The sequence below is a fragment of the Priestia sp. SIMBA_032 genome (genome assembly GCF_046535215.1).
Lineage (GTDB): Bacteria > Bacillota > Bacilli > Bacillales > Bacillaceae_H > Priestia > Priestia aryabhattai.
The window spans coordinates 57672-115342 of sequence record NZ_JAWRXD010000001.1 but is presented as its reverse complement, the minus strand read 5'-3'; the positions used below and the strand labels follow the sequence as shown (position 1 = coordinate 115342).

The following is a 57671-nucleotide window of genomic DNA, read 5'->3' as shown; positions in this document are numbered from 1 at the left end:
GCCAAGCAATCGTTAGAACTGCAGTTGCCAGAATCCATACGGCAATAACAACCCAACGACTCACTTTTCCAGTCATCAATCGACTGAATGTTGCTAAAGGTGATTCTTTCATTAATTCTCCCTCATTTCCAAATCTGTTTGTTTCTATTACAATATATATAGAACCTTCAATAATTATATATACCAGAAGGTTAATTAATCAACTAGTTTAAATGTGGCAATTTCTTGAACTAGAAGGAGGCCCTCTTATGAATACTGATAAGACACCCAAAAAAAAGCCTGGCAGACCCAAAATAACAACTGAAAATAATATAACAAGAGAGCAAATTTTAAAGACTGCTGCCCATTTATTTATGGCATATGGATATGAAAGAGTCTCAATGGAGCAAGTAGCTGAAGCAAGCGATGTGACCAAGGCCAGCGTTTACTACTATTTTAAAAATAAGGCAACTTTGTTTACCGTTTCGGTATCAAGTATGTTCCAACGTATTACAAAACAGACAGAGAAATTATTACAAAATTCCAATGGGTTAAAACACAGATTATATGAGGTAACATTGGATCATTTAAGGCGGCCGCATATTGATTTTGAAACATTATTGCAAGAAGCGACTTCTTCGCTTACAGAAGATCATATTCATGAAATTCGTGAAGCAGAGAAAGCCATACATCAGGCATTGGAGAACGTATTCAAACAAGCTGCAAACAGCGGTGAAATTGTCGTAACAAGCCCTCGCTTGCTTGCGCATGCATTTTCCACGGTAACAATGATTCGGAACAAGAAAGAATTAATTGCAGAATTAGGAGGCCCTGAAAAAACGGCTCAGGCTCTAGTGGATCTTTTTTGGGTAGGGATTAGTCCTAATTAATTTTCTTATTCCACTATAAAAACCAGCTGTAACATATTGGTTAATATGTTACAGCCGGTTTTTTTTGTTCACAGGTACTTCTTGAGAAGAGGGGAAGGGCATAACAATAATAGGGTGACTTTCCAACCTATGTAAGTATGTTGACATAAACTATTTACTGACATACTGGAATTCGTATTTATGTTTATTTCTATCTTAAGAGATGTTCAATTGTTGATTAGTGTTAAAAAAATGAAAATCTTATCTTTTAGAGTTTACTGTAGCATATATGGTTATTCTATTGTAAACAAAACCTTTAGCATAACAGCTTACATTTTGGAAAGGAGAAAAATGGATGGAATCTATTTGGCTCGAATACGTATGGGCATTATTGATTCTAATCGGGTTAGAAGGGTTATTATCAGCTGATAATGCTCTTGTACTAGCAGTTATAGCTAAACATTTACCCGAGGATCAGAAGAAAAGAGCGATTAATTACGGAATTCTTATGGCGTTTATTTTTCGATTTGGAGCTCTTTTTGCCATTTCATTTATCGCCAACGTCTGGTGGATACAGGCGATAGGAGCGGCTTATCTTCTTTATTTAGGTTTAAAGCATGTCATTAAGGCACGGTTTGGGAAACACAATGAGAATATTCATAACGATGATGAAAAGGAGTCTGCTGGAAAAGGGTTCTGGCCGACGGTGGGCAAAATTGCGTTAGCCGACCTAGCTTTTGCCATTGATTCTATTTTAGCTGCGGTCGCTATAGCTCTTGGGCTTCCGGATTCGCAGTTTGGAGAAATCGGTGGTATGGACGGAGGACAGTTTGCAGTTGTTGTTCTTGGAGGGATTGCAGGTCTTATCTTGATTAAGTTTGCAGCGACCTGGTTTGTAAAACTCCTTGAAAAGCGACCTGCCTTGGAAACGACAGCATACGCCATCGTTGCTTGGGTAGGGGTGAAACTTGCTGTTATTACTTTTGCGCATAAAGATATTGGTGTCTTAGATCCTCATTTTCCTCATAGCACTATCTGGACTCTAATTTTCTATGGAGTATTAGTTGGTATTGCTCTATTAGGTTGGTTTGCACCGGGCAATAAGTCATCAGAAAAATCATCGGCCTAAAAGATAATCAAGGGACATACGCAACCGTAAATTAGACTTCTATTAGACATTATCATTTTTTATTGTCCTATAAAAAGTACACATCCTAAATTATCAATCATTCTTACTCTTTCCATCCAAGCGGATCCTCATTTTTAACATTTAAAATATGTTTAGGTTATATAGAAAAAGTGAGTTTTGTTGAGTCATGCGTAACTATCAAGTGCGTTAACCCAAGCCGGGTTAACGCACGTTTTAATTGAAACTATTGCGCAAGCGAACCGGATTATTTTATTTATTATTTTTGTTAGTTTTAATATTTCTGTTTATTTTTCTAAAATTCCAAAAAAATAATCAATACTTGTTTAAATGGAAATGATTTGGGAATATAATTCACAAGTCAAAAAAATGACAAGGAGGATGCAAACATGGCAAAGGGACTAGCTATGCACGAAACGCTAGAAGTTCATGAAATCTTAACGCTTAAAACATCATGTGTAACAAAAGGAACAGCGATGTTGGAATTGGTAGAGGATGAGGAATTAAAAAAGATTCTTGAAGAAGATGTTCAAACATCTACTGAAGCGATTAAAGAATTGAAAAAAATCTTAAAGAAAGCTCAATAAATAGGAGGGGTAGAAAAATGGCCACTAAAAGTACTCTTACTAAAACGTTAGATGATCTTGCTATTGCGACTGATTTATTATTATCAGCTAAGAGTGGTGTACGAACATATGCTGTAGCGCTTACGGAAACAGCGACGCCGGAAGTTCGAAAGGTATTAAAAAAGCAATTAGATGAAACCATCGAGCTTCATGAAAAGATTGCTCAATATATGATTGATAATGAAATGTATCACGCCTATGATGTAGAAGAACAAGTAAATCACGATTTAAAAAAGGCAGATAAAGCGTTAGATTTAGCGAAAGGTTAACTAAAAATCCCCTTCTGACAATAGAGGGGGATTTTTTAAGGTTACATAAAAAGTTCTCTTTTGATATTTCTACAAAAGAAAAGAAGTCTATATTTTATTCTCTTATAAATAGATAATTTACCTCATTTTATACAATATTTAGATGATATTTTATAGTCTTTTATCCCATATCTAAATAAATTGGTTTTAATTGGCTGCTGAAGGATACACCTATTAGTAGAACGACATATTCTATGGGGATAGAGGAGGAGAAAATAGTGAAGGAAATTAAAGTAGCAGAAAATAGTGGTCAGGCAAATAAGTTTATTGAAGAGTTTTTTGTCAACGGGTTTAGTAAAAGTGAAATTTATTTATTGACCTATAATAAAGAGCGCTCGGAATATTTAACAAATACAACAAATACAAAAGAATATCGAGCTTCTGAACAAGGAGTTTTTGAATCTGCAGTTAATAAGATATTTTCTCGTGAAGATGAACTTCATTCTAAAATGGCCTCGTTAGGTTTAACCCAAGAAGAAGCTAAACAATGTGTCGGTGAAATGAAACAAGAACGTATAATCGTTGTTGCAAAAAAAGGTGTGTAATGGTTTTTCCTTTCAATAACTTTCGAAGAAACTAAGTGATCGAGAAGTATTAGTAAATCTTACTAGCATGCTGCTTTATATATAATATTTGTTCTTCTGTACAAAGGGTTTATGAATCGGAAAGATACTGAACGAAAAGTATATTACTAGAGTCGTTTATTAATCTCATATGGAGGTGAGAGGATAATGATTCAATTTTTTGGTATCCACATAGGGACGTTATACTTTCCTACAAGTATCCTTCTAATTACTTTATTAGTTTTAGTAGGTTTTATTATCTATTTTCTTAGTAGAAGAAAAAGAAATAGAGATCACACGATTCATTCAAATGAGAATAGGGTAAAGGGGAAGAGAGGAAAAAACAAAACTCTGTAAATGATCTAAAAGAAGAATTAATATATTTCGTCATCAAAAAGAATTCTCGTTTGAAGTGAAAAAATTAACCTAATCCTACAGTTCCTGATACAGCCTTACACCATGATTTAACTCGTGAGAAAGTATGATTTAAATAAATGCAGAGAGGGCCCTTGAATTCATTTCCAAGGGCTGTTTTTATTTTTGTTCTGTAAAGGACAGACGACCTTTTAATCTTCTATTTTCTTACTATTTCTTATTTACAACTTCAAAAGAAACTTTATTATCATTTTTTAAGATCTTAAACAAGCAATTGAACCCTTGATAAATTTGAAATAGTAGTCTAACCTTCATATTAAGGAGTGAAAATTATGAATGAAAACATTTCGGGTATTGATTATCAGGAAGTCATTGAATATGCGTTAGATCCACTCATTATTCATTCAAATCATAAGATTATATATGTTAACCACGCAGCTGAACATTTTTTTAGAGGGAAAAGGGAAGATATCATAGGTGCAAGTCCTTTAGATATATTTCAAGAAACATCTAAAGCCTAAAGCAGCAATAAGGAAAAGAATCCAATCTGCTTATGAACGTCCAGCAGAGCTCATTGAGGAAACCATATTTAGATTGGACGGGACAACTGTTAATGTTGAATTATATTGTCATCCCTTGCTGCTGGGAGATAAAAAAGTAATCCAAACCTATGTGAGAGATATTACGGTAAAAAAAGAGAGTGAAACAAGACAAAAAGAAATAATAAAGCAAATAAATGAACTGTCTACAACCCTTGTTCCTCTTTTAGAGGGAATCGCTGTACTTCCCTTAGTAGGATCCATAGATGAGGAAAGAGCAAACCAACTTCTAATGGCCGTTCCAGTAAAAGTGCAGACGCAAAATATAAATTGTTTAATTATAGATTTTTCAGGTATTTATACATTGAATTCAATTGTAAGGGAGCATCTTTTTAAAATTAATAGCGTTATGTCACTACTTGGAGTGCAATGTATCTTAACGGGATTAAGACCAGAATTATCTCGCGCTGCTGTACAGCTAGGTATTAACTTAGCTTCTACCCCGACAATGGCTACTGTAAAAAATGCATTTCATTTTTTAGGAATTACTTCTAGTAAATAACCTATAAAATGAAAATACCTAAAGCAATTTTTACGTTTTTAAAGATACATATGATATGAATCTTTAGATGGTGCTACTTTCAGAGAAAGTTTCTAATTAAAGAAATAGTGGCATCGTCTTTACGGTTTCGTTCTGTTTTAAATATTTTTAGATGTTTTTTTAAAATTAGATTTGTATCTTGTATACATTAGAAAAACAAAAGAAACCCCTGAACATATACCAGGAGTTTCTTTTGTTTAAAATAACATATTGTGCAATCGCACGTTTGTTAAATAAAAGAGAGAAAATCATTGAATTTCTTTCTTCAGTTTAAAATCTTGTATAAAGCTTCAGAAGCGTTATCTATATCATAATCGTTATAATTTAAGGTTTTTTGATCCGTAAGTGTAGTGATTTGAAAAATCTTAGATGTTTTACAATACGACAGTTCCAGTACTTGAGGAATGGTATGAGTAATAGCACTATCCTCATATTGAATAAGAGTATAAAGCGTTTTTTTTATTTCAAGTATATTCATAAAAGTACCTCTTTCCATTATAAGGAAACCCAGGGTACAAAGAGACCATATAATTTTAATTTATGTTCTTTCTCTATTGTAACATATGAACGTATAAAAAAATACCTGTCGAGAACATTAAAGTTATTACTTAGTAATACAATAAGAAACGTATGTAAAAATAGAAATTTATAGAATACAATTTAATTATATCAAAAGGAGGGATTTAATGGCTTTAGAAATGAGAAATACATGCGAAAAGTGCAATAAGAAACTCCATAATAGCTCTGTTGCTTACATCTGTACACATGAATGTACATTTTGTGATAAATGTAGTGAAAACGAGATGTATATTTGTTCTAACTGTGGAGGAGAACTAGTTAAAAGACCAAGGGGTAAAGAACATTCGTTAAGTTGCTCATTAAATTTCTCATAAATTTAGACACAACACTGTATAGATATTGCAGTCAGAACAGCTACAATCAATGGGATGGTTTGACATTAGTGGGTGATGGACATTCAACAACCGACAGTAATGGTTTAAGTGCTGAACAAATCATAAAGCATTATAATGAAACTTTACTTGGTCATTACAACGTTGAACACTTTTCGATTGTCAGAAATGCAGAGGAAGACTTGTTTCATCCCACACATTATTCATAAAGATAAGAGTACACAACTAAAATAAAGCTCTAAAAGTGTTTAATGGACGCTTTTTAGAGCTTTATTTCTGCATTATGTCTCAATCTAAGCAGGAAAGCCTCCCGTTGGCGGTGGCCATGCTCCGTTTAATCTTCTCATAATGACAATTTCACCTAGATGATAGCTGTTGTGAGAAGCAATATTACGCAGTAATCCCCCTGGGGTTTCACTTGGCCAAGCATCGAGAGGTTCTTCAATTGATATTGTCTCAGCTAAGTGACAAGCTTCGTCAATTCCATCACAAAAATGCTGGATTGTCTTTTTCCATTCTTCCTCATCAACCGGAGTAGGGTATTCAGGCCAGCTTTCACTTACACTTTTCGGTCTCTCAGGGTTTTCTCCTTTAGCAAGAGCAAGTAAAAAGTCTTGCCAATAGCTCATATGCTTCACTAATTGATAAATAGAATAAGGTAATTCCTTTTGTTTATGTGAAGCAAGTTCCATATTAATATCGGTTATTGCATTAATTGTTGGAAGATGACCTCTTTCACCTCGAAGTGATTTGATAAGTGCATCACGAAATGATGTATTCGTTTGTGTCATGTTTTTTCCGGCCTTTCTTTTTCGAAGTATTAAGCTTGTAACAGTCTAACACAAATTAGTTTAATATATGTACTTCTGTGATTAACGATTTACTATAACAAAGCCACTAAAATAAATAGTCTCAATCACAATTTTTTGTTTGTAAGTCCCCTTTATATTACTAAATATGGTTTAATGTAAAATATATGTAAAAAACGCAGCAAATCTTCGATTAAACACAGAACTTTTCCTCTTTTTACAATTCATTTAATCCTCAACGGTTATTTCAACTATATAGAAATTTCCTTGATATGAAATAGAGAACGAACGAGTAATGGTCGTGACAGTTGTGCCTTCTATCTCTTCTCCAGATAGACTGGTAAGCCAATAGCCAATATGCGCCTTGTCGTCTCCTACGTATACCGAAATACTCATAACACATAGGTCTGAAAACAGTATGGTGCGACTTTCAAGCAAAGAATCGTATTCAACTATGTAATAGTCGAGTGTCTCATTAAGTGTGTCGTAGTCTAAAGTATCTTGACTAAGGATTTTATCCAATTCAAGTGCAAGTGGTTTTTCAATACTAATATTTATTTGTTCTGTGTGCATATAAACCGCTCCTTAAAAAGAGTATCGACAAGTATAAGTGTATGTTTACATAATACCTACACCTTACTATTTGTAAGTAAAGAAAAAACATGAGGTGAAAGTATGAATTGGACTGAACAACAAAAAAACGTATTTAACATATGTACCGAATGGCGACTGGATAAGTTTTATGGCCCATTTGGGGATTTCACAAGAAGAAGTAATGTTAGTTATTCTAGATGAAGAAATGACAATTGAACAATACTGTCAACATGGACCACCAGAAGCAGCAAAAGAAGTGTTGACATACTACAAGGAAAACGGAGCTCTCGTGTCCTTCGACCAAGAAGGTTTGTCTATTAAAGGAGATAAAACCATTCCTCCATTTCGCTCAATGGAAAAGAAAATCACCCATTTTTCGTTAAAAGAACGAGGATTCATTTGTCAATTAGCGCAGCAATATTTGGAAACCCATGAGTTAACGGCAGAAGACATTAAACACATCTTAGAGGTTTAAATTTAATTAATCTATGTTCTAAATAAACTATTTAAAATAAAATCAGCAGCTAAATAACCACAAAGAGTTTACCTTATATTGTGTAAATTGTAAAATACAGTTATGTTTTGACGTAAGTGAGGTGTCCTATGATCTTTCTAAGTCTTACCTTCCCGTTGTTCCTGGGTTTGCTGTATATTGCATTTGCTACGTTTTTGAAGAAACTACATAATAAAGAAAATACAACGGGTGTTATTGTATACGGAACAATCATTTCCGTTATTTTAAGTAGTTATGTTATGATGATTTTTACCTGGAATTAAATAAAATATATGTGCGATATACGCAAAAAAGCCACTATCTCATGTGCAGAGTTAGTGGCTTTTTTAATTATTTATATGCCGATTTAATTGTATCTAAATAAAAATAATCAGCATCTGCCTCATCTTGAACAACCATTAATTGATAGAGATGGTCAGGCTTATCTGGAATATTAAAAACAATGTTTAAATCAAGTGGTTTATCTTCTAGTTTCATGTTTGGATAATTTGTTGTAAGAAGCGTATATCCCTCTTTTGTATAAGCCTCTCTAGTAGCTGGTTCATAGGTCTTACTGTCTGTTACGTCTTCTAATGTAAAGTGAAGGTCTTTTAGCGATACAGAATCTCCTTCTTCAAACGTATTTTCTAAACGTACAGATACATTCATAAATGTTGAAGTTCCGTTAATGCTATCGATATCATCCACGTAAGATGCGCTGTTGGTTGAAATATAGTATTTATGGTGTTTAGATTTTTCATGATAAGATAGGCTGCCTTCTGCCGGTTTAACATTTGTTGCGTGCTCAAGGCTAGCGGTATGTTTTGGGGTAGGTGCTTCTACGGTTACTTCGTTTTCTTTCTTTCCACTTTCGCAAGCAGCAAGGCCAGCGACTAAAACGGCACACATGATGCTTGTTTTTGTTAATTTATTCATTACACTCCTCCAAGATAGATGATAGGGTTTATGTTACATGGAATATATGTGGGAATCAAGGAAAAATGTGAAAGATAGTTACAGGGGTAAGGAGTTTAAATGTTCTAGGATGCTTCCAATTTGGAGAAAAAAGAAAAAATGGTGAAAAATAAAAAAGGAGAGTGCAGAAGTTGGGGTGAAGGTAAGAAAAGCTGATTCATCTTTACCGATGAACAGTCTTTTTTTGCAACCAGTCTGATGTTATGGGAGACGTCCCTTATAGTATGAAGTAAGACTCAACAGGTAACACATAATGTTTCAATTGGTTATAAAAAGGATGGTGTTCAGGATGAAAAAACGAATAAAGATGTTAATTTCTATTGGAATTGCAGCGTCTTTGATTATTATTTCGTCTCAATCGAAAGTGCATGCTAGTACTCCGATTGGTACGGTTCAGGTTAAAACTCATTCGTTATATCTTCGAGCAGGAAATAGTTTTAATGCAAAAATAGTTCGTACGTTACATAAAGGCGAGCATTATAATGTGTACGCGAAAAAAATGGCATGTACAACCTTGGTCAAAACCGATGAGTATCTGCTAGCGGAAGCTATGTTTCGTTTGTATCTAAAGGAAAAAACACTTCAACAACTACTTCTAAAGCTGTCGCTACATCAAGTGTATCAGCTGAAAAAGTACAAATAAAAGTATCTAAGTTGTATCTAAGTTGAATGTGCGTCAAAGTGCTAACTTTTCATCACGTGTTGTAGGAACCGCTTATAAAGAGCAAACCTACACTATTTATGAAAAGAAGAACGGTTTGTACCGAATTGGACAAAACCGCTGGGTAACGGCAAGTGCAACTTATGTTAGCTCAAATGGCAGCGTTTCAGCTCACAATACAGCCCCATCGCCAACATCAGTAAAAGAGCCGGCACCTTCGAAAAATGCAAATGGAATTATATCATATGCTAAACGTTTCTTAGGGATGCGATATATCTGGGCATCTGCAAATCCTCTTTATGGTGGATTTGATTGTTCAGAGGGAATAGTGAAATTCAGAAGTGACGGTACCTTTATATTTTTCGTAATAAACGAATCGAATGTCCATAAAACCAACCTTTCGTAGGGTAAAGCACAAATAAACTATCTGTAAGAAGTAAAACTATTATATAGTTGATGATAACAACAATAAACACCAAATGAGGTGATACGATGAAAAAAGAAGAAAAAGTGGAAGCAGAAGAAGCATTGTGCCGGTTGTTTAAAGGTGGAAAAGTTAAGCACGTTGGAGATGGAATACGTTCTGATTATTTTAGACTCAAAATACAAGCTGCTGATGGTCAACCACTTGTTATTACTGCGGAAAACAAGTGGACTGTTTCACCTATACGTTCCTTTTTTTCACTTATTGCCAAACAAGAGGAAATCACAGACATATTCTTAGGGGAACAAGAACCTCATTTAACGTTACAGTTTACAAGTGGTGTGCTCTTAACAATCTTTGGAGTAGATAACCTCTATGAAAGTTGGCAAGCCGGTACAGAGTCACAAGATTGGTTACTCGTTGCATGTCCAGGTGGAGATGTGGCAGTTTGGTCTCCAGAGAATGAAGAAAATGTATAACAGTAGTGCCGGCAATGAGCAATATATACGAACAATTAGATGAATTGCAGGAGCAGCTACAACATTATGCTCTTAATAGAATTGAAGAGTATTATTACACAAGATGTTGTGAAGTAGCCGGAACCGAGGTTACTTAAGGGCCTTATTTATCTTATTTTTATTAGAAAGCTTTCAGTATAATAACACCTGTAATAATAAGAGTAACCGAGATAATCTTTCTTTTGTTTTTTGATTCCTTAAATATATAAATACCTAACAGCGTTGTACTAACAATCGTCAGCCCTGCCCATATAGCAAAAACAATACCCATTTCGAAATAATGTGTTGTTAGAGAAATGAAATAAATACAAGCAATGAACAATAAGAATGCACCTATTGTGGGAAAAGTTTGTCTAAAGCCTTTAGATAGTTTTACACACATTTGTCCTGCAATGCCCAAAACTAAACCAATCGTTAAGAATACGTATCCCATTACGCCGTCATCCTTTCTTTAGAGCTTCCTTTAATGTTAAGAGAAACTACACCGATTATAATAAGAGAAACTCCTAAGATTTTAGACAAGGAAATAGTTTCATCAAAAAAGATAATACCTGTGACAACCACAAGTACGGTTGCTCCTCCAGCATACAACGCGCTTGCTACTCCTACTTCACCTTTGGCGTTAAGGAGCATATAAGCAGCAATCGAAGAACAATAAAATAGTATGGCAAAAACAGTCGGAACAAAGTTTGTGAATCCATTTGTAAGATTAAGAAAATATACTGCAATTACCTCTAAGATAATGGCAAGAGACAATAATAAATAAAACAAGCAGATTTCCTCCTTTCAGTCACCTCATTTTAAGAACTTTACGTAATTGCTCCTAAATAGTTGCAGTAGTACTCGGATGTCATTATTTTATCTAGAGCTTGATATCTTGTAAAATAATGATAAATGATTGTAGATATCACTATTATTAATACCTAAATGAATGTAAGTGGAAAGGAAGATGTTGATGGAAGTAGAAGATATACGTATATTTATGGCTGTGGCAGAATACGGCAGTGTAAGTCTTGCTGCTGATAAGCTAGGTTATGTCCAACCAAATGTAACAGCACGTATTCGATCTCTTGAACGGAAAATTGGCCACCCATTGTTTCATCGTCACAGACGTGGAATGACATTAAATGTAGAAGGCCGAAAACTTTTAACGTACGGAGAACAAATGATGAGGCTAATGGATGAAATACACAAAGCGTTTCAAGATGAGCGTAACCTTGTCGGGTCATTATGTATTGGATTAGTTGAAACTGTAGTAGGGTTTCCTGAAATTATTTCTTCCTATCATAATAAGTACAAAAATGTAGATATTTCTCTAGAATCAGGAGTAAGTACACAATTAATAGAGAAAGTTCTTAAGTTTCAGCTAGACGGGGCATTTGTAGCAGAACCAGTAAATGTGTCAATGCTTGACCAAATTCCAGCTTTTGATGAAGAAATTGTACTTGTATGCAGCGCAAACGCAAATGAGAACGGCAAGAAACAGATTCAGTCTGCTAGAGAGTTACTACACTTACCATTTATCTTATTTAATGAAGGCTGCCAATATAGAGAAAGGCTACAGCAGTGGTTAAAAGAAGAACAAATCGTATCGCCAAAAATTATGGAATTTGCTACACTCGAAACGATTATGGGAACAGTGGTTTCTGGACTTGGTGTGACACTTATAGCTCGGTCATTGGCGGAAAGATATGAGAGAGAAGGGTTAGTACAACTTTTTTCAATACCTGAGCCTTACAGAAACCTTAGGATTGTGTATATTAGACGCTCCGACTCCTATCTAGGAGTAACTGAGCGTGAATTTATAAAGACAATCAGCGAAGTGAGAGAAGGGAAAAATCAGAGAACGAATTAAATCGATTATAGAAGATATAAACGAACATACGATTGTAGAAAGAGTTGACTCGGACGAAGTAGGAGGGCTAAAGATCTTTTTATCTCAAGGTTATTTATTAGAGGTGTTTCCGGATACGTCAGAAGACGATGAATATAGTGAGTTCTGGAGACTTTTCAACCGAAAGGAAGACAGCGCTCACTTTATTGTCACAGGAAATGGTATTGAAAACGAGTAATCTTATAATTAAAGAAACGAAAAAAGCACAAACCTGTTGGAACCAAACGTTTTTGTGCTTTTTTCTTATTTTATAGTTGAGTTACATATAATCATAAGCGGAATCATCAAAATAGAGCCAGTGATAATATTCAACCTGCGGATCTGTCATTTTTAAAACTTCTTCTTCATTGAATTTTTTATACTCAACTAATTTCTGTACTTTAGAATTTCTTTCCACTTGGCTCATTTTAAATCCTCCTTATAGTTTGAGAAGTAACAATGTATTTAAAAATAGAAAGCGTTTTCTTTTGTTCTTGTTTTTATTATATATCTCAATATGAGATTAAAACAATATCAATTATAGATGATTTTCCAAAAAACAATATGGAAATGGTATTATGGCGTCGAATTGGGACAACAAGGCTTCTGCAATCGAAATTAAATCGTAGGTCATTGTCAAGGGCCGGGCTAAGGATTTTTTGTTAGTATCGTTGCTTAATTCCTAAAAAACCATTATGATAACTAGCTCTATAAACTAGAAATAAAGCTAGCTGTGTTAAGCTAGCTTCATATTTTTTATGCTGTTTTGCAGAGCGGGAAATTTTCAACTGTCGTTCACTTTGGTATAAAAACTCTTTATCAATTTCATCATGTTACGTCCCGAAGTTCTTGACATTTGATGATGATCTTCATCATCACGCGTACTCAGGTACCAGCTTCCCTTGTCATCTTCATTTAATCTATATACCTTATTGGTTCTACTATCTGTATAAAAGTTTCCATCCTTCAGTCTCAAACAATCCCCCCTCTACCAAGTATCTAACCTGTATTATGCCCAAGATATCAATTTTATGAAAAATTTTATATACACAAAAACGGCAGGTTTCTTAATACGCTTATTATTTTGTATCAAGTAAAAGGAGTTAAAACGCTACCTATTTATGGAGGGCAGGATATTAATCGTCAGATCAACGCTCTTAAAAACAGACCGCATATTATCTCGGCAACCCCAGGACGCCTTAAGGACCATATGAAAAGAAGAACCATTCGTTTAAATCATATTCGTACAGGTGTTCTGGATGAAGCAGATGAAATGTTAAATATGAGCTTTATTGAAGATATCCAAACGATCCTTGGCGGCATCTCTTCTCCCCATCAAACCTTACTATTTTCAGCAACCATGTCGAAGCAAGTACAAAGTCTAGCTCAGAAATTTATGAACGTTCCTGAACTCGTAAAAGTAAAATAATTATTAATGAATAAGTTTTGATATAAAAATCTTTTTAAGTAAAAACAGACTCTGAAAATAGAGTCTGTTTTTTAATATGGTTTTTTATGCTTTATTTACGTTTGTCGCTTGTGGTCCACGCTGCCCTTGTTCGATATCAAAAGTCACCTCTTGACCTTCATCCAAGGATTTAAAGCCTTCACCTTGAATAGCTGAGAAGTGAACAAATACATCTTCTCCACCTTCACGCTCAATAAATCCAAAACCTTTGTCAGCATTAAACCATTTCACTTTACCATGTTCCATTTTTTGTTGCCTCCTAGAATATAGAAAATAAACCAGATTATCATTAAATCTAGCTTATTTATTATATTATCCCAATTGAGACATCTTAAACTTAAATTAATGTGATCTTTCTAACTTTCTTTATCATTACTCACTTCAATAAAAAGGTGATTGGGGTATGACGATCTACATCATAATGGACATTCTATTCATAAATATGAACCTAAATTAGATGAGAAAGCACACGGGGACCGGTCTGTCCAAAAGAAAGGGAATTTCACTCAAAATTTTTAAAAATAGTGGTGTAAAAATAGATTCTATTGGTTAGGAATCTATATACCATTTTCATATAAATACAACCTTCGCGCCAGCATCCGTAAACTTGTTTACAAATAAAAAATGACGCCGTTGGAGGCGCCATTTTTTATAGAACAGAGAAGGACACACCCTATGCACGGGCGGTACTCTTAACACATCGTCTTGATTTGATAATACCCAGTGTTTAAATTTAATAAACCTTTTTTTGGTATGATGATTTATGCAGAATAGCTACATGTACCTTTTTAGTGAACATAAGATTTTCTGGAGGCATCAATCAAAAGAGTTCTTACAGGTACAGTTTTTCATGAAGAAATTTCAAATAATCTCAAGCGTTCTACTGGAGATTATTTATTGAATTTCTCTGGAAACTGCTCCTTCCAATTTATACGAGTATTCATCTTATTATTTGTATATGGGATTTTTTACATTCCTTAGAATGTTACTTTCTAATTAATCATTCTTTATAGAGTGTTGTCACGCTCCCAATCAGCTCACACGGATGAAAGGTTGACTCATCCAGTTATTTATACATTATCTAAAAAAATGTATTTAACACAAGAACCTAATGGTTACACTAGAAACAATAGTTAGTGAGTATGATTTCATTCCATATATTTACGATTTTGGTTAGTTAAAACTAGAAAAGATGAGATAAGAATTAATGAGCTATTTTTTTTACATAAGCTTGTCAGAATACTATCTAAAGAGAGGTCGAACAATATGAAAGTGACGGATACACTTGTTCAATGTTTAGAAAATGAGGGAGTTGAATATATTTTTGGAATACCCGGTAAAGAGACCTTGGATTTTATTGATTCTTTATCCAACTCTAAACAGATTCAATTCGTGAATGTGAGGCATGAGCAAGGAGCTGCTTTTATGGCAGATGTATACGGAAGGTTAACAAACAAAGTAGGGGTATGCTTATCAACATTAGGCCCTGGAGCTACTAATTTATTGACAGGTATATCTAGCGCAAAGCTAGACCACTCTCCTGTTGTAGCATTAACGGGACAGGCTGCTTTGGGGAGACAACATAAAGAATCCCATCAATATATGGACATTATTAAAATGGTAGAACCGGCAACGAAGTGGCGTGTTCAAATAAAAGATTCACAAACGCTTTCTGAGATTATTCGAAAAGCATTTAAAGTTGCACAAATGGAAAAGCCAGGACCCGTAGTAGTAGAATTGCCAGAAGACTTAGCAGCTCAAATCGTTCCCATTAAACCTATTTCACCTACATCTATACCCATAAGTATACCTATAATGGAGTCAATTCAGGCTGCCAATACTCTTATTAAGCAGTATGAGAGACCTTTTGTTATTATCGGTAACGGCGTTGTTAGACAGGAAGCCGTGGATGAGCTTCAACTATTTATTGAACGCCTTCAATCACCGGTTACCCATAGTTATATGGCTAAAGGTGTGTTATCTAAAGATCATCCAAAAAATTTCTTTACATTTGGATTTAATGAGAAAGATGAAGTGTTGGCAGGCTTAAAGGAAGCCGATCTACTTATTGTAATTGGATTTGATTTTGTCGAGAAATTACCCAAAGAATGGAACACGGAAAAAACACCAATTTTACATATAGATACTTTACCGGCAGAAATAGATGAATATTATCCTGTAGAAGTGGAATTGGTTGGAGATATAAAGCAGACTTTACGCGTATTCAATCAGCTGGATATCGCTTGTAAAGCGTGGATACCCTCTGGCAATCTCCAGAAACAAATTAAGCAATCCTATCATATTGAAAAGAAAGAGATAGATACCAATTTACTGCCTTTAACAATCGAGAATATCTTGCATAGTATTGAAAAGCTCTCTTCAGAGGAAACAATTGTGATTTCAGATGTGGGGGCTCATAAAGTATCTATAGCCCGAACTTATCAGCCCAAAAACGCTAACAAGTTCATTATATCAAATGGCCTAGCTTCCATGGGTATTGCTTTACCAGGTTCAATTGGAGCTAAACTAGCCTGCCCTAATGATTCAGTTATTTGTATTACTGGAGATGGAGGAATTTTAATGAATTTTGCAGAAGTAGAGACGGCAAAGCGCTTAGGGCTTTCATTCGTCATTATTGTTTTAAACGACTCTACATTAAAAATAGAGCAGGAAATGATGAACAAAAAGTTTGGTAAGAGCTATGGAGTAACTTTTACAAACCCAAATTTTGTCCAATTGGCAACTAGCTTTGGAATTAAAGGAGAACGGGCAAATAATTTAGTTGAATTTGAAAATATAATCAAAAGAGCCTTAAAAAATTCAGGTGAGATTGTCCTAATTGACGTTCTTCTAAAAAGCTAATTGCGATTTCTCCATTATTTTAAAAGAAAATAAACGTTTTTAATTTTTTAAAATACGCTAAGCTGAGCTCAACCCAAATCCAACTATAAAGGAAAGTAAATACAAAAATTAAACCAGTAGTAGAAAGAGAAAAATTATTGGAGATCACGGGACCTAGTACTGGGAATTTGAAAACGCACAATAAGGTAATAATCCCAAAAGTTAATAAGGTGGCACCACTTATAATAATGTACAATCTCTTTTTAAAAAAGTAAAAAGCAGCTCCTATGCCCATTCCCAATATTCCTGTTGTAAAAGGAAAAATAATAAGTTCACTTGGCTGGATAACCAGAAGAAGCAGATTTGTTAATATATAGATAATAAACCCTAGAGGAAGCGAAAGTATAAAACAAAAAAGAATGGGTGCGGTAGATAATGGACTAAGGAAAATGCCTATTCCTGGTAAGAAACCTCCTGCTGATTGAAAAAGGGCTGCTAAGCTGGCGAAAAGAGCGCCTGATACAAGCTGCTTCGTTTTAGATAGTCTATTAAAAAGAAACTGTGCAGATTTTACTTCATTTGAAAGAGACTTTAAAAAGTACATGAATTTCACCTCTGTTAACTGTTTTTACATTATAAGGGGTTAAAGACTGATTTAGATCACTGACCGATATATCAACTCTTACGTGTAATATATGAAGAAATTAAAAGGGAGGACTAATAAGTCGCATTCACTTTTACAGAAATAGGTCGTACTTTCTAAAGGTATGGTACTGTAGCCCATAAAATGAATCTTTTATGGGCTTTATTGATTAAAGGCTTTTTTATTTTCTAGAAATTTCATTTGCTCATTCCTATAAAATAGCTGGTAAAAAAATTAAGCTATAATTTTTTTAGGGAAACCAATGCTTAGTCGAATTTTATAAATGTAAATCATGGAACAATTTCAAAAACAGTACCTTGATTAAAGTCAGACACTTTCATAGAGCCATAAACTCCTAAATAAAGCCTAGTTTGATTCAGGTTCGTTCCCAAACTAACGTAGTAAGCCGATTGAGAACCAAAATTATAATCAATTTCCACAATATTAAAATCATTTAGCTTACAATCTGTACCTGCCTTGGTATAAGCTAAAACTCCTCTAACTGGGGATCGAGATTCTTTAATCTGGGCAATATCCGTAAACATAACGCTTCCTGTTAAGCTAGGGATTTTGTTTCCCATATATGGCTGAACTCCTGTAAGGGAGGTCCCTCCAAATTTATTAGGGCGGGGATCTTTGTGAAAATAACTAGTTAAAGGCTGAAGACGTCTCGCTGAAGTTTTTACTGCTTCATTGTAATAAGCAATTATTTTCTCATCCAAGGCCGGATTTTCAGAACACCTTTTTATAAATGAAGTTGGAAAATCTCCTTCCCATCCCCGCCATCCAAGGTTAATAAATCCTTCCTGGTTGGGTTTAGCTCTCATTAAAGAAGCTTGAACAAGTTGAGGAACAGGTATTGGCTTGTAATGAACAAATGAAAAAATAGACTCTACCACGTCTTGTCCCACGTTTCCCACATATTTGATGTACTGACTATAAAACTTTTGAAATGAAATGCCCGTTATATTGCGAACTCCTTTGGCAATGAGCGTAAGGGTTTCCTGAATAGGTGAAGGAAGTTCATTAAAGCGTGTGACTGCGGGTGGGTTATGGATGAATGTATTCTTACTTACATCAATTTCAATTATCTTTCCGTAAATCTCCATATCATCTTGACTTAAATTAAAGGGGTCATATCCTGATCCGCCATCTCCGATTGTTAAGATAAGTTTTCCAGTTTCAGGTGAAAAGTTTAAGCTGTTGACACCATTATGATTAAAAAATGGTCTTCTTAAGTTAAGTAACGTCCGGCTTTTTTGAGGTTGACCGTTTGGTTGGAAAATCCATTCTTCCACTGTATCAATATGATCATATTTAGTTTCTCTATTTATCCACTTTAGTTTTGAAGTTTTAGGATCACACGGGTTAGGCTTAAAATGTTCGGAAAGGGCACCTGGTCCTTGTGTTCCAGCTACTGAGTAATGAAGATAAAACAGACCGTTATAATAAAATTCTGGATGAAACGCTAGCCCTAGCAGCCCTCGTTCATCATATCCCCCACGAGAAACACCTGGTTCAGACGTACCCAGTTTTATGATTTGTGAGCGAATATCCAAAAAAGTCTGTATAGCTTCATCTCTTATGTAAAAGATTTCTCCTACTTGGGTTGCAATAAATAAGCTTTCAAATGAGTCACCCGGAAGTATAGCCGTTTTCAAAACGGTAGGTAAATTTATCTTACTAACAATAGGCCGTAAACTAACCTTAGCTTTTATCAACTAACTTGACACTCCTTTTTAATGGTTTCTTTTATAAGAATATGATCGTAACTGTTCTATTAGTATCAATACTATTTTATAAAGTTAGGCAATTTAATGGAATTTGTGCTTTCTATAAATAGAAATAAAGGAAAAACAATGATTAATTCAAAAAAAATAGTGATATTTTTTTATGAATTGGAAAAGAATATGGGTTATGAAGGGAGTGAATGCAAATGTCTGTGAAAAACTGGTTAATGGGATTAGTCGTTTTGTTTACGATGGTTATCAGTGTGATGACTTCAGGATCACTCGGTGTTTTGGCCGAATCCGACATGGTAAGACAAAAAACCATGGAGGTTCAGTTGAACGATGATTACTTTAATCCAGAAACCATCACTATCCCGAGTGGAAAAACGACAACATTGATATTGAAAAATGAAGGTCAGAAAGAGCATACCTTTACAGTAGAAAAACTCGGAATTGACGCTGAAGTACAGCCTGGAAAAGAAAAAACCATTACCTTGAAACCACAAAACCCAGGTACATATGAACTGATATGTAGGTATCATTTTAATAGTGGAATGGTAGGGAAAGTGATAGTCAAATAATAAGCAGGGCCAATCGGTCTCTGCTTTTTGAAGTGAATATAGCATACTTTCTTAGTTAACATAACGGATTTTAAAGGTGTGAATAAATCGTTCACAATTTCAAAAAAGTAATAAATATTAATTTGAAATATATACTAAATGAAGAAAAGGCACAGGAAAGCATAGAATAAAAACAGCATTTATATCCAGAATATTAAAAAACGTATTCTTAATGAGCATTGTTTAATTAAAAGGAGGAATTTTATATGGGGAATAACCAATCAAATGATTTAGAGCAGGTATCAGAGAACAATACAGATGAAACCGAATTAGGTGATCTTGAGAAAGAGTTTGTAACAAAGCCTTCTGATCCTTATCCGCATAAGTATTATACTGGAGATACTTCTATGGTTTCTAATGCTGTGCGAGGAAACGATAAAGAATAAAAGTTTTTTTATATTAATATATAAGGGGAAATTTAGAACATTTAAGCTTAAGCTCTGTATTTTTTCAGATCCAAGATACACCTCATAAAAATACAGTTATATTTCATTTATTATTTCAAATTATAAGTAATCGCTTTCATTTTTCACTTTCCCGAAATCATTTGATAGGTTATAATAAATATCTACAAAAATATTAAATGATATGTAAGTAACAAGCAATTACACCCTTAATATTTAACTAAAAGAAAAACTCCCTTAAGGCATTAGGGGAGTTTTTCTTTTTTTATGTATACTATATAAGGGGAAATTCACCATAATAATAGGGCGAACTCACTTTTCAATTCTAACTAATGTTTTTTCCGGCATGTCAATATCATCAATGTCAAAGTAATGGATGTTTAACGTTAATTTCCTCTCTTGTTCTTCAGTTTCTTCCCCTATCCAACAACTATACAATTCAAAAAAGTCTCCTGACTTAAGGTAGCGGTCCATCAATTTGCATAGTGCAATTAGTTTCTCTTTTGATTCTTTACGCCTGCTCTTATTCATATATTCCGTAATTTCAATTCCCCAGTCACTTGCAACTTCATAAACATAAAGGGTAGTAAATTGGTGTTTCTTTATGTTCAATCGATTTCTTTCATCTGAAAAGCAACTGCCAATAGTAACTAAATCATCTAATTCCTTATTAATAGGTAATTCTACGTTTGAACCTATATAAGTAGCTAAACTCATTTGTATTCACTCCATTCCTCATCTAAATAACTAATTAAGTTTTGTGAAACTAACCTAGGTTGTTAATCTCCTAAGAAATACATTCTGTTATCAAAAAGGTTTTTCACTAAACTCTATTACAAATACTCGAGTTTTATTCAAGGTTTACTATTATTCTACTTAATATAGGAGTCGGCTACGAAATGTTTATATACCTGTAAATAGGGGATTTATCATATAAGAACATTGATACTTAATTGGAAGGAGAATGAAAAATGAACAATAATACTGAAACCGTCGAAAATAAAGTAGAGGATAAACTAAATGAAATGAGTCAAGAGAAGAAAGACAACATCCTTTCTAGTTTTAACGAATTTAAAAGTTACTTAGGAGATAAAGTCACAAAAGGTGAGAAACTAGGGTTAAATGATAATCAATTAGCTCTAGCAGCTAAAAAAATAGCTGACTATCTCGCAATCCATGAAGAGCCACAAAATGAAGAACAATACTTGTTACATGAGTTATGGAAAGTTGGAAACGAGGAAGAACAACATCATCTTGCTCATATGCTTGTTAAATTAGTCAAAGAATAATCTACATCAATTATAGATTGCTTTTTGCCATTATTTATTTAGGGGTTCAAATGCATTCAATCAATATAGCAAAGAGCCACTTGCGTAAAACAAGTGGCTTTTTATAATCGTTATGTGTCAGGTAATATCGTTACAAAATTAAGAATAAGCCGAAATCGAAATATGCTATCTGAAAACCTTTCTATTGTTAACTTAATAAAAATGTATAACTACAGAAAAGAAATAAAGGTCGGTTATTTTCTTCTCTTTTTATTCATTTTCTTTAGAATCTTCTTGATAATGCTCATTTAAGTATGGGTTCTCTGTCGTAGCAAAATTAACGGATTGAAGGCTTGTTTCAGGGTCCATTCCATAATAGCCTTTTAGTTCCGCATTTTCTAGCTCGCCACTTCTGAATTGTGGTTCTTTTTTCTCTTTCATGCTGCACCTCTTTTTTCTTATAAATAAAGCTTAGAGAAATATGGTATCAGTTATTCGGTTCTATTTGGAGATGGAAGAAAAGAATGCGAAAATTCCACATTCTTCCTTTGTGGCTTTTTATTTTTCTTCTAAATCAAGGACTGGAACCATACGGTCTTCATCATGTGTTCCTCTCGCATGAACGGTAGCCATACTTGATGTTTCATCTACACTTTTAATCCAAATAGGAACTCCGTGGTAATGAACATCAATTTCCTTGGGTGAAGAAAGAATTTGCTTAGCTCGATTTATTTCCATATTATCACCTCATTTTTTAGTATGTCCTTAGATGTGTTAATTAAAAGATAAAGCTATATTTCCTCAACAAGAATTTGACTGCATGCTATGCTCCATCAAAAATTAATCTATTCTTTAGCTTTACATGAAGCAAACATCGATGGGTTTACTTATGAAAATTCAATTTGAGTTTAAAGTGCTAAATGCTATAGAAGAAAAAGGGGTAAAATGCTACACTGGTCAGTGCTTAATCGGAGAATTCAGACATATTATTAAAGCACGTTATGATGAAAGTGTGTGTGCATCTGATTACAATCAACAATTATGGAACATATCAGTTCTACATCAGACCTTTATTGAAATTGAATCGGCAAGCTTCATCATGAAAACGGAGAAAAGTATACCTAGTTTCCGCAAGGTTTACGTTGGGAAAACAGCATTTTTTCCAGTAGTGGGATTTTTTCTTTTTTAAGTATAAATCTAAGAAAATAACACATACTATAAGCAATCCACCGTTCCCTTTGTAGGTGAATGGTCTCTCCTTTCAGTACAGAATATTTTCGAAAAGCACCCTCTAGGGGTGTTTTTGTTTTTTAAAAATGTATAATTCTGGAGGTTTGACGCAATATTTATAGAGGGAGAGTGCTACTTTTCCTTTACTGATGTGTCATATTTTTGATCCATGTGTTACTTCAAAAATAGAAGGAGAGGGATAAATGTGGAAGAATTAAGACAGTATGTCGATGTTGTTAAGAAAAATATTGAAACGATAAAAGCTCCTGATTACGAAGGAAAAGGAAGAGATTTAGAAAATCAGCAGGAACAACTAGAGCAGTATGAGCGATACCTCAAAGCAGAAAGCATCTCATCTGAAAGTTTTGATCGAATTGTGGATGCTGCTGTAGGTTATGCCTCTGAAGACATTTCTTTTTCAGAGCTGGAAGACATGTATAATCAATTAACAAAATAGTACTTTCATAACCATAACGGATAACGGATAACTATAAAAAACGAGCACGTACTGTAACTAATCACTTTGTTCCTTTTGATGACGAATCGTTTCTTCTGTAATATGTTAAGTTTACAAAAAACATCTGTCTTCACAGGTGTTTTTTATTTTGAGAAAATATATTAATTTGTATACAAACTAAGTTTTATTTTACTTCCAGTAGGGAAATAAAATAGTAAATTAAAGCTGAGAGGATGAGGGATTCATGATGGAGATGGAGGTAAAGAACCTTCAAAGGTCAGAACCTAAATTTAGAAAGGCTGAATCAGAATACTTAAATAAGGCAATCGAAGAATATTTCGCTCGTCGTACATATCATAATGCACCAGTAGTTGATGCACTTCGATATGTACTAACGATTGATAATCAAAGGGAACGTTTAGAAAGTGCCGTTGAACTTTTTGGAGATAATATCAAAGAAGTAAATAACCAAGATATTATAAACTATTTAAATCAATGTAGATGTTATAAGGAAATAAGAGATATAGTCTAAATTTGATGCTATCTTATGAAAAAATTTATTGTTCATAAATAACCAAAAGGAGATTGGAGATATGAACTATAAACAAAAGGATTATTATATTAGCGCAAAAGAAAACGAATATTATAAAGTACTAAATGTAGTTGAGTATATGTTAGAGGAAGCAAAAAGCAACAATAAATATCCTATATGGGGTGAAAAGCTAAGAACTGAGTTAAAAGAAAGTGCTGGCAACAATCTTACTCCATGGCATTTTAATACAATAATATCCGTACTTTTAGATTACGTACCTGATGAATTAAAGAATAAACCTAATGCTAAGTCACTCTAAGCGGGTGGCTTTTTATTATATGTACACTCTATAAATTCAAATATATAGCGGATAGCAAAAAGAAAGGTAGACTGCTAACATGAATGATATTGAGGTTGTGAGCTTGAGTCAATAATTTGGACACATCCTAGTTTAGGGACTCAATTATATAATATCCGTGAAACTATACTTAAATGATTCTTGCGTGAAAGGAAATTTACTGTTATATTAAATTCAATTAAATATTTTCTTATTTCAATATTTTTTGAAGTGAGGATAGAGGTGCAAAGATCATAAGTATACAATTTGAGGAGAATGAGATCCAATGACAATTGTGGAAAGGGGTATTTGCCGAAGCCAAAAGAATCTCATGTTCTTGAAGCTGGTTCTGCTGTTGAATAAATACAGAACTGTCATATAGGAAACTATATGGAGGGCTATCTTACGCACGGAAACTATTTTTGATAAATATTGTTTCTACTGCAGCAACGAATCCCTCGTTGCTGCTTTTTGCGTTTCTTATGAATGGTCCTGACCCCTCTAATTTTAAAAATTTTATAAAGGGTGTGTAGTTATGAATTTTGGCCAAGTATTAACAGCAATGGTTACCCCATTTGATCAGAATGGCGAAATTGATTTTAACGCGACGAAAACGTTAGTTGAGCATTTAATTACAAATGGCACAGATGGCTTAGTTGTAGCTGGTACAACTGGAGAGTCTCCAACATTAACCACAGAAGAAAAAATTGAATTATTCAAATGTGTTGTAAAAGCTGCTGCTGGAAGAGTCCACGTCATCGCTGGAACTGGCTCAAACAACACGCAAGCTTCGATTAGCTTAACGAAACTTGCAGAGGAAACAGGAGTCGATGGTATTATGCTCGTTGCTCCATACTATAATAAGCCGTCTCAAGAAGGCTTGTACCAGCATTTTAAAACGATTGCGGAATCAACCTCTCTACCAGTTATGCTTTATAATATCCCAGGGCGAAGCATAGTTAACATTTCTGTTGAAACAATTGTTCGTCTATCAGAGATCCCTAATGTTGTGTCAATTAAGGAAGCAAGTGGCAATTTGGATGACATGGCAGAGATTATTAGCAAAACACCTAGCGACTTTACACTATACAGCGGCGATGATGGGTTAACAATACCAGTATTAGCAATTGGCGGGACAGGAGTTATTTCAGTTGCTTCCCACATCATTGGCAATGATATGCAAGAAATGATTAATGCCTTCAAAAATGGCGATGTCCAAAAAGCTGCTGCTATACATCGCAATCTGCTTCCAATTATGAGAACATTATTTATTGCGCCAAGTCCTTCGCCAGTAAAAGCTGCATTAAATTTAAATGGAATACAAGTTGGCGGTGTTCGTTTGCCAATGGTTCCTTTAAGCAATAAAGAGCAAAGTGCACTAGAAAAAGTTCTGCAAACTAGCGGCATTAACGTTACCTGTTGAAATAAATAAAAATAGATTAGAAGAGAGAGCATAGCTAAAACGACCGATTCAATCGATGCATTAAGGCAAGGTTGGTGCCCAAAGCTCAAGATGGATGAATTATCATTTAGCTAACTCCTAAAAATAGAAAAACTCCCTTAACGCATTGGGGGAGTTTTTCTGTTTTTTCTATGTATGTATACTATATACATCTTCAGTTGCCATACAGAGGGAGACCTATTTTACTATATGTTCGTTCTTCTGTCGGTATTAGTGCAAAAACTTATATCTTAGTCAACACGATTCCGCATAAAGTAAGAATAATTCCTATTAATTGATATTTTTTAAGTCTTTCTTTAAAGATAACTAAGCTCCCAATTAAAACAACAATACAATTTAAACTAATGATTGGATAAACCACACTGGATGGACCTTCCTTTAGGGCGAATAAATAACAGCTGTAACCAATCGTACTTAATATACCAACTAGTATACCTATCTTTATTTCAATTTTATGTGCAGTTAATTTTTTAAATTCTTTCCGAGCTAATAAACTTAAATAGACAGCTCCTCCGCCATACATTGAAACAAGCATTTCACCCATGCTAAAGTGCTGATACGTGCTGAATTTCATAATAATACCAACTGTTCCGATAGATAGAAGAGCTAAACAGCAGCTCAAAATCCATAATTTATACTCTATGTGTGCCGTTTTGTTTGGTTGATACTGAATAATACAAGCTGCCAATATAATAATGACGATACCAATCCAATTTGTTAAAGGAATGGATTGAGGAAATAATAAGGATGTAGCTATAACAACAATGACTGTATTCATCGCAATAATGGTAGATGTAATACTCGCAGGTCCTTTCTCAAAGGCTTTCGACATTTGGATATTGCCATTGGCATTTAAGATACCGATTAGTGCCCCCGTTAAAATAGGTAAAATGTGAAATTCAAAACTTCCTTTAATAAGAGTAACTAATAAGAGGATAAAAAAAGAAATCCAATAAAAGAAAAGTTGAATACACACTTTAGATAAATGTTGAAGAGCACCCCATTTAAATAAAGTATTGTTTACTCCGAAGCATACAGCTGTCCCTAAAGCAGATATAAACCATAACATAGTGTGTAATTCCTTCCTAGTAGTTTTTATACTACTAAATTATACAATTTATATAATAGTTTTAATATTTCAATTTAATGAAAATTAGCTTCGGATAACTCTTTTGTAAAAGTATAAAGATGAGAAGTATAAATTTATTACGAACCAACGGGTTGTGCTCTTTTATTAAAAACTCGTTTCCTGTCATTCTTACACCTTTTTACTGTCCAATAAAATGCGATGAATTTTTCAAATCCATTCACCATTTTCTTCTCATTAAAACCTAAAGCTTTGTATCCTAAAACTCAAATGGACGTTTTAGAAGATGAGGTGCGGGAATCAAGTGAAGTAAGACAATGATTAAATAAAGGAGGAGTTGCTATGAATATAACAGAAGTGATGACTTCTAATATTGAGACAGGTAACCTTAAAAGTTCATGTGGTGAGGTAGCTAATATGATGAAGAATGTAGATGTAGGAGTTATTCCAATTTGTGAAAATGATAAGCTGATAGGCCTAATAACGGATCGTGATTTAGTCGTCAAGGGATTAGCTAATAATTTTAATACGAATACCCAAATATCTGAAATGATTAATACTGATGTTATTACCGGTACAAAATACATGTCTGTAGAGCAGGCTTCAGATCTCATGTCTCAGCATCAAATACGCAGACTTCCTATTGTAGAAAACGGAAAACTCATTGGAATGGTTTCTCTGGGAGATTTAGCGATAAGTAATACTTCAAATAAAGAAACAGGAAAAGTTCTTGAGAATATTTCAGCTCCTGCTGAGCTTAATAAATAAAAAAAGCCCTTTTTGTACTTCATCTTATAGATAAGAGCAAGCTGATTTTTATTAGCTTGCTCTTCGTTTATACATAACAACACATGACTATTACAGCTTTTAAAGATCTTGTATTCAATAGCTCCAGCAGTTTGTGGCTTTCTATAGAATTAGCCAAGTTTAAACCCATTTTCGTCCTAGATTTTTTTATCATTCATTTTTTATATCCACAAAAAGCTGCCCATTTAAAAAACTACAATATAAAATACGTTTCACGTCTTTGTACCCTCTTTTTTTCAATTCGTTGAAAAGCCAAGAAGAATTTTTATTTATTAGATTTAAATGCTTTTCTTGAATGATCCCATCAATAACAAGGGGAAGTAAAAATACAGATCCTGATTTATCTTTGCTTTCTGATTTTTTAAATACAGATAATGTACCTGAAGGCTCTAATATCGCATAATCTACCTCACGGATATCTCCTATATTTTTATCCCGCAGTTGTAAAAGCAAGTCGTCCAAATTATAACGTGATTTTTTCATTTGTTTTTCATCAATTTTTCCTTGTCTTATTACAATAATAGGTTGCCCATCTAGTACTCTGCGTAACTTTTGACTTTTTAATTGGATATAGGTAAGCCCTATTTGGATAAGTGTTAATATAAGAATAGGTACAAGTTGATGTAGTAAGGACTCTCCCGTATCCTCAATTGCAACCACTCCAAGTTCACTTATCATAAGCACAACAACAAGATCAATGACATTTAGCTGATTTATGCCTCGTTGGCCAATAAAACGAAAAATAATAATAATCACAACATATAATAATACTGTACGCCAGCTTACTTGGATGATTTCCACTTTACGCTCTCCTTTCATTAGAATCTTCTTCTTTCTTGGAACAGGGGTGAATGTAATATATAGATTTATACACTTAGCTGATTCTCTAAGATGTTTATTTCTTTATGTTAGAAATTAAATGAATAACGTACAAAGTGTTTAAAGTGTTATTCATGGCACTAGATTTTAACAGGAGCCTTATAAAAACAGTTAACTTAAGAGAGTCGATTATATTAACTTTGTTTTGTATATTATGTGTATTGAAGAAGATGCCGTTTAGGCATCTTGAATAGTTTGCTCAAGGTATTAGTATTTATACATTTAGCTGTCTAATACCGCAGCCATATTTATACTCTCATCTATATGTGCTAAAATAACCAATGAACTAATCCCTCTAAAAATTAGAAGGATGTACAGTTGATATATTAAAGGCAAATCGTATGTCACTTGTAGAACAAGTTGTCTCTCAAATCGAATCCTTAAATGAATATAGAGTATATGGGAAAATGGAAGACAGATCCTTTCTGAAATGAAATTAATGCAACAATTTGAAATGAGCCGAAATACATTGAGAGAGGATATATAATCTGTCGTACATACTGGCCGACTACAAACAAAGCAGGGAAAAGCTTATGAAAAAGCTGACATCCAGCTGCATAAAACAATGTTAGAAGCATTACATAAATCATATGTTAATTGATTTATATAACCATATGATAGATTCTTTACATACATCTGGTCATCATATAGTTGAAGTAAGTTCTCATACTGATTTTAGTTGAACCTACTTTGTAAACTTGTGGATGCTATCATGGCAATCTGCACAGTAAATGAATATATTACTTAATTTTAAAAACTTTAAGATTATATACGGAGGGTCTATAGCTACCATGGGTATCCCACACACAACAAATCGACTAGAACAGCCAAAACTAAATATAAATCCTAAAATAGGATTACTGATTATAGGCATTATCCTAATTGGAGCTAATCTCAGAGCCCCTTTAACATCTGTGGGCCCACTGGTAGCTTCTATTCGTGACAGTTTAGGAATATCTAATACTTTAGCAGGAACAATAACTACAGTACCTTTACTAGCTTTTGCATTCCTATCTCCTTTTGCTCCCAAGTTAGCTCGGCGTTTCGGCATGGAGTTTACGCTATTTATTTCCTTAATCTTATTAACAATCGGAATTGGAATACGCTCTTTTGGTGGAATAGAAACATTATTTGCAGGAACGATCTTAATTGGTTTATCTATTGCTATTGGAAATGTATTGTTACCTAGTCTAATTAAACATAACTTTGCACAAAAGATAGGCATGATGACAGGAATTTATGCAGTTTCTATGAATTTATGCGGCGCTATTGGGTCTGGTATAAGTATTCCCATTTCTTCAGTATCAGGTTTAGGATGGACCGGAGCCCTTGGATGTTGGGGGATTTTATCTCTTCTTACCATCTTCATTTGGCTACCGCAATTGCGAAATCGACATAAGTCTACGAAGTCTCAACAAACAGTGCAAAAGGGTGAATCTATTAACTTATGGCGTTCTAGATTAGCATGGAATGTCACATTATTTATGGGATTTCAATCCTTTATCTTCTATACAGTTATTACATGGATGCCGGAAATTCTTGAACAAAAAGGATTGAATACTCATGACGCTGGCTGGATGTTATCGTTAATGCAGCTTGCTGTACTTCCTATTACGTTCCTCGTTCCTATTTTAGCCGGCCGTTTGCAAGATCAGCGTTTATTAGTAGTCATTCCAGCTGTTTTGCTTATTGGAGGATTATTAGGTATCTTGTACGGAAATACACTCCTTATCCCATTGTGGATTATTATGGTTGGAATTGGAGTCGGGTTTGTATTTAGTTTGGCAATGATGTTCTTTAGTTTACGCACACAAAGTACTAACGAGGCAGCAGAATTATCCGGTATGGCTCAATCATTCGGTTATCTTTTATCTGCTGTAGGGCCTGTGTTATTTGGAGGACTACACGACATTACACACAGCTGGACTATCCCTTTACTGATGCTAGTTTTAGTTTCAATCTTTATTTTTATCGCCGGTATGGGAGCAGGGAAGAATGAATATGTGACTTCTAAATAATAAAGAGGTATAAAAGCCCTTTAGAACTGAGGTTTTAAAGGGCTTTTATACTTGGTATTATTTGACGTCTTCTTTTTCTACCAATCATCCGCATTATATAAACTGACTTTGTATGTGCTATACATACTTTAGTGGTGAATGTTTTTACTGAATTTTCTTTTCACAGATTCAGCTATAGATATAATTAGTAGGGAGATAAGTGATGAGATAAAAGCAGTAAAGCTAATTGTTCCTATTCTCATACCAATCCATCCTCCGATAAGGAAGCTTACGATAACAACGCCAACACTAACCACTCCTACAATGAGAGGTGTTATATATTTAATAGTAGGTTTTTTTCTACTGAGTGCATATGAAAGTGCAATTAAACTAGCAATTATAATTGTAGAAACTATCTGTAAGTCACCCATTATTAACAGCCTTTAAATTCAAGATATCCATACTAGTATATTCTCCTAATGAAGTATCAAATAACACCTTGCTCAATCATAGCATCAGCAACTTTTATAAATCCAGCAATGTTTGCACCTGCGACAAGATTACCAGGAGCGTTGTATTCTTGAGCAGCTTTCTTGCTATTTTGGTATATGCTTTTCATAATCGCATGTAATTTGCTATCGACTTCTTCAAAAGTCCAAGAAAGCCTAGTGCTATTTTGAGCCATTTCTAATGCTGATACAGAAACACCACCAGCGTTTGCTGCTTTAGCAGGGGCAAATAAAATATTGTTCTCTAAGAAAATCTCGACAGCTTCTAATGTAGATGGCATATTTGCACCTTCACCAATTGCTTTTACTCCATTAGAAACTAATAATTCTGCAGAGTTTTGATCGATCTCATTTTGAGTAGCACATGGTAAAGCAATATCACATGGTACTGTCCAAATCCCATTACAACTTTCCACGTAAACCGCTTCGGGATGATCATTTACATAAGTACTTATGCGTTTTTTTTCTACTTCCTTAATACGTTTAACTGTCTCTAAGTTAAGACCATCTTTGTCATAGATATAACCATTCGAATCGCTGCACGCGATCACTTTAGCCCCTAGCTGCATCGCTTTTTCAATTGCATAAATTGAGACATTTCCTGACCCTGACACAACAACTGTACTGCCTTTAAAGCTGAGATTATTATCTTTTAACATTTCTTCAACAAAGTAAACTGTTCCATATCCAGTTGCTTCTTTACGAGCTAAACTTCCACCATAACTAAGGCCTTTTCCTGTTAGAACACCTGCTTCAAAGGTGCTACGCATTTTTTTATATTGCCCAAACAAAAAGCCAATTTCTTTACTTCCTACACCAATGTCACCTGCAGGAACATCCGTATCAGGTCCGATATATTTGCTAAGTTCTAGCATAAAGCTTTGACAAAAACGCATTATTTCTCCATCTGATTTTCCTTTAGGATCAAAATCAGCACCGCCTTTACCGCCGCCAATTGGTTGACCAGTTAAAGAGTTTTTAAAAATTTGCTCAAATCCTAAAAATTTAATAATACTTGCGTTGACAGATGGATGAAATCTTAATCCGCCTTTATATGGACCAATTGTGCTGCTATATTGGATGCGAAACCCTCGATTAACTCTAACATTTCCCATATCATCGATCCAAGGTACACGAAAAGAGATGACTCTCTCAGGTTCAACGATTCTCTCCAGAATAGCTTGGTTAATATACTGAGGGTTTTTTATAAGAACAGGTATTAAAGAATCGAATACTTCTTTGACTGCCTGATGAAACTCACTTTCACTTGGATTTCGTTTTTTTACTGTTTCAAATACTTGATTAACATAATTCTGCACGCTTTCTGTATTCGCCGATTGATTTTTTTCAACTGTTATCATACTTATCCGTCTCCTATTTATTGATTTATAATGAAAATTTAAAAAATTCGTCGTAATTTTTTAGGGTTGTTATTATAAAATATTTTATAATTGAAATAATGATCGAATCAATATAAAGAAACGATAATATCAATGCATTTTATGCATTAACTAATAAGGAGGATATAAAATGGACTTTAGACAAATCCGTTATTTTATGGAGGTTGCTACACGCGAACACGTAACTGAAGCCGCCCATTCTTTACATGTAGCACAATCCTCCGTAAGTCGACAAATAGTAAATTTAGAAAATGAATTAGAAGTTGATTTGTTTATCAGAGAAGGAAGGAGGGTACATTTAACGCCAATTGGAAAAATATTTTTTGAACGAATGAAACATGCCATGAATGTGATAGACGATGCGAGACGTGAGGTTAAGGAATATTTAGATCCTGAAAAAGGAACAATACGCATTACTTTTCCGATAAGTTTAGCAGCGTATACATTACCAACTGTAATCTATGCATTTAGATTGCGCTATCCGGAAGCAAAATTTCAGTTAAAACAAGCGCTTTACCAGGAATTAATTGAAGGTGTGATTAAAGGCGATTTTAATCTTGGTCTGATAGGTCCACTTCCTCTCAAAGAAAAAAAACTTCAACAAAAAGTTTTATTTACGGAAAATATTGTGGCTCTTTTGCCAATTCACCACCGCCTTGCAAAAGAATCCTCCGTAAAACTTCAAGAACTAGTAGATGAACCGTTTGTTTTATTACCTGAGGGGTTTGTCTTTCGAGATATTGTTGTGAATGCTTGTCAGAATCTTGGCTTCACACCAAATGTTGCCTTCGAGGGGGATGATATTGATGCGTTGAAAGGGTTAGTTTCTGCTGGTTTAGGTGTAACACTCATGCCAGAAGTCACGCTAGTCGATAGCTTGCCACGCTCAACAGTTAAAATACCATTGGTTGAACCAAGCGTAACAAGGACTGTAGGCGTTATTACCCCAAAGGAACGAGCACTACTTCCAACGGAAAAGTTATTTTATGATTTCCTTCAGGAATTTTTCACTAGATTAGATGATTTTAAGAGCTGATTTATACTCAAGAAAAAGTACGTGATTAGCAGAGAAAAGTAATATATTACATTTTTTGTTACCTAAATCCCTTTTTGGGAATATGAACAAAAAAGAATCCCTTGAAAACAGGGGATTTAAGAAAGGCTCCAATTACGAATTAGGCAGCTTTTATACATATGCTTATGCTTATCCTTATAATAAATCGCTTTTATGAAAAAATATGTTGTAATTTACTTACTAACACACATTTCATATCTAGTTTTATAAAAAGCTGCCTCTACTGACGCTCCGAGGCAGCTTTTTATCTCGTTAACATGTTAACAATAGTTGTTCAGTCAACGTTACTTTGGTTTGTAAAACAATTTTTAAATACTCAAGTCTTTTGATTTTTTCTTAAATCTCAAGGGCTTTTTCTTTAAAAAGGGCAAGCATTCCGTCCGGAAAAGTTACTTTCACAGATAGATAACAATATTGAAAATAAAGTTTTCAATATTACATTGACAAGAATGCGAATCCTGCTTACAATTGAAAACGATTATCAGCATCAAGTAGGAGGAGACACCGTTATGTCTAAGAGGGAAATTAGTCTGAAAATTAAGTTAACATTTGTGTTTATTTTAATTTTGTCAACATTATTAGTTGGTTGTTCAAATAATAATAATGGGGAATCAACATCGAAAGGCAGTCATGATAATATGCTTACGATTGCTTGGCCGAGAGATGTAGGGGAAATGAATCCACATGTCTACAACCCTTCACAATTATTTGCTCAATCTATGGTGTATGAACCATTAGTAAGCTATCAAGCCGGCGGTAAGATAAAACCAAATCTAGCTAAGTCATGGGAAATTTCTGAAGATGGTAAAGTATACACGTTTCATTTGCGCGAAGGTGTAAAATTTTCCGATAGAACAGATTTTAATGCAGAAATTGTTAAAAAGAATTTTGACACTATTTTGAATAATGAAGAATTACATAGTTGGTTGGGTTTCATTACAAAAATAGCTCAGACAGAAGTAGTGGATAAAAATACTTTTAAATTAACATTGACTGAACCATATTACCCAACAATTCAAGAGCTAGCTGTGGTTCGACCAGTTCGTTTCTTGGGGGAAGCTGGTTTTCCTAAAGATGGTGATACTTCAAAAGGTATCGTTAAACCGGTAGGTACAGGTCCATGGATTTTAGAAAAGTATAAAGCAGACGAATATGCTATTTATAAACGAAATGAAAATTATTGGGGAGAGATTCCAAAAGTAGAAAAAATCAAAGTGAAAGTTATTCCAGATGCAGAAACGAGAGTACTCGCATTTGAAAAAGGTGATTTAGACATGATTTATGGAGAAGGAGTTGTCAGTCTAGACACATTTAAGCAATTAAAGTCTACTGGGAAATATGAAACTAGGGTTTCTGAACCAATTGCCACAAGACAGCTTGTTATGAATACAAAAACAGAACAGCTTTCAGATGAACGTGTAAGGCAAGCCCTTCATTATGGTTTTAACAAAGAAGCGTTGGTTAAAGGAGTGACTTCAGGTTTAGAAGAAAAAGCAGACCATATCTTACCTACAAATTTACCTTACACGAAAGATATTGATGTGAAGTTGGTAAAATATAATGTAGAAAAAGCAAAGGCATTATTAGACAAAGCAGGATGGAAACTCCCTAAAGGAAAAACAGTTCGTGAAAAGGATGGAAAGTTACTTGAAATTGACCTAATGTATGATTCAGCAGAATCAATTCAAAAAGCAATGGCCGAAACCCTTCAATCTGAATGGGCAGCAATTGGTGTGAAATTAAACATTGAGGGAGTTGAACTACCAGACCAAGTTCAAAGATTTAAAGATAATAAATTTGATATTAATTTCTATAGTAATTTTGGTGCACCTTATGATCCTCATACATTTTTAAACATTGTCTCATCAAAAGGGTATGGGTTTAATGAAGCTATTTCAGCATACCCAAATAAAGATGAATTAATTAAACAAATGGCGAAGGTTCCTCAAACAACAGATGAAAAAGAGCGCCAACAGCTCTATTCGTCTATTTTAAAGTCAATACAAGACCAAGGAGCTATTATTCCTATTTCATATATGAAGAAAACAGCCATTTATCAAAAGAATGTAACGAATTTTAATTTCCCTGCTAATCGTGACGAGAATCCATTCACAGGAATTAGCATCAAACAGTAACTAGCAGGAGGTTTTCATGGGCAACTATATACTGAAACGAATTATGTCCATCATTCCAGTTTTTCTTTTGGCTGCACTTCTCACGACTGGAATGATTCATCTTTCACCGGTGGATCCAGCTGAAGCTTATTTAACAGCAGCACATATCCAACCGACTGATGAGATTTTAACTCAAAAAAGACATGAGTTTGGTTTAGACCAACCATTCTTTATTCAATATGCAAACTCTATTATGAAGGTATGCCAACTTGATTTTGGCATATCTTATGTTTCGAATAAGCCCGTTTGGGATGAAGTCATATATCGAATACCAGCGACCATCCAACTAGCCATAGCGAGTATATTAATAGCGGTGTTTGTCAGCGTGCCTCTTGGGTTTCTCGCAGGAGTAAAGAAAGGCAGCGTTATTGATCATTTTAGCCGTTTACTCTCCTTTTTTGGTGCGTCTATTCCAACTTTTTGGCTGGGCTATATATTGGTTTTTTTCTTTTCTGTTAAGCTTAACCTTTTTCCAGTTGAGGGAATTGGGACATGGCAGCATCTTGTACTGCCTTCGATTACGCTAGCTCTTCCTTTAATAGCAATGTATACAAGATTATTACGTGCCAGTGTTCTTGAAAACTTGCAACAACCATATGTGCTATTTGCTCGAACTAGAGGACTTAAAGAAAAAACGATTATGACAAAACATGTGCTGAGAATTGCTATTTCCCCAATGATAACTGGGCTTGGAATGAATCTTGGGAAATTGCTTACGGGCACAATTATCGTTGAATCGGTTTTTTCTTGGCCTGGATTTGGGCGTTATTTCATTGAAGCTATTTTTAATCGTGATATACCTGTTATACAATGCTACGTGCTAATAGCAGCCAGTTTGTTCATTTTGAGTAATTTAATTGTAGATATAGTTCAAATGTATATAGACCCGCGTATTTCCAGGAAAGAAGGACAGCATCGATGATAACAAGTATACGTACGATATTTAAAAGTCAAAAAGTAATTTCCATATGTTCAACAATATTAGGTATTCTTTTTATCATCGCCATATTGGCCCCTTGGATTACACCAAATAATCCCATTGCCGTCAATTTAGCTTATAAATTGCAGCCTCCAAGCTGGGATTTTCCATTGGGAACGGATCATTTAGGAAGATGTAACTTGTCACGTATTTTATACGGGGCACGCATCTCATTAGGTTTTGCGATACTTATTTTCATTTCATCGTTAGCAATTGGTTTAATTATTGGAACGTTTTCAGGTTATAAAGGCGGCTGGATTGATCATATTTTAATGAGATTTTGCGATGGTGTTATGGCTTTTCCAAGCCTTATTCTTGTACTAGGATTGGTTGGTATATTTGGACCTGGACTGTCACAAGTAATCTTAGCGCTGATGCTTGTACAATGGGTTTATTACGCTAGAATGTTCCGAGGAATGGTCCTTAGTTTGAAAGAACAGAACTTCATCTCCGCTGCGAAGATCAGCGGTTCTTCTCAATGGAAGATCATTAAAAATCATATTATCCCCAATGTGTTACCTCCGCTTGTTGTAATGGGTACGTTGGAAATGGGATGGGCTATCATGGATATATCTGCTATGTCTTTTCTGGGATTAGGAGTCCAGTCTCCTACACCTGAATGGGGAGCAATGATTCACGAAGGAAAATCATATATTCGGACGAATCCAGAACTGATGCTTTATCCAGGTTTGTCTATTATGCTTGTTATTGTTACATTCAATCTATTAGGCGAAGCGTTATCAGAACGTTACGGTGTCAAACGTCGATTTTAAAAAGGAATGAAGAAAGTTGGGAACAGAAGAGTCAAAAGTGTTACAAGTTAGAGATTTACGTGTTCAAATAAAAACAAAAAATGGTGTTGCAACTCTTGTTCAAGATATAAATTTTGAACTGAAGCCTGGGGAAATTCTTGGTCTTATTGGTGAAAGCGGTTGTGGTAAAACCGTTACAAGCATGTCTATTCTCCAGCTCCTCAATCGTAAGGAAACAACAATTGAAGGGAGTATAACGCTAAAAGGCCAAGAATTAAATGGTTTAGCTGAGAAAGAAATGCGTAAGATTCGTGGAAAGGATATAGCCTTTATTATGCAAAACCCGATGAATGCTTTTACGCCAGTTTTTACTATTGGACACCAATTTATTGAGACTATTCGCTCTCATACGCATTGGAATAAAAAACAGGCAACAGAGCTTGCCGTTGAGTCAATGAAACAAGTGAATTTACCTGACCCTGACAAGCTTTTGAAATACTATCCTTTTCAACTGAGTGGGGGTATGCTTCAACGATTAATGATTGCTATTGCCGCAAGCCTGCATCCAGCTATTATTATTGCAGATGAACCGACAACCGCGTTAGATGTAAACAATCAGAAGAATGTACTACATCATTTAGATAAAATTCGTTCTGAATATGGTTCAGCAATTTTATTAATCTCTCACGACCTAGGAGTTATCTCTGAAATGGCAGATGAAGTAGCCGTTATGCAACATGGGAAAATAGTAGAAAAAGCGGGTGTATTTCAGCTATTTGATTCACCAACGCATGAGTATACAAAAAAACTGCTAAATGCACGACCAGCATTATCTTTAGAAGAACCTGTGAACAACTTAATTTGATATGTAAAAAGCATTTTATAAGAGGTGAACAAGTGAGTTTATTACAAGTAAATGAAGTCACTCATAGCTACGGAAACCGAACGTTTTTCAAATGGCAAAATCGTTCTAAGAAAGTACTTTCTGATATCTCCTTCTCTATTGAAGAAGGGACATGCTTAGGAATGCTTGGTACGAGCGGTGCCGGTAAAAGTACTTTAGGAAAAGTAATTCTCGGCTTGGAAAAGCCACAGCATGGACAAGTTCTCTTTCAAGGACATGACATCTATACTGTAGATAAATATACTCGCCAAAAAATTCGGCGTGATCTTCAAGTTGTTTTTCAAGATTCGTACTCAGCAGTCAATCCCCGAATGACGGCTGAACGTATTATCGCAGAACCGTTAGAAAACTATGAAAAATTAACATTGGCTGAACAAAAACGAACCGTGATTGAGTTATTAGAAAGAGTAGGGCTTGATGAAAAAGACTTAAAAAAATATCCGCATCAATTTAGCGGCGGTCAGCTGCAAAGGATCAATATTGCAAGGGCAGTCTCTCTTAAGCCAAAGCTCATTGTCTTAGACGAATCTGTAAGCAGTCTAGACATGGTTACGCAAACTCTCATTTTAGAACTATTAAAGGAGTTAAAAGAAGACTTTGGTCTATCGTATTTTTTTATTACACATGATATCAAAGCTGCTTATATGATTAGCGATACATTAGGTGTATTAGAAAAAGGAGAATTAATCGAATACTATAATTCGAAAAATCAGTTCTTTACTTCAAAAAATCCTGTGGTAAAAGAGATGAGGGGTTCTATACTTGCAGAGCATCCGCGTTTTCGTTCAATTAGAGCAAGGAATAATCATATCTAATTTAAAGGTATACCCATGTATTTAAAGGCCTCGATTTCATCCACGTAATCGAGGCTATTGCTTTTGTGTTTAACTCAAAATGATAGAAGGAGGCCGGTTGGATGAATCATCGTACGTATCTTACTTTGGCGATTCCCCTGACAATCTCAACGATGACCACGCCTTTATTAGGTGCGGTTGATACTGCTGTTGTAGGGCAACTTCCAGCTCCAGCTTATATTGGAGGGGTTGCGGTAGGAACTCTTATTTTTAATACGTTATATTGGGTATTTGGCTTTTTAAGAGTTAGTACATCCGCCTTTGCCGCACAAGCAAATGGGGCAAGTGATCCAGATCAGGGAGTACTTGCTTTATCCCGGCCATTTTTATTAGCTGTAATAGTAGGGCTGCTTTTTATTCTTTTACAATGGCCGATTGAACATGCGGCTCTCTTAGTAATTTCTCCTGATGCTGATGTAAGTAGGTTTGCAATAGAATATTTTAGGATTAGAATATGGGGAGCACCTTTTACGCTGATGAACTATGTGATTCTTGGTTGGTTAATGGGAATGGCTAAGATTAAAGAATCTCTATGTTTACAGATACTTACAAATGTTTTGAATATGTTTTTAGCTATTCTTTTCGTTCATGTTTTTTCTTTTGATGTACAAGGAGTCGCTACAGCAACCTTGATTGCTGAAGTTACAGCCTTCATATTAGGAGTATTCATCATTTTGAAAGCATCTCCGTTTAAATGGAAAATGCCATCAATTCAGGTACTTATGGATACAAATTCTATGAAGAGGATGTTTAATGTTAACAAGGATTTGTTTATTCGTACTATTTGTTTACTGGTCGTTATTAATATGTTCACAGCAAAAGGTGCTTCGTTTGGCACAGAGTTTCTAGCTGCAAATGCTGTATTATTTCAAATCCACTACATAATGGCTTATTTCTTTGACGGATTTGCTAATGCTTCCAGTATTCTTGTTGGTAAAGCAGTAGGTTCAAATGATAAAGAGCTATATAAAAAAATACTTACTTTATCTAGACAGTGGTCGGTAATAACAGCAGTTACTATAGCCAGTTTATATGCACTTTTTCAAGAGCAGGTTATTGGGCTATTTACAAATTTGCCTGATGTGATCGAACTTTCACTTACGTATGGAGTATGGCTTATCATCTATCCCTTTGTTGCTTGTTTTGGCCTTGTCCTTTATGGGGTTTTTACAGGAGCAACTGAAATTGCTCCCGTTCGAAACTCTATGATTTACGCGATGATTGTCTATATCATTATACAGATTACCGCAACTCCTATCTGGCATAATCATGGCCTATGGCTGGCTTTTATCATCTATACTATCGGGCGATCAGGGTTCTTGGTTATGTACACTCCTCAATTAAATAAGAAATTGTTACAGCTAAAGGGAGAAGGCTGAAAAATTTATAACAAAATAGCTTCGGTTCATTCATGAGGGAATCCTTCAAAAGCGGATATACTAACGGTGCTGCTACTCTCTTAAATAGATAGGGTTATTAAGAAAGCAGCCAGGGAGGACGGCCTTCTTTCTTGATAAAGGTCTGTTAAATGATTAGTAGGTTTTTATTTAAGTAAAGCAAGAAATAAGTAAGCAGCCAAGTGCTTTTTTAAGAAAGCTTTGGCTTTTTTGCACGTTTCCAAAGTTTAATTCTCTTTTACAAACAATTGTCCTCGCTCTAAAAATATATAGATTTCTACTAAGAAATTAAAAAATTCGTTATCTGTCCCGCCTGAATAAAAAAATTTCATTCATCATCTTATAATAAATTTCTTTATTGAAAACAGCAATACGAATCTAACGGATTCGTATTTTCCAGTGACATTCAAAATACTTCCCAAGCAATAGAAAGAAGAGGTTTTGAACGTTTATAATTAGGTTAAACATAAGGTAACAAATTTTTTATTTATTCTGTATATTTAAATTATTCGTTCGTAGTGGTACAATAAAATGATGGAAAGAAGATATGATGCTTCTTTCTTAATAAAGGATGAAGAAATATGGATATTAAGGCTCAGCAAACAAAGCTGGCGAATAATGTGGGCAAATTGTTACGAGATAACTTTGGAAAAGGCCCTGAGGCTGTTCATGTTACGATATATGAACCTTATGTTGTTATTTATGTCAGTGGCTTCGTATCACCTATGGAGCAAGTACTATTAAACCAAAATGAAGAACTTCAGGTTATGACTACAAGAGAGCTGTTGGTAAAGACTCTTGAACCTCAAATCACCGGGCAAATTAAAGGGATTACAGACCTCGACATACAGCACTTATATTATGATTGGAACTTAGATCACCACTCCGGAATTTTTGTGGGAGTGTGTCTGGACGATTTGAAAGCCGATTTGACTGAGGGGGACCCTTACCCAGGAAAACAAGCAATTCATGATCGAATTATAAAGATGAGTGAGATTGCCCAAAAAGGACCTGAAAAAATTTCTTCATATAAATTAAGCGATCGTACATTGGTCATCGTACGCGAGGGAATACTGGTGGCTATTGAAAAGCAGCTAATTTCGTTAGGTTTTGATGACACCTTACGCATCTCTAAACGTCCTTTGGAAAAAGGAATCTTACGACAAAACGATGACTATGATGAGATATTAAATGCGGACATTCTTGATATTTTTGTAGATTGGGATTTTGAAAGGGATAATAGTATTATTACACTTATCTTAAAACCAAAAAATTAATGAGGCAGTAATGAATTGGACACACTGTGCCAAACATAAGCCGAGGAAGCAAAGGACATACCTTTTCTTTTTCGGCTTATTTTTGTTGTCTAAAAAGAGTAAGTCCTTTTGTAACGGAATAATCCCCTAAAACAGCACCTAAAAATAGGATGTGCCAACAGAAAGGATTTGGTCGGGATGGCTGATAATCATGAGATTGTATTGTTTATGAAAGAGCTTCATCAATTGTTACAGGATTACCAAAAGTATGACAATGAATTATACAAAGAAGAAATTAGCAAGGATATACTACTTTTAAGTACCATTATCTATGGAAGTAAAATTGGAATTTTAAATAAAAGAAGAATCTTTAAACACAGGAAATACAAAGCTAAACAGAAACCAATCTATTAAAGTTATACTAGTATGCCTCGTTTACACTTTATAAAAAGTGAATTCTTATTGCCGAAAATGATCTTATGAGGAAGAAGGATTTTTCATAAAACATCACGAATAGTATACCTTATGAAACTAGAAACTAGGTGCACCATCTATGGATAAAACGAAACTGGAAAAAGAATTAAGTAGCTATATGGGAAGGTTACTTCGTGAAAACTTTGGAAGAGGTCCTGGAGGTGTATTCACCGTCATTTCTCCTCCTTTTATAACCGTTTATTTTAAAGCCTTTTTATTACCTTTAGAAAAGACTTTGTTAGACAAGGGACAAGTTATCTATGTTCAAAAAACACGTGATTTGTTAATGGAGACTCTAATTGAAGAGATAAAAGGATATATACAATTAAATATACATTTAGATATTGAAGAATTTTATTATGATTGGAATTTAGAGCTGCAGTCTGGGATGTTTATCATGATCCATTCGGATAAAGAAAACATAGCTAATCATTCCTATAAAAATCAGAAATTGCTGCATAAAGAAGTTGAGGAAGTAACTCAAAAAGCAGAAAAGTTCCCTCACAATGTTTCTTCTTATCTATTAGATCAGAGAACACTTCTTATAATCAGGGAAGGTATTATGGTAACTATAGAGAAAGAACTAGTTCAATTAGGATTTGAAGAAAACCTTACTTTGGCTAAAAGAAATCTCGAAAAAAGGCTACTTCATGAACATAGTCAATCGTTAGAAGTAATTTTAGATTCAAAGGTAACAGATATACTAGTAGCATGGGACTTTCATAAAGATAAAAGTACAATTCTTCTGATTTTAAACCCAACTTCATAACGGCATTGATAAGCTAGGCACTGAACTAGATGTAGGCCAAAAAGAAAGGTTATATAACCTTTCTTTTTGGCCTATTGTTTTTTTACTACTATTAAAATAAAGAAAGTGGTGATAATTATGCTATTTCAATCGGATGAAGGAAAGGAACTTTTAACTGTTGAGATACACACGGAAGTGGATATAGTAGAAGCGCGTCAGAAAGGGCGAATGTTTTCTAACTGCTTAGGCTTCAGCGCACTTGATCAGGCCCGAATTATTACGGCTATTTCAGAATTATCCAGAAATATATATAAATATGCCACTACCGGAAAAATTACAATGGAAATAATAGAGAAAAAACCTGAAATAGGACTCAAAATAATAGCTATAGATAAAGGACCAGGCATTAAAAATATTCAAAAAGCGCTAGAAAGTGGCTATACAACGTCAGGAGGGTTAGGCGTTGGTTTATCAGGGGTGAAAAAATTAATGGACGAATTCACCATATCATCTCAAGAAGACCATGGCGTTAACATCCAGGTTATAAAATGGAAAAAAAGAAATAAATAAAAGGAACCCAAGTTAAAATGTAAACGTTTATCTAAAACAGTAGGTAAAAATTTGTATAGATTCATCAGTAGTTAGACTGAAAAATAGATTTTTATTAAGCCCTCTTAGGGTCAAAAAGTTTAAGAAAGAACGGACTTCCTCTTTACAAAAGACTCCTTTATTGAATAGGAGATAGCTTCTAAAAACATCATCCCCTGATGATCCTGCTCTAGGATAAGGTTAAGATATTTCACATGCGTGAGTTGGTACCTTCAGCATGTGTTTCTCCTCTATTAACTCTTAGCAGTAGGACAAAAATGTTTCTTCGTAGTAGTCACAAGAGGCTTAGAAACATGAAAAAAAGGTGTAGAAAAGTATGAGCAATTGTATTTAATGGTTAAAATAATTGATCATAATCAAGTCTCAAAAACCATAGATTCTTGAAAATTATTAATAATGATAATTGTGATATAAACAGTACAAGTATATAATTGTGTGAAAAAAGGATGGGTACTATGCCAATTAATTCGTTTGAAAATTATCCGATGAGCTGGAAACCATCTGTTGATAAAACAAGAAAGCCTATTTACCAAGCCATTGCAGGCCAATTGGAACAGGATATTATCAAGGGAGTTTTATTACCTGGAACGAAACTTCCTCCACAGAGAGAGCTAGCCGATTATTTAGATTTAAATTTGAGTACGATTTCAAAAGCATTTAAAGTGTGCGAGCTAAAGGGTTTATTAAGTGCTACTGTTGGAAGCGGTACATTCGTATCGTATGATGCGTTATCGAATGCGTATTTACTGGAAGATATAAAGCCTAGCCACTTAATTGAAATGGGTGCGACACTGCCAGACGATGATTCATACGAGCCGCTTCTCCTTCAGCTAAAAGATATGCTACAAGAGACTGATTACGAAAAGTGGTTTAGTTACGGGAGGCCAGGTGAAAGTCTTTGGCAAAAAGATGCAGCTGTAAAGTTGATGAGAAGAGGTGGATTCAAAACAACAGTTGATCATATTTTATTTGCCAATGGAGGACAAAATGCAATTGCTGCAATACTAGCGAGTCTTTGTCAGCCTGGAGATCGCATTGGTGTTGATCATCACACTTATCCAGGTTTAAAAACGGTTGCAGCTATGCTTAGTGTACAATTAGTACCGATAAAATCAAAGAATTATGAAATGAGTCCAACTGCTTTTGAATATGCATGTAAAAATGACAATATTAAAGGCATTTACTTGATACCCGACTATCATAATCCAACTGCTTGCTGTATGTCCGTTAAAAACCGAGAAAGGCTTGCCGTGATTGCAAAAAAATATAACCAATTTATTATTGAAGATGCAACGTATCATCTCCATCATGAGCGACCAATGCCAGCAGTGGCATCATATGCACCAGAACAAGTCATCTATATTGCAAGTTTATCAAAATCAATAGCACCAGGGTTACGACTAGCATATGTAGCAGCACCTAGTCGATTTAAAGAGCCTATTTCAAAGGCTCTTTATAATTTAAATATATCAGTTTCACCATTATTAGCAGAGCTAACAGCACGTAATATTGTGTCAAATCAATTTGAATCCTTAGTAGAGAATCATCGTGAACAAGCTATCCTCAGAAATCGAATTGTAAATCAACACTTGGAAAATTACACCTGTTTAGGTATGGAAACTGGTATATTTCGTTGGTTACTATTACCAGAAAAGACTACAGGTGCTGAATTTGAAACATTAGCTGCGCAGCAGGGCGTACAAGTGTATGCAGCAGAACGCTTTGTAGTGGGAAACAGTTGTCCAGAAAGAGCTGTAAGGATCGCTGTCTGTGCACCAAAAACGATTGGAGAGCTTGAGCAAGGATTGATTATCCTTAAACGTTTACTTAACGACTATTTATAATATTGTTTGCCATACAATTATAATATTGTATGGTTTTTTTATGCATGTTATGATAATCCAAATCTAGTGAGAATATTTTCAAAAATAGAATGAGTTTTCTGAAAGGAAGGTTATGATGGTACACGAGGATCATGTAAAAGCTCTAGACAACCAATCAACTTGTTTACAAGAATATGTTAATTCACCAGAGAAACAAAAAGCTTTATATAAACGCACCTTATTTGTTGTAAGTGTTTCTCAAATCTTTGGCGGTGCAGGATTGGCGGCAGGAGTCACTGTCGGTGCACTTATTGCACAACAAATGCTTGGTACAGATGCCTATGCAGGAGTACCGACGGCTCTATTTACTTTAGGATCTGCAGGAGCTGCTTGGTTAGTAGGAAAGCTTTCTCAAAAAAAAGGGCGTCGTGCAGGACTTACGACGGGTTTTATTTTAGGGGGAGTTGGAGCGATTGGTGTTATTTTTTCTGCCATTCTTAATAGTATTTTTCTTCTTTTTTTTTCGCTCCTCGTTTATGGATCAGGAACAGCTACTAATCTACAAGCGCGTTATGCAGGAACAGATTTAGCCAAAGCAAAACAACGGGGGACCGCTGTTAGTATGGCCATGGTTTTCACTACATTTGGAGCCGTTGCAGGCCCGAATTTAGTTGATGTGATGGGGAATTTTGCTCTTTCTATTGGTGTCCCAGCACTTGCAGGCCCTTTCATTTTAGCAGCAGCTGCATATATAGTAGCTGGTCTTGTATTTTATATTATGCTGCGTCCGGATCCGTTACTGATTGCAAGAGCAATAGAAGAGAATAAACAAGAACGTAACGCTCAAAAAAATTTAACAAATACTCAGCAATCAACGAACAAAAAAGGAGTGGCTGTTGGGGCCACAGTTATGGTCCTTACTCAAATTGTAATGGTTGCTATAATGACCATGACGCCTGTGCACATGAGACATCATGGCCACGGGCTAACTGAAGTAGGGGTTGTAATTGGCTTTCATATTGGTTCCATGTATCTTCCTTCACTATTTACAGGGTTCTTAATTGATAAAATTGGACGAACGGCGATGACAATTGCTTCAGGAATTACCCTTCTTTTAGCTGGTCTGGTAGCAGCTATAGCACCGAGTGATTCAATGGTTCTTCTAGTGGTTGCTCTATCGTTGCTTGGATTAGGATGGAACTTAGGGTTAATTAGCGGTACAGCTCAAATAGTGGATGCTACAGAACCATTAACACGTGCGAAAATACAAGGTACTATAGACGTTTTAATTGCTTTAGCAGGAGCTTCAGGAGGAGCTTTATCAGGAATAGTTGTGGCTCAATCAAGTTATGCCGTTTTATCATTAAGTGGAGGAATTCTATCTTTGATATTAATTCCGGTTATCATATGGGCTTATAGGAGTACAGGTGAAAATAAAGTTAAAGTAGGTCAAGGACTTTAATTTATCTGTGGTATGGAAGCCTGGCTCTCAAATAAATGATGTTACTCAAATTTACTTGTATTCTTCCACTTTCGTTTAAATAATAAACTTATTGGCAATCAATAAATTTGTTACCTTTCTTACAGACGATACACTAACATTTCAATCACACGAATGACCTTCTACCTAACAGAGTAGAAGGTTTTTCGGTTTCAATTATTCATTGAAAATAGGTGTTTTTTTAAGAGAGGTTTGGTGAATCCCCCCATGTAAAACTGTTTTAAGACTAAGTTTAATGTTCATTTTTACTCATGCAAACGTACACTCGCTATAATTGTGAAAAGCAAACTCCCATGCTAGAGAGCTTGCTCTTTTTACTTCCTAATATATAAATCCTGTTTGACAAAAAACGATCTTTTTCAAGTACACCAAAAACGCACATTTATGATACATAGATTTTGAGTAAGTTTTAAAACAGGAATAAGATATGATTATGAAGGAAAAGGATTGATTATAATCAATCCTCAAAAATCATGACTTGTAATATAGTCTTCTACATTTGAATAAAAAATTAGTTGACTTTTCAGAATAATTAGTATTATAGTTATATTATAAAATTGTTTGTAATAATAAAAACAAGTTTTATAATATAAAACAAAAGGGTGAACCTCCATGCCTATTATTCAATCAGTAGATCGCGCCCTTCGTATCCTTGACCTATTTGATGAACATACGACAGAATTGAAAATAACAGATATAAGTGATCAAATTGGTCTTCACAAAAGCACTGTTCATTCATTATTGAAAACGCTTCAACAACGTGGCTACATTCATCAGAACCTCGAGAATGGAAAGTATGGACTAGGGATGAAACTTTTTGAAAGAGGAAACTATGTTATTCAGTCTTTAGATATTAGACAATTAGCTAAAAAATATCTGATGGATTTATCAGCAAAAACAGGACAAACTACACATTTAGTCATCTTAGATGGTAAAGAAGGAACGTATATTGATAAAGTTGAAGGTCCTATGGCTGTTATTCTTTATTCTCGAATAGGAAAAAGAATTCCACTTCACTGTTCTGCAGTAGGAAAAGCTTTGATTGCTTTTAAAGAAAAGGATGAACTAGAGAAAATTTTATCTGGGTATGAGTATACTGAGCAAACCGAATTCACCATTACAAATGAAATTGAATTTTTGCAGGAACTTGAAAAAGTTCAAAGTCAGGGTTATGCCGTCGATAATCAAGAGAATGAACCTGGTGTCCGTTGCATTGCAGCACCTATTAGAAATCACGAAAATAAGGTTATTGCCGCTATAAGTCTTTCGACACTTATCGCAGGAGTAGATGACATTCAGTTAGGAATCTTTGTTCAACAACTGAAACAAGCAGCTTCCGAATTATCAGAGAAGATGGGGTATGGGATACCGATTTAATAAAGAGGTTCCCTTCTCTTTTGTCTATATTAAAAAACTGAGTTTTATATTATAAAACAAATGGAGGTTATTTATATGCGTATTATTCGATATTTAAGTGAAGATTCAAAACCTGTTTTGGCAGCCCTTACATCGGAAGAAACAGTTTACCCTCTTGAGCAGGAAGGGTTTATAGAACTAATTCATCAAGCGAACGCACAAAAGATCTCTCCTCTTTCTTTTGTTCAAAATATGATTTCTAAGTCTAAGTCTATCCCCCAATCTATTGAAGAACTTTCATTACTTGTACCTATTATTGCTCAAGAAGTATGGGCTTCCGGAGTTACTTACGAACGTAGCCGCGATGCTCGAAACTATGAAGCTACAGATGGAAAATTAGACGCTACCACATTTTACGACAAAGTATATGACGCAGAACGTCCAGAAATTTTCTTTAAATCTACAGCTGCTCGCACAGTTGGACCCAATCAGGAAGTTTATATTCGTAGTGACTCTAAATGGCAAATCCCTGAACCAGAACTAGGTTTGATTATTAGTCAGGAAGGTGAAATCCTTGGTTATACAATTGGAAATGATATGAGCTGCCGTGATATTGAGGGAGAAAATCCTCTTTATCTACCACAGGCAAAAATGTGGAAGCATTCTTGTTCCATTGGACCAGCCATTCTCCTCACCGAATCCGTAAAAGATCCATATGACTTTGATATCATATGCCGTATTTATCGTCATGGAAACCTTGCAGTAGAGGGAACAGCTAGTACACGTCAATTAAAAAGAAAATTTGAAGAATTGGTTTCGTTCTTAGTACGTGATAATGAAATTTTTGATGGCACCGTATTATTAACTGGCACATGTATTGTACCACCAAATGACTTTACATTATTAGAAGGTGATCAGATTGAAATTGAAATTCCTAGCATTGGTATATTAAAAAATAGTGTAAGGTTACCAAGCAAAATTTCGGTCTAATTAAATGCTTTCAAACTTAATTATTAAACTCAAATTATTTTTTTGATTTTAAATATCAGAAATTTATGAATTTATTAACTTTTGATTCAGATAATATGGAGGGAAATATGATGAATATAACAACAGAAGAGAAAATGTATTTAAACTATATTGATGGAGAATGGGTAACGGGTTCTGTGGAGCAAGTGGATAGCAGTACTAATCCTGCTAATCGACATGATGTAGTCGGTTATGTACAGCATTCTGAAAAAGAAGATTTAGATCGCGCTGTTGCTTCTGCTAAAAAAGCTCAGGTTTCCTGGAATAAACTGTCCGGGGCTGCTCGTGGTGAATATTTGTATAAAGTAGCAAATATGCTTGAGCAGCGCCTAGCTGAAATAGCAAAGACAATGACCCGCGAGATGGGAAAAACATTTCTAGAAGCAAAAGGTGAAACTGCAAGAGGGGTCGCAATTCTTCGCTACTATGCAGGAGAAGGTCTAAGAAAAGTGGGAGATGTCCTACCTTCAACAGACTCTGAAGCATTTATGTACACAACCCGTGCTCCTCTTGGGGTAGTGGGTGTTATTACACCTTGGAATTTCCCAGTAGCTATTCCTATTTGGAAGATTGCTCCTGCTCTCATTTATGGAAATACTGTTATTTTGAAGCCAGCTCGAGAAGCAGCAGTTACTGCTGCAAAAGTTATGGAATGTTTTGCGGAGGCAGGTTTGCCACGTGGTGTGATTAATATGGTAACGGGTTCTGGTTCTGTTATCGGACAAGGCATTATTGATCATCCAGATATTAATGGGATTACGTTTACAGGGTCTGATGCAGTCGGTAAACAAGTTGGTTTAGGCGCACTAAAACGTGGTGCAAAATATCAATTAGAGATGGGCGGGAAAAATCCAGTTATCGTTGCTAACGATGCCGATATTGAACAAGCAGTAGAGGCAACTATTAGTGGAGGATTACGTTCCACTGGACAAAAATGTACAGCTACAAGTCGTGTAATTGTACAAAGTAAAATTTATGATGAGTTTAAAGAAAAGCTGATTGAACAAGTGAAAGAAATAAAAGTTGGAAATGGCCTCGAAAAAGATGTTTGGATGGGGCCTTGTGCAAGTGAAGACCAGCTTAACACGGTACTTGCCTACGTAGAAAAAGGTATCCAAGAAGGGGCTTCATTAGTTTATGGTGGTAAGCGCCTAGATGAAGGGAATTTGGCTGATGGTTTCTATATGGAGCCTACTATATTCGAAAACGTGACTAGTGGTATGACTATCGCTCAAGAGGAAATCTTTGGTCCAGTACTTGCCCTTATGAAAGTTGAAACGTTAGAAGAAGCATTAAACGTTGCAAATGATGTAAAGTTTGGACTGAGTGCTTCCATTTTTACGAAATCAATTGGGCGTATGCTTTCATTCGTAAATGAGATGGATGCTGGTCTCGTGCGCATTAATGCAGAATCTGCCGGGGTAGAATTACAAGCACCGTTTGGTGGAATGAAACAATCTAGCTCTCACTCTCGTGAACAAGGCCAAGCTGCAATTGAATTCTTTACTTCTATTAAAACAGTATTTGTAAAACCGTAACTCCCTTCTTTAATCATTGTATGAAATCAAATAATGATAAGGAGGTGCATAACTACCACTTCGTTTGTTTTCATCTATTTTAATTGATTAGGAGATAAACAAATGCAAATTCAAACTAAAGAGCCTGTGCTTTCTACTGCACCAAAAAAAAATTGGAGATGGACGGTTGTAATCTGGTTAATTATAGGTGGGTTTATCAACTACCTAGATAGGGCAAATCTATCCATTGCTGCTCCGCAAATGATGAAAGAGTTACATTTAACAAAAACAGATATAGGACTTTTAGGTACAGTTTTTTCATGGTCTTATGCTTTAATGCAACTTCCTGCTGGTTGGCTAATTGATCGTTTTGGTACAAAAAAGATATATTCAATTGCAGTTTTGTGGTGGAGTGGAGCTACATTTATGATGGGACTTTTTAATAAGCTACCTTCGTTTATTATTGTAAGGTTACTTCTAGGGGCTGGTGAAGCACCTTGCTGGCCAACAGGTGCAAAAATAACATCTTATTGGTTTCCAAAGAAAGAAAGAGGATTTGCAACAGGCCTCTGGGATTCGTCATCGAAATGGGGTCCTGCTATTGCTCCTCCTCTTTTAGTCGCAATCATGTTGGCTTTTGGATGGAGATCATTATTTTATATTACTGGTATTGCAGGAGTGTTATTTAGTATTGCTTTTTGGATTTTTTATAAAAACCCTGAACATAGCAGAAAACTTTCTAAAGAAGAATTTGAATATATTCAATCAGAAGGTGCTGGCTTTGAGGAAAACCTAGTAAATTCAAAAATTAAATGGAGATCGTTATTTAAATACAAAACTGTTTGGGGAATGATTTTAGGATTCTTCTGTACCATTTGGATTTGGAATATCTTCTTAGTCTTCCTTCCTCTATATCTCGTTGAAGTGCATGGGGTTACGCTTCAAGAGCTAGGCATTTATGCAAGTATCCCGTGGGTGGGTGGAATATTTGGTGCTATTTTTGGAGGGTATCTTACAAAAAAACTAGTAGATAAGGGCATAACGTCTCCAGTTAAGGCAAAACGTGCGCTAATTAGTATCTGTGCTATATTAGCTGCTATTGTGGTGATTTTTGTTCCTTTTGTGGATAGTCTTGCTATGAAAATAACTTTATTCACACTGGCACTTTGTTTTATTTCCGCAATTACAGGAAGTGCTTGGGCGCTTGCTGGTGATATTGCCCCTCCTTCTATGGTTGCATCTGTAGGCGCTATACAAAACTTTGGAGGTTATTTTGGAGGTGCACTCTCACCCTTTATAGCAGGTTTAATTGTAGATAAGACTGGATCTTACTCTCTTGCCTTCATATCAGGTGGTATTATTGCAGGGTGTGCAGCACTTTGTTATTGGTTTTTAGTGAAAAACCCTATTCAAGAGAGAGTAGAATAATAAAATGATTATAAATAATGTGATATTAAGGAGGCTAAGCAAGGATTTATAATAACATTGCTTAGCCAATAATAACTAAATTCTTGTTAATTAAAGCATTTAAAAAGAAACAATTCTAGCTACTATACGTATCTAAAGAGACCCTTTATTAGAAGAAAGTCAATTCTTAACAAATAGAAGATATAGTAATCTCTTATATCTTTTTGCCAAAATACAAAAAATTATATTTAAACAATTAAGTTAAGTTTTTATATGAGCTTAAAAAATTTGTTTTTATTAAATTTTAAAAGGATGGAAATATAATGAAAAAAACAACAAGGTTTCATGGGGTAATTCCGCCTGTCTCTACAATAGTAGATCAAAATGAATGCTTAGATGAAAAAGGAATGAAAAATTTAATTGACTTTCTAATTGATTCTAAAGTAAATGGGCTGTTTTTTTTAGGGTCGGGCGGAGAATTTAGTCAAATGTCAACTTCTTTAAGGAAGAAAGTAGCAGAATTTGCAGTTGAGTATGTAAATGGACGTCTGCCAGTTTTAATTGGCACTGGTACTCCAAGCACAAAAGAGACTATCTCACTAAGTATGCATGCAAAAGAAATAGGGGCAGATGGAATCGTAGTTATTAACCCATATTATTGGCCGTTATCCGAGGATAATCTCTTTCAGCATTTTGCTCAAATTGCTGAAAAAGTAGATATGCCCACCCTTTTATATAATTTCCCAGCATTAACAGGCCAAGATTTATCGCCGCAATTTGTTCTTAAATTAGTCGAATCTTATCCTAATATTGTAGGCATTAAAGAAACCGTTGATGCAGTCTCTCATACAAGGGAAATGATTTTAACTGTAAAGGCTGCCCATCCTGATTTTGCTGTTTTCTCAGGATATGATGATCATTTTTTAAATACGTTATCTCTCGGTGGAGATGGCTCCATTCCCGGCACTGCAAATTTTGCACCAGAGCTTTCTATAAATATTTATCAATCTTTTATGGAAAAAGACTATGCTCGCGCAATTGAAGCACATCGTCTATTATCAGGTTTATTATCCTTATATCAAATAGATAAGCCTTTTGTAAGTGTAATTAAAGAAGCCCTTTCTTTAAGGGGTATAAAAATTTCTACAAACATGATCGCTCCAGCTCGCGTACTTAGTGCAGGAAAGAAAGAACAAGTAAAACAAATACTTGGTCAAGTATTAGGTACAGAAAAACTTTTCATAAATTATTAATGCAAGATGCTTTTTTCTAGGAACCTATATTCTCCAATTAATAGAAGATGGTATGAGCAACATAAAAATATATCTTTTTTAATAAAAAATCTTATTAACGGAGGAATACATATGTCATTGCAATCCATATTTGGCGAAGAGGATGTATCTCTTTATAAAATTCAAACTCATTCGAAGGGAGCAGATGGTTCACTCCCACTTACACCCGAAATGTTGCTAGATTCACCAAGTGGTGACCTTTTTGGATTATCACAAAATGTTGGTATGGGCTGGGCACCTTCAAATCTACTTGGAAAACAAGTTCTAATTCTTGGTACTCAAGGTGGGATCAGGAATCATGATGGTACTCCAATTGCATTAGGCTATCATACTGGGCATTGGGAAATAGGTTTATTAATGAAGGCATCAGCCCAAGAGATCAGTAGACAAGGTGGCGTGCCCTTCGCAGGGTTCGTAAGCGATCCATGTGATGGGCGTTCCCAAGGAACTGCTGGTATGTTTGATTCCCTTCCTTTTCGAAATGACGCGGCTATAGTTTATCGAAGATTAATTCGCTCATTGCCTACTCGCAGGGCAGTTATTGGAGTAGCTACATGTGATAAAGGTCTTCCAGCAATGATGGTAGCTCTGGCATCAATGCATGACTTGCCAACTATCATTGTCCCTGGAGGTGTTACTCTTCCACCTACAAATGGAGAAGATGCAGGAAAGATTCAAACAATTGGGGCAAGATACGCAAACAACGAAATTACTTTGCAAGAAGCTGCTGACCTTGGATGTCGTGCTTGTGCTACACCAGGAGGAGGATGCCAATTTCTTGGGACAGCTGGTACCTCTCAAGTTGTTGCAGAAGCAATTGGAATGGCTTTACCCCACTCAGCGCTAGCACCTTCAGGCCAGTCAGTATGGATGGAGATGGCTAAGCAATCAGCACGTGCGGCTTTAGAAATGGAGAAGAAAAAGATTTTCACCAAAGATATAATTACAGATAAAGCTATAGAGAATGCTATGGTCATTCATGCAGCTTTCGGGGGTTCAACAAATTTATTACTTCATATTCCAGCAATTGCTCATGCAGCTAATTGTAAGATACCTACCGTTGAAGATTGGACTAGAATCAATAAAAAAGTTCCTCGTTTGGTCGATGTACTACCAAATGGTCCTGTAGGCCATACAACTGTTAAAGTCTTCTTAGCTGGTGGAGTACCGGAAGTAATGCTTCATTTGAGAAAATTAGGTGTCTTGCATGAAGATGTACTAACAGTTACTGGAGAAACTCTTGGTTCAAACCTCGATTGGTGGGAAAAATCGGAAAGACGTGCAATGATGAAAAAACAATTGTTAGAAGCTGATGGAATCAATCCTCATGATATTATCATGGATCCAGCTAAAGCAAAAGAAAGAGGTCTAACTTCCACAGTTACATTTCCGAAAGGAAACATTGCCCCTGAAGGAGCAGTAATTAAATCAACTTCTATTGACCCATCTGTGGTAGGAGAAGACGGAGTATATCGACATACGGGAAAAGCAAAGGTCTTTACTTCAGAAAAAGCAGCCATAAAATCGATTAAAACAGGGGGTATAGAAGCAGGAGATATAATGGTGGTTATGGGCGGTGGTCCTTCAGGAACCGGAATGGAGGAAACCTATCAGCTAACATCGGCATTAAAACATTTGTCTTTTGGAAAACATGTCTCCTTACTTACAGACGCGCGTTTCTCTGGTGTTTCTACTGGTGCATGTATCGGACATATTGGACCTGAGGCATTAGCTGGGGGACCAATCGGAAAATTGCGTGATGGAGACATAATTGAAATCATTATCGACCGTAATCAATTAGTGGGTTCAGTTAATTTTGTTGGAACTGAGAATACAAGACTTTCTTTAGAAAAAGCAACTAAAGCCTTACAAGAACGTGACCTTCACCCAGAGCTAAAACCGGATTCAGGTCTTCCAGATGATACTCGTTTGTGGGCTGCGCTTCAATCAGTCAGTGGAGGAACCTGGCGTGGAAATATCTATGACACAGATCGAATTATTAAGGTTCTAAAAGCAGGCGTAGAAGCATTAGACAAAGAAAAAACATTAGTACAGAATTAACCTATTAATATTAATTTAAAAATATTTAGGGCTTTAATTGAAAGCGTTTACTAAAGGGCGTTTTTTTCGAATAATTGTACTTTATGACTAGTAAACAAAATAGCATAAGCGTCCTAGAGTTACTTACTAATTAAAATATAAAATTAGTGTTTCAATAAGTGGAGCAAGTAAAAATATTTTAATTATTTTTTGGAGGTATATCATGCCATTATTTATAGTAGCGATTGGGATTATTCTGTTGCTAATTTTGATTACTGGATTTAGATTAAATACATTTGTTTCATTGATAATTGTATCTTTTGTTGTATCTTTAGCACTTGGAATGCCTATGGAAAAGGTTGTCACATCCATTGAAGCTGGATTAGGAGGTACACTTGGTCATATAGCTTTAATATTTGGACTTGGTGCAATGCTTGGTAGATTAATTGCTGACGCAGGGGGAGCTCAGCGTATCGCCATGACTCTAATTAACAAATTTGGAGAAAAAAGAATTCAGTGGGCTGTTGTAGTTGCTTCGTTTATTGTAGGTATAGCTTTATTTTTTGAAGTAGGATTAGTTTTATTAATCCCAATTGTATTTTCGATTGCGAAAGAATTAAGAGCCTCTATCTTGCACTTAGGTATTCCTATGGCTGCAGCTTTATTAGCAACTCATAGTTTCCTTCCCCCACACCCAGGACCAACAGTCATAGCTGGTGAGTATGGTGCTGACATTGGATTAGTTTTACTCTACGGTATTATTGTTGCAATACCAACCGTCATTATAGCAGGTCCTCTATATACTAAGATGGCTAAAAAAATCGTACCTGATGCATTCAAGAAGACGGGTAATATAGCTTCTTTAGGTGAACAAAAAACGTTCAAACTTAACGAAACACCAGGTTTTGGTATAAGCGTATTAACTGCAATGTTTCCTGTTTTATTAATGTCTATATCTACAATTCTTGATATGATTCAAAAATCAGTAGGATTTGAAGATGATACAACGATTGAAATAATTCGTCTTATAGGAAACCCTTCATCTGCAATGTTGATATCTTTAATTCTTGCATTTTATACAATGGGAATAGCAAGAAATACTCCTATAAAAGAAGTTATGAACTCCTGTACATCATCAATTGCTGCAATTGGTATGATGCTATTAATTATTGGAGGCGGGGGTGCCTTCAAGCAAGTACTAATTGATGGTGGTGTAGGAGATTATGTAGCAGAATTGTTTAAAGGAACTTCAATGTCACCTATCATACTTGCTTGGGTAGTTGCTGCGTTATTACGTATCTCTTTAGGGTCAGCCACAGTTGCGGCTATATCCACTGCAGGATTAGTTATTCCAATGCTGTCTCAATACGATGCTAATTTAGCCCTAGTAACTCTTGCAACTGGAGCGGGAAGTGCAATTTGCTCACATGTTAATGATGCAGGATTTTGGATGATTAAAGAATATTTTGGGTTAAGTATGAAAGAAACATTTTCAACATGGACAATACTTTCTACTATTACTTCCATAGCCGGATTAGGGTTCATTTTGTTATTAGACGCATCCTTAATTATCTCAATGATATTAACAGTTTTTATTAGCATAGTAGCAATATATTTCAGTATTTTTTACCAACCTTTCAAGCAACCCAAAGATAAAAACGATGTTTTGGATGTATAAAGGCATAGAGTCTTCAAGAAAATAAAAGGCTAAAAAAGGCAGCCACATATGTGGCTGCCTTTTCAGCAGAATTGTACAACTAGACTATACTTTTAATTACCTTTACTTTATGATCCAACATCAGTTGTTATACTAGTTTTGCTCATATTCAATATTTCTCTGTGTAGAAGGAATAATCCATCGTTTTCATGTGGGTAAGAAAACCATTTGGCTTGTTTTATAAATGCCTCCTTTATGTTATATAAACAAACAATCCTCATATACATTTATTGAATGGCTTCTTTAAACTTATCACGAAATAAAACATAATTCGATAAAGAGTACATAGGAGGAGAAAACATGTTTGTTCATATAGTTCAACCTGGTGATACGCTGTCTTCAATAAGCAGCAGATATGATTATCCCATTGCACAGCTTAGAAGTGTAAATGGGTTAGAAGAAACGAATATTGTTCCAGGTCAGGCCTTACTTATAGCTTCTTATGTATACACAGTTCAACCTGGTGATACAATGAGCAGCATTGCTAAAAAAGCTTATGTATCTCTAGAAGAATTAAAAAGGGTTAATTCTTCAGTTCATTATAATTATTTGCAGGTGGGAATGAAAATAAAAATCCCTAACATATCCAACTACATTGCAGGTACACTGCAATACTATGCTGTTCGAAATCCAGAATTAGATCGCAATTTAATTACTGATTTTGCAACTTATTCCTCGTCCATTTCTATTTTTGAATATCATTTTGGCAGCAATGGAGATATTATGAATGATTTAAACGATTTAGTAGCGATTGAAACGACTTGGAAAAACCGAGTTACACCGTTAGTTACGATTACTAATCTAACTTCTGAAGGATTTAGTTCTGATCTT

General features: G+C 35.0%; 63 protein-coding genes, 2 pseudogenes and 1 riboswitch (2 of these 66 cut by a window edge). Of the genes and pseudogenes, 47 read left to right on the top strand and 18 right to left on the bottom strand.

The genetic code is table 11. The features are described from left to right. Window positions 1-112, bottom strand: partial view of an MMPL family transporter gene (locus tag SB717_RS00590; protein WP_410902972.1) — the 5' portion only. Its footprint begins 2111 nt before the window's first position; the window shows 112 of its 2223 coding nt (coding positions 1-112); its start codon is at window positions 110-112; its stop codon lies beyond the left edge, outside the window. Window positions 113-248: 136 nt separating this feature from the next. On the opposite strand from SB717_RS00590, the gene SB717_RS00585 reads away from it, so the two are divergent. From SB717_RS00585 to SB717_RS00555, 7 genes are all read left to right on the top strand, one after another. Further along, window positions 249-869: a TetR/AcrR family transcriptional regulator gene (locus tag SB717_RS00585; RefSeq protein WP_074683035.1), complete on the top strand. Its 621-nt coding sequence runs from the start codon at window positions 249-251 to the stop codon at window positions 867-869. Window positions 870-1203: 334 nt separating this feature from the next. Next, window positions 1204-1977 carry a TerC family protein gene (locus tag SB717_RS00580; RefSeq protein ID WP_053487090.1) on the top strand — a complete coding sequence of 258 codons (774 nt, stop codon included), beginning with the start codon at window positions 1204-1206 and terminating at the stop codon, window positions 1975-1977. 407 nt (window positions 1978-2384) lie between these two features. Beyond that, on the top strand, window positions 2385-2582 hold the full coding sequence (locus SB717_RS00575; protein WP_016766364.1) for a hypothetical protein: 198 nt from the start codon (window positions 2385-2387) through the stop codon (window positions 2580-2582). 17 nt (window positions 2583-2599) lie between these two features. Continuing rightward, a complete protein-coding gene (locus tag SB717_RS00570) occupies window positions 2600-2890 on the top strand; it encodes a spore coat protein (protein WP_029715140.1) in 291 nt (96 codons plus the stop codon). A 257-nt stretch (window positions 2891-3147) separates the two neighbouring features. Next, window positions 3148-3474 (top strand): YflT domain-containing protein, encoded by a 327-nt coding sequence (locus SB717_RS00565; protein WP_074683034.1) that lies wholly within the window; start codon window positions 3148-3150, stop codon window positions 3472-3474. A 725-nt stretch (window positions 3475-4199) separates the two neighbouring features. Then, a complete protein-coding gene (locus tag SB717_RS00560) occupies window positions 4200-4388 on the top strand; it encodes a PAS domain-containing protein (RefSeq protein WP_336108992.1) in 189 nt (62 codons plus the stop codon). Window positions 4389-4461: 73 nt separating this feature from the next. Continuing rightward, window positions 4462-4968: an STAS domain-containing protein gene (locus tag SB717_RS00555; protein WP_410902971.1), complete on the top strand. Its 507-nt coding sequence runs from the start codon at window positions 4462-4464 to the stop codon at window positions 4966-4968. A gap of 304 nt (window positions 4969-5272) precedes the next feature. On the opposite strand, the gene SB717_RS00550 is transcribed toward SB717_RS00555, so the two are convergent. Further along, a complete protein-coding gene (locus SB717_RS00550) occupies window positions 5273-5485 on the bottom strand; it encodes a hypothetical protein (RefSeq protein ID WP_016766369.1) in 213 nt (70 codons plus the stop codon). 208 nt (window positions 5486-5693) lie between these two features. Between SB717_RS00550 and SB717_RS00545 the strand changes: the two genes are divergently transcribed. After that, window positions 5694-5900 carry a DUF1272 domain-containing protein gene (locus tag SB717_RS00545; protein ID WP_074683031.1) on the top strand — a complete coding sequence of 69 codons (207 nt, stop codon included), beginning with the start codon at window positions 5694-5696 and terminating at the stop codon, window positions 5898-5900. A gap of 6 nt (window positions 5901-5906) precedes the next feature. Continuing rightward, window positions 5907-6127, top strand: a pseudogene (locus SB717_RS00540) (cysteine hydrolase); the annotation flags it as partial. An 84-nt stretch (window positions 6128-6211) separates the two neighbouring features. Here the strand turns inward: SB717_RS00540 and SB717_RS00535 are convergent. Beyond that, window positions 6212-6709, bottom strand: a complete 498-nt coding sequence (locus tag SB717_RS00535) for a DinB family protein (RefSeq protein ID WP_410902970.1) — start codon at window positions 6707-6709, stop codon at window positions 6212-6214. A gap of 246 nt (window positions 6710-6955) precedes the next feature. Then, window positions 6956-7300, bottom strand: coding sequence for a hypothetical protein (locus SB717_RS00530; protein WP_410902969.1), 345 nt, complete (start codon window positions 7298-7300; stop codon window positions 6956-6958). A gap of 169 nt (window positions 7301-7469) precedes the next feature. Here SB717_RS00530 and SB717_RS00525 point away from each other — a divergent pair, with 169 nt between their 5' ends. After that, a complete protein-coding gene (locus SB717_RS00525) occupies window positions 7470-7796 on the top strand; it encodes a hypothetical protein (protein ID WP_410902968.1) in 327 nt (108 codons plus the stop codon). 369 nt (window positions 7797-8165) lie between these two features. Here the strand turns inward: SB717_RS00525 and SB717_RS00520 are convergent, their stop codons facing one another. Beyond that, on the bottom strand, window positions 8166-8750 hold the full coding sequence (locus SB717_RS00520; RefSeq protein WP_410902967.1) for a hypothetical protein: 585 nt from the start codon (window positions 8748-8750) through the stop codon (window positions 8166-8168). A gap of 328 nt (window positions 8751-9078) precedes the next feature. Between SB717_RS00520 and SB717_RS00515 the strand changes: the two genes are divergently transcribed. The 3 genes from SB717_RS00515 (at window position 9079) to SB717_RS00505 (ending at window position 10353) form a co-directional block, all read left to right on the top strand. After that, a complete protein-coding gene (locus tag SB717_RS00515; protein ID WP_410902966.1) occupies window positions 9079-9432 on the top strand; it encodes a hypothetical protein in 354 nt (117 codons plus the stop codon). 28 nt (window positions 9433-9460) lie between these two features. Next, window positions 9461-9856 (top strand): NlpC/P60 family protein, encoded by a 396-nt coding sequence (locus SB717_RS00510; RefSeq protein ID WP_410903430.1) that lies wholly within the window; start codon window positions 9461-9463, stop codon window positions 9854-9856. Window positions 9857-9942: 86 nt separating this feature from the next. Beyond that, entirely contained in the window at window positions 9943-10353 is a 411-nt protein-coding gene (locus SB717_RS00505) for a hypothetical protein (protein WP_410902965.1), read from the top strand. A 160-nt stretch (window positions 10354-10513) separates the two neighbouring features. Here SB717_RS00505 and SB717_RS00500 read toward each other — a convergent pair whose 3' ends face one another. Next, window positions 10514-10825 carry a DMT family transporter gene (locus SB717_RS00500; RefSeq protein ID WP_074683024.1) on the bottom strand — a complete coding sequence of 104 codons (312 nt, stop codon included), beginning with the start codon at window positions 10823-10825 and terminating at the stop codon, window positions 10514-10516. After that, window positions 10825-11163 carry a DMT family transporter gene (locus SB717_RS00495; protein ID WP_074683023.1) on the bottom strand — a complete coding sequence of 113 codons (339 nt, stop codon included), beginning with the start codon at window positions 11161-11163 and terminating at the stop codon, window positions 10825-10827. The genes SB717_RS00500 and SB717_RS00495 overlap by 1 nt, the downstream gene beginning before the upstream one ends. A gap of 184 nt (window positions 11164-11347) precedes the next feature. On the opposite strand from SB717_RS00495, the gene SB717_RS00490 reads away from it, so the two are divergent. Continuing rightward, complete coding sequence (locus tag SB717_RS00490; RefSeq protein ID WP_410902963.1) at window positions 11348-12247, top strand: LysR family transcriptional regulator; 900 nt, start codon at window positions 11348-11350, stop codon at window positions 12245-12247. 298 nt (window positions 12248-12545) lie between these two features. Here SB717_RS00490 and SB717_RS00485 read toward each other — a convergent pair whose 3' ends face one another. Further along, entirely contained in the window at window positions 12546-12692 is a 147-nt protein-coding gene (locus SB717_RS00485; RefSeq protein ID WP_014460666.1) for a BH0509 family protein, read from the bottom strand. 663 nt (window positions 12693-13355) lie between these two features. On the opposite strand from SB717_RS00485, the pseudogene SB717_RS00480 reads away from it, so the two are divergent. After that, window positions 13356-13691: pseudogene (locus SB717_RS00480) on the top strand (DEAD/DEAH box helicase); the annotation flags it as partial. Window positions 13692-13778: 87 nt separating this feature from the next. On the opposite strand, the gene SB717_RS00475 reads toward SB717_RS00480, so the two are convergent. Then, complete coding sequence (locus SB717_RS00475; RefSeq protein WP_013056409.1) at window positions 13779-13979, bottom strand: cold-shock protein; 201 nt, start codon at window positions 13977-13979, stop codon at window positions 13779-13781. A 1020-nt stretch (window positions 13980-14999) separates the two neighbouring features. On the opposite strand from SB717_RS00475, the gene SB717_RS00470 reads away from it, so the two are divergent. Further along, window positions 15000-16595, top strand: a complete 1596-nt coding sequence (locus tag SB717_RS00470; protein WP_410902962.1) for an acetolactate synthase large subunit — start codon at window positions 15000-15002, stop codon at window positions 16593-16595. Between the two features lie 19 nt (window positions 16596-16614). Here the strand turns inward: SB717_RS00470 and SB717_RS00465 are convergent, their stop codons facing one another. Next, window positions 16615-17178, bottom strand: a complete 564-nt coding sequence (locus SB717_RS00465; protein WP_410902961.1) for a YybS family protein — start codon at window positions 17176-17178, stop codon at window positions 16615-16617. Window positions 17179-17507: 329 nt separating this feature from the next. Further along, the gene (locus SB717_RS00460) at window positions 17508-18938 is read right to left on the bottom strand and encodes a PQQ-dependent sugar dehydrogenase (RefSeq protein ID WP_264133461.1); all 1431 of its coding nucleotides are present in this window, start codon (window positions 18936-18938) and stop codon (window positions 17508-17510) included. 215 nt (window positions 18939-19153) lie between these two features. Here SB717_RS00460 and SB717_RS00455 point away from each other — a divergent pair, with 215 nt between their 5' ends. Both SB717_RS00455 and SB717_RS00450 read left to right on the top strand, forming a co-directional pair. Further along, window positions 19154-19528, top strand: coding sequence for a cupredoxin domain-containing protein (locus SB717_RS00455; protein WP_074683017.1), 375 nt, complete (start codon window positions 19154-19156; stop codon window positions 19526-19528). A 245-nt stretch (window positions 19529-19773) separates the two neighbouring features. Beyond that, entirely contained in the window at window positions 19774-19953 is a 180-nt protein-coding gene (locus SB717_RS00450; protein WP_074683016.1) for a hypothetical protein, read from the top strand. A 330-nt stretch (window positions 19954-20283) separates the two neighbouring features. On the opposite strand, the gene SB717_RS00445 is transcribed toward SB717_RS00450, so the two are convergent. Continuing rightward, a complete protein-coding gene (locus SB717_RS00445) occupies window positions 20284-20688 on the bottom strand; it encodes a hypothetical protein (RefSeq protein WP_029714804.1) in 405 nt (134 codons plus the stop codon). Between the two features lie 254 nt (window positions 20689-20942). Between SB717_RS00445 and SB717_RS00440 the strand changes: the two genes are divergently transcribed. Then, window positions 20943-21260: a DUF3243 domain-containing protein gene (locus SB717_RS00440; RefSeq protein ID WP_410902960.1), complete on the top strand. Its 318-nt coding sequence runs from the start codon at window positions 20943-20945 to the stop codon at window positions 21258-21260. A 249-nt stretch (window positions 21261-21509) separates the two neighbouring features. On the opposite strand, the gene SB717_RS00435 is transcribed toward SB717_RS00440, so the two are convergent. Continuing rightward, on the bottom strand, window positions 21510-21680 hold the full coding sequence (locus SB717_RS00435; protein WP_165575304.1) for a hypothetical protein: 171 nt from the start codon (window positions 21678-21680) through the stop codon (window positions 21510-21512). Between the two features lie 117 nt (window positions 21681-21797). After that, a complete protein-coding gene (locus tag SB717_RS00430; protein ID WP_013056420.1) occupies window positions 21798-21977 on the bottom strand; it encodes an H-type small acid-soluble spore protein in 180 nt (59 codons plus the stop codon). A gap of 151 nt (window positions 21978-22128) precedes the next feature. Here SB717_RS00430 and SB717_RS00425 point away from each other — a divergent pair, with 151 nt between their 5' ends. The 5 genes from SB717_RS00425 to dapA all read left to right on the top strand — a co-directional run bounded on the left by SB717_RS00425 (window position 22129) and on the right by dapA (window position 25218). Beyond that, entirely contained in the window at window positions 22129-22428 is a 300-nt protein-coding gene (locus SB717_RS00425) for a hypothetical protein (RefSeq protein ID WP_410902959.1), read from the top strand. A gap of 246 nt (window positions 22429-22674) precedes the next feature. Next, window positions 22675-22926 carry a YnfE family protein gene (locus tag SB717_RS00420; protein WP_074683014.1) on the top strand — a complete coding sequence of 84 codons (252 nt, stop codon included), beginning with the start codon at window positions 22675-22677 and terminating at the stop codon, window positions 22924-22926. A gap of 244 nt (window positions 22927-23170) precedes the next feature. Continuing rightward, window positions 23171-23458, top strand: coding sequence for a hypothetical protein (locus SB717_RS00415; RefSeq protein ID WP_410902958.1), 288 nt, complete (start codon window positions 23171-23173; stop codon window positions 23456-23458). A 61-nt stretch (window positions 23459-23519) separates the two neighbouring features. Next, the gene (locus SB717_RS00410; RefSeq protein ID WP_410902957.1) at window positions 23520-23777 is read left to right on the top strand and encodes a hypothetical protein; all 258 of its coding nucleotides are present in this window, start codon (window positions 23520-23522) and stop codon (window positions 23775-23777) included. 248 nt (window positions 23778-24025) lie between these two features. Continuing rightward, window positions 24026-24204: riboswitch (Lysine riboswitch) on the top strand. 126 nt (window positions 24205-24330) lie between these two features. Continuing rightward, window positions 24331-25218, top strand: a complete 888-nt coding sequence (dapA, locus tag SB717_RS00405) for a 4-hydroxy-tetrahydrodipicolinate synthase (RefSeq protein ID WP_410902956.1) — start codon at window positions 24331-24333, stop codon at window positions 25216-25218. A gap of 262 nt (window positions 25219-25480) precedes the next feature. Here dapA and SB717_RS00400 read toward each other — a convergent pair whose 3' ends face one another. After that, window positions 25481-26326, bottom strand: a complete 846-nt coding sequence (locus SB717_RS00400) for a DMT family transporter (RefSeq protein WP_029715083.1) — start codon at window positions 26324-26326, stop codon at window positions 25481-25483. Window positions 26327-26686: 360 nt separating this feature from the next. Between SB717_RS00400 and SB717_RS00395 the strand changes: the two genes are divergently transcribed. Continuing rightward, window positions 26687-27112, top strand: a complete 426-nt coding sequence (locus tag SB717_RS00395; protein WP_074683012.1) for a CBS domain-containing protein — start codon at window positions 26687-26689, stop codon at window positions 27110-27112. Window positions 27113-27301: 189 nt separating this feature from the next. Here SB717_RS00395 and SB717_RS00390 read toward each other — a convergent pair whose 3' ends face one another. Continuing rightward, entirely contained in the window at window positions 27302-27952 is a 651-nt protein-coding gene (locus SB717_RS00390; RefSeq protein ID WP_410902955.1) for a DUF421 domain-containing protein, read from the bottom strand. 869 nt (window positions 27953-28821) lie between these two features. Between SB717_RS00390 and SB717_RS00385 the strand changes: the two genes are divergently transcribed. Further along, a complete protein-coding gene (locus SB717_RS00385) occupies window positions 28822-30048 on the top strand; it encodes a CynX/NimT family MFS transporter (RefSeq protein WP_264133459.1) in 1227 nt (408 codons plus the stop codon). 128 nt (window positions 30049-30176) lie between these two features. Here SB717_RS00385 and SB717_RS00380 read toward each other — a convergent pair whose 3' ends face one another. Both SB717_RS00380 and gdhA read right to left on the bottom strand, forming a co-directional pair. Further along, window positions 30177-30458 carry a YesK family protein gene (locus SB717_RS00380; protein ID WP_410902954.1) on the bottom strand — a complete coding sequence of 94 codons (282 nt, stop codon included), beginning with the start codon at window positions 30456-30458 and terminating at the stop codon, window positions 30177-30179. Window positions 30459-30514: 56 nt separating this feature from the next. Continuing rightward, the gene (gdhA, locus tag SB717_RS00375; RefSeq protein ID WP_410902953.1) at window positions 30515-31897 is read right to left on the bottom strand and encodes an NADP-specific glutamate dehydrogenase; all 1383 of its coding nucleotides are present in this window, start codon (window positions 31895-31897) and stop codon (window positions 30515-30517) included. A 169-nt stretch (window positions 31898-32066) separates the two neighbouring features. Between gdhA and gltC the strand changes: the two genes are divergently transcribed. The 21 genes from gltC to SB717_RS00270 all read left to right on the top strand — a co-directional run. After that, window positions 32067-32972, top strand: a complete 906-nt coding sequence (gene gltC, locus SB717_RS00370) for a glutamate biosynthesis transcriptional regulator GltC (protein ID WP_074683008.1) — start codon at window positions 32067-32069, stop codon at window positions 32970-32972. Window positions 32973-33520: 548 nt separating this feature from the next. Next, entirely contained in the window at window positions 33521-35146 is a 1626-nt protein-coding gene (gene nikA, locus SB717_RS00365; protein WP_410902952.1) for a nickel ABC transporter substrate-binding protein, read from the top strand. 16 nt (window positions 35147-35162) lie between these two features. After that, window positions 35163-36107: a nickel ABC transporter permease subunit NikB gene (gene nikB / locus SB717_RS00360; protein WP_410902951.1), complete on the top strand. Its 945-nt coding sequence runs from the start codon at window positions 35163-35165 to the stop codon at window positions 36105-36107. After that, on the top strand, window positions 36104-36937 hold the full coding sequence (gene nikC / locus SB717_RS00355; protein WP_410902950.1) for a nickel ABC transporter permease subunit NikC: 834 nt from the start codon (window positions 36104-36106) through the stop codon (window positions 36935-36937). The genes nikB and nikC overlap by 4 nt, the downstream gene beginning before the upstream one ends. Before the next feature lie 16 nt (window positions 36938-36953). Next, window positions 36954-37781 carry a nickel import ATP-binding protein NikD gene (gene nikD / locus SB717_RS00350; protein ID WP_074683004.1) on the top strand — a complete coding sequence of 276 codons (828 nt, stop codon included), beginning with the start codon at window positions 36954-36956 and terminating at the stop codon, window positions 37779-37781. A 32-nt stretch (window positions 37782-37813) separates the two neighbouring features. Further along, a complete protein-coding gene (nikE, locus tag SB717_RS00345; RefSeq protein WP_013082617.1) occupies window positions 37814-38635 on the top strand; it encodes a nickel import ATP-binding protein NikE in 822 nt (273 codons plus the stop codon). A gap of 101 nt (window positions 38636-38736) precedes the next feature. Then, window positions 38737-40053 (top strand): MATE family efflux transporter, encoded by a 1317-nt coding sequence (locus SB717_RS00340; protein WP_410902949.1) that lies wholly within the window; start codon window positions 38737-38739, stop codon window positions 40051-40053. A gap of 599 nt (window positions 40054-40652) precedes the next feature. Continuing rightward, on the top strand, window positions 40653-41348 hold the full coding sequence (locus tag SB717_RS00335; RefSeq protein ID WP_410902948.1) for a Na-translocating system protein MpsC family protein: 696 nt from the start codon (window positions 40653-40655) through the stop codon (window positions 41346-41348). A 177-nt stretch (window positions 41349-41525) separates the two neighbouring features. Beyond that, window positions 41526-41741: a hypothetical protein gene (locus SB717_RS00330; protein ID WP_410902947.1), complete on the top strand. Its 216-nt coding sequence runs from the start codon at window positions 41526-41528 to the stop codon at window positions 41739-41741. Between the two features lie 139 nt (window positions 41742-41880). Further along, on the top strand, window positions 41881-42570 hold the full coding sequence (locus SB717_RS00325; protein WP_095379984.1) for a Na-translocating system protein MpsC family protein: 690 nt from the start codon (window positions 41881-41883) through the stop codon (window positions 42568-42570). Window positions 42571-42687: 117 nt separating this feature from the next. After that, window positions 42688-43119 (top strand): anti-sigma regulatory factor, encoded by a 432-nt coding sequence (locus SB717_RS00320; protein ID WP_410902946.1) that lies wholly within the window; start codon window positions 42688-42690, stop codon window positions 43117-43119. 494 nt (window positions 43120-43613) lie between these two features. Further along, a complete protein-coding gene (locus SB717_RS00315; protein WP_410902945.1) occupies window positions 43614-45002 on the top strand; it encodes an aminotransferase-like domain-containing protein in 1389 nt (462 codons plus the stop codon). A gap of 112 nt (window positions 45003-45114) precedes the next feature. Continuing rightward, window positions 45115-46443: an MFS transporter gene (locus SB717_RS00310; protein ID WP_410902944.1), complete on the top strand. Its 1329-nt coding sequence runs from the start codon at window positions 45115-45117 to the stop codon at window positions 46441-46443. A gap of 651 nt (window positions 46444-47094) precedes the next feature. Beyond that, on the top strand, window positions 47095-47859 hold the full coding sequence (locus tag SB717_RS00305) for an IclR family transcriptional regulator (protein ID WP_144646374.1): 765 nt from the start codon (window positions 47095-47097) through the stop codon (window positions 47857-47859). 75 nt (window positions 47860-47934) lie between these two features. Beyond that, window positions 47935-48828, top strand: a complete 894-nt coding sequence (locus SB717_RS00300) for a fumarylacetoacetate hydrolase family protein (protein ID WP_410902943.1) — start codon at window positions 47935-47937, stop codon at window positions 48826-48828. Window positions 48829-48938: 110 nt separating this feature from the next. Then, on the top strand, window positions 48939-50405 hold the full coding sequence (gene gucD / locus SB717_RS00295; RefSeq protein WP_144646445.1) for an alpha-ketoglutaric semialdehyde dehydrogenase GucD: 1467 nt from the start codon (window positions 48939-48941) through the stop codon (window positions 50403-50405). 102 nt (window positions 50406-50507) lie between these two features. Beyond that, on the top strand, window positions 50508-51812 hold the full coding sequence (locus SB717_RS00290) for an MFS transporter (protein WP_144646370.1): 1305 nt from the start codon (window positions 50508-50510) through the stop codon (window positions 51810-51812). A 302-nt stretch (window positions 51813-52114) separates the two neighbouring features. Further along, window positions 52115-53044 (top strand): dihydrodipicolinate synthase family protein, encoded by a 930-nt coding sequence (locus SB717_RS00285; protein ID WP_410902942.1) that lies wholly within the window; start codon window positions 52115-52117, stop codon window positions 53042-53044. 111 nt (window positions 53045-53155) lie between these two features. Beyond that, window positions 53156-55144, top strand: coding sequence for a YjhG/YagF family D-xylonate dehydratase (locus tag SB717_RS00280; RefSeq protein ID WP_410902941.1), 1989 nt, complete (start codon window positions 53156-53158; stop codon window positions 55142-55144). A gap of 202 nt (window positions 55145-55346) precedes the next feature. Beyond that, window positions 55347-56801, top strand: a complete 1455-nt coding sequence (locus tag SB717_RS00275) for a GntP family permease (protein WP_251462154.1) — start codon at window positions 55347-55349, stop codon at window positions 56799-56801. Between the two features lie 339 nt (window positions 56802-57140). Then, a protein-coding gene (locus SB717_RS00270) for a glycoside hydrolase family 18 protein (RefSeq protein ID WP_410902940.1) crosses the window boundary here: on the top strand, window positions 57141-57671 show its beginning. 732 nt of this gene lie beyond the right edge of the window; 531 of the gene's 1263 nt are visible here — the first part of the coding sequence; the start codon lies at window positions 57141-57143; its stop codon lies off the right edge, out of view.

Bases quoted from the DNA above. Each gene is read 5' to 3' on its own strand.
- SB717_RS00585 (WP_074683035.1), top strand. From the start codon at position 249: ATGAATACTGATAAGACACCCAAAAAAAAGCCTGGCAGACCCAAAATA.
- SB717_RS00580 (WP_053487090.1), top strand. From the start codon at position 1,204: ATGGAATCTATTTGGCTCGAATACGTATGGGCATTATTGATTCTAATC.
- SB717_RS00575 (WP_016766364.1), top strand. From the start codon at position 2,385: ATGGCAAAGGGACTAGCTATGCACGAAACGCTAGAAGTTCATGAAATC.
- SB717_RS00570 (WP_029715140.1), top strand. From the start codon at position 2,600: ATGGCCACTAAAAGTACTCTTACTAAAACGTTAGATGATCTTGCTATT.
- SB717_RS00560 (WP_336108992.1), top strand. From the start codon at position 4,200: ATGAATGAAAACATTTCGGGTATTGATTATCAGGAAGTCATTGAATAT.
- SB717_RS00550 (WP_016766369.1), bottom strand. From the start codon at position 5,485: ATGAATATACTTGAAATAAAAAAAACGCTTTATACTCTTATTCAATAT.
- SB717_RS00545 (WP_074683031.1), top strand. From the start codon at position 5,694: ATGGCTTTAGAAATGAGAAATACATGCGAAAAGTGCAATAAGAAACTC.
- SB717_RS00535 (WP_410902970.1), bottom strand. From the start codon at position 6,709: ATGACACAAACGAATACATCATTTCGTGATGCACTTATCAAATCACTT.
- SB717_RS00530 (WP_410902969.1), bottom strand. From the start codon at position 7,300: ATGCACACAGAACAAATAAATATTAGTATTGAAAAACCACTTGCACTT.
- SB717_RS00525 (WP_410902968.1), top strand. From the start codon at position 7,470: ATGGCCCATTTGGGGATTTCACAAGAAGAAGTAATGTTAGTTATTCTA.
- SB717_RS00520 (WP_410902967.1), bottom strand. From the start codon at position 8,750: ATGAATAAATTAACAAAAACAAGCATCATGTGTGCCGTTTTAGTCGCT.
- SB717_RS00515 (WP_410902966.1), top strand. From the start codon at position 9,079: ATGAAAAAACGAATAAAGATGTTAATTTCTATTGGAATTGCAGCGTCT.
- SB717_RS00505 (WP_410902965.1), top strand. From the start codon at position 9,943: ATGAAAAAAGAAGAAAAAGTGGAAGCAGAAGAAGCATTGTGCCGGTTG.
- SB717_RS00500 (WP_074683024.1), bottom strand. From the start codon at position 10,825: ATGGGATACGTATTCTTAACGATTGGTTTAGTTTTGGGCATTGCAGGA.
- SB717_RS00490 (WP_410902963.1), top strand. From the start codon at position 11,348: ATGGAAGTAGAAGATATACGTATATTTATGGCTGTGGCAGAATACGGC.
- SB717_RS00485 (WP_014460666.1), bottom strand. From the start codon at position 12,692: ATGAGCCAAGTGGAAAGAAATTCTAAAGTACAGAAATTAGTTGAGTAT.
- SB717_RS00475 (WP_013056409.1), bottom strand. From the start codon at position 13,979: ATGGAACATGGTAAAGTGAAATGGTTTAATGCTGACAAAGGTTTTGGA.
- SB717_RS00470 (WP_410902962.1), top strand. From the start codon at position 15,000: ATGAAAGTGACGGATACACTTGTTCAATGTTTAGAAAATGAGGGAGTT.
- SB717_RS00465 (WP_410902961.1), bottom strand. From the start codon at position 17,178: ATGTACTTTTTAAAGTCTCTTTCAAATGAAGTAAAATCTGCACAGTTT.
- SB717_RS00455 (WP_074683017.1), top strand. From the start codon at position 19,154: ATGTCTGTGAAAAACTGGTTAATGGGATTAGTCGTTTTGTTTACGATG.
- SB717_RS00450 (WP_074683016.1), top strand. From the start codon at position 19,774: ATGGGGAATAACCAATCAAATGATTTAGAGCAGGTATCAGAGAACAAT.
- SB717_RS00445 (WP_029714804.1), bottom strand. From the start codon at position 20,688: ATGAGTTTAGCTACTTATATAGGTTCAAACGTAGAATTACCTATTAAT.
- SB717_RS00440 (WP_410902960.1), top strand. From the start codon at position 20,943: ATGAACAATAATACTGAAACCGTCGAAAATAAAGTAGAGGATAAACTA.
- SB717_RS00435 (WP_165575304.1), bottom strand. From the start codon at position 21,680: ATGAAAGAGAAAAAAGAACCACAATTCAGAAGTGGCGAGCTAGAAAAT.
- SB717_RS00430 (WP_013056420.1), bottom strand. From the start codon at position 21,977: ATGGAAATAAATCGAGCTAAGCAAATTCTTTCTTCACCCAAGGAAATT.
- SB717_RS00425 (WP_410902959.1), top strand. From the start codon at position 22,129: ATGAAAATTCAATTTGAGTTTAAAGTGCTAAATGCTATAGAAGAAAAA.
- SB717_RS00415 (WP_410902958.1), top strand. From the start codon at position 23,171: ATGATGGAGATGGAGGTAAAGAACCTTCAAAGGTCAGAACCTAAATTT.
- SB717_RS00410 (WP_410902957.1), top strand. From the start codon at position 23,520: ATGAACTATAAACAAAAGGATTATTATATTAGCGCAAAAGAAAACGAA.
- dapA (WP_410902956.1), top strand. From the start codon at position 24,331: ATGAATTTTGGCCAAGTATTAACAGCAATGGTTACCCCATTTGATCAG.
- SB717_RS00400 (WP_029715083.1), bottom strand. From the start codon at position 26,326: ATGTTATGGTTTATATCTGCTTTAGGGACAGCTGTATGCTTCGGAGTA.
- SB717_RS00395 (WP_074683012.1), top strand. From the start codon at position 26,687: ATGAATATAACAGAAGTGATGACTTCTAATATTGAGACAGGTAACCTT.
- SB717_RS00385 (WP_264133459.1), top strand. From the start codon at position 28,822: ATGGGTATCCCACACACAACAAATCGACTAGAACAGCCAAAACTAAAT.
- SB717_RS00380 (WP_410902954.1), bottom strand. From the start codon at position 30,458: ATGGGTGACTTACAGATAGTTTCTACAATTATAATTGCTAGTTTAATT.
- gdhA (WP_410902953.1), bottom strand. From the start codon at position 31,897: ATGATAACAGTTGAAAAAAATCAATCGGCGAATACAGAAAGCGTGCAG.
- gltC (WP_074683008.1), top strand. From the start codon at position 32,067: ATGGACTTTAGACAAATCCGTTATTTTATGGAGGTTGCTACACGCGAA.
- nikA (WP_410902952.1), top strand. From the start codon at position 33,521: ATGTCTAAGAGGGAAATTAGTCTGAAAATTAAGTTAACATTTGTGTTT.
- nikB (WP_410902951.1), top strand. From the start codon at position 35,163: ATGGGCAACTATATACTGAAACGAATTATGTCCATCATTCCAGTTTTT.
- nikC (WP_410902950.1), top strand. From the start codon at position 36,104: ATGATAACAAGTATACGTACGATATTTAAAAGTCAAAAAGTAATTTCC.
- SB717_RS00340 (WP_410902949.1), top strand. From the start codon at position 38,737: ATGAATCATCGTACGTATCTTACTTTGGCGATTCCCCTGACAATCTCA.
- SB717_RS00335 (WP_410902948.1), top strand. From the start codon at position 40,653: ATGGATATTAAGGCTCAGCAAACAAAGCTGGCGAATAATGTGGGCAAA.
- SB717_RS00330 (WP_410902947.1), top strand. From the start codon at position 41,526: ATGGCTGATAATCATGAGATTGTATTGTTTATGAAAGAGCTTCATCAA.
- SB717_RS00325 (WP_095379984.1), top strand. From the start codon at position 41,881: ATGGATAAAACGAAACTGGAAAAAGAATTAAGTAGCTATATGGGAAGG.
- SB717_RS00320 (WP_410902946.1), top strand. From the start codon at position 42,688: ATGCTATTTCAATCGGATGAAGGAAAGGAACTTTTAACTGTTGAGATA.
- SB717_RS00315 (WP_410902945.1), top strand. From the start codon at position 43,614: ATGCCAATTAATTCGTTTGAAAATTATCCGATGAGCTGGAAACCATCT.
- SB717_RS00310 (WP_410902944.1), top strand. From the start codon at position 45,115: ATGATGGTACACGAGGATCATGTAAAAGCTCTAGACAACCAATCAACT.
- SB717_RS00305 (WP_144646374.1), top strand. From the start codon at position 47,095: ATGCCTATTATTCAATCAGTAGATCGCGCCCTTCGTATCCTTGACCTA.
- SB717_RS00300 (WP_410902943.1), top strand. From the start codon at position 47,935: ATGCGTATTATTCGATATTTAAGTGAAGATTCAAAACCTGTTTTGGCA.
- gucD (WP_144646445.1), top strand. From the start codon at position 48,939: ATGAATATAACAACAGAAGAGAAAATGTATTTAAACTATATTGATGGA.
- SB717_RS00290 (WP_144646370.1), top strand. From the start codon at position 50,508: ATGCAAATTCAAACTAAAGAGCCTGTGCTTTCTACTGCACCAAAAAAA.
- SB717_RS00285 (WP_410902942.1), top strand. From the start codon at position 52,115: ATGAAAAAAACAACAAGGTTTCATGGGGTAATTCCGCCTGTCTCTACA.
- SB717_RS00280 (WP_410902941.1), top strand. From the start codon at position 53,156: ATGTCATTGCAATCCATATTTGGCGAAGAGGATGTATCTCTTTATAAA.
- SB717_RS00275 (WP_251462154.1), top strand. From the start codon at position 55,347: ATGCCATTATTTATAGTAGCGATTGGGATTATTCTGTTGCTAATTTTG.